The following is a 43,158-nucleotide window of genomic DNA, read 5'->3' as shown; positions in this document are numbered from 1 at the left end:
AACCCGTCCATTTCTTATCCGCCGTATCGCATACTTTCTTGATTCGAACTGTAGCTGCTGCTCGTGTCGCTTGTGCTCTAGCTACCTGTACTTGATAGCGATAAGCCGCACTTTGATAATACAGCGCCTGACTATACGTCTGATAACCAACAGGCTGTCCATTTCTTCCTCGGATATAATTGACACCGACGTAATTGCGTTGTGGGTAATACGTTCTTCCACCGTAATTTCCTGTGTAGCGAATGCCTGATGGCATTCCGCCCCAAGAACTTGAAACCCGAGGTGAGGATGGGACAACGGCATTCCAGACTGCTTTTACACCATTCCAGACAGTGCTAGCTACTTTTTTGACACCGTTCCAAACTTTTTGGGCTACTTTTTTCACTTGTTTCTTCACGTTGTTCCATGCCTTAGACCACCAACCAGCATTTCCGCTGCGGTCACGGTATTTCTGTGGGTTGTTTTCTACATAGATATAGCGGTTCTGGCTTTGTGGTTGTTCCACTTTTCCATACCAGGTATCTTCTTGTAGGAAACGTCCTGTTGTGGTGCTGTATTCTCTAGCACGTAAATGGATCCGATTAGACTGATCATGGTATTCACTGCGGTAGCCGTATTCGTTTTCTAAACGTAAGGCGGCTTCCCCATATTCATTATACAAGGTATTGGTGATTAATTCACCGCTTTGTCGCTCGACTATTGTGCCTATACTGCCGTAACCATCACGATGGTATTCGTCTTCTTGGTCTCCTAAGATATCGGTTTCTTCTCCAAAGGTAAATTCTTGTCTTTGGGTGGTTTTGACTTTTTTATCATAAGTTTCTTGCGTGAGTTTAGCTGGACTAGTGTGTTCTTGATTGTATTCATTCAATGACGTGATGATTTTGATTGAATGGTTTTTATCCAGTTCTTTTTTTAGTTTCTCCGTTTCAACGGTTTTTCTTGGTTTATCATGGTCTTTACGCCATGGTCGATCCTTTGGTAAACAGCGTAAGCGATCGGCCATGGTGGGCTGTTTCGCTACAGCAGTTAATATTTCATGTAAGGTAACATCTTGGTTGTTTAGCGCTAATTGGGCGGTACGATCGGTTTGTTTCATCCAAGCTTTTAGATCGGTTTTGATCCGACGGCCATGTTCGGTTGCTGTACCTTTGATCACACGATTACCTAGTGCATCGTATCCATAAAGGGTATAAACACCGTTACTGCTTGTTTCTTGAATCAAGCGGTCTTCTACATCATAGAGATACGTGGTCACTTCACCGGTCACGGCAATCTTTTTGGAGACATTGCCATTGGCATCATATTCAAATTTAGCGCCTTTTTCACTCGTGATTTCGGTGACTTGATTCATATTATTGACTTTGTATTCATAGAAGGTTTTCTCTTTGTCATTGACCTTTTCTGAATAGGTAATTCGATTACCAGCATCATCGTAATAGTACTCGATTTCAGTCTTTTTCTTGCCTTCGACTTCGATGACTTTCGTCAGTTGATCTTCGGCATCATACTCATACGTTTTTTCAAGTGTTAATTTCGGGTATTGAATCGTTTCTTTTTGAAGATTGTCATTTTCGTCGTACACATAGGTCATTTTGGCTAATGATTTTCCATTTGCTTCTAAGGTTTCAGCTGAGCTGATTTCTCCTGTAGCTAAATAGTCATATTGTGTGATTATGCCATTTGGATAGCTGATTTTTTTGACTTGACCTGCTCCGTCGTGTTCGTATACCGTTTTTTGATCACCATCTGCTACAACGGTTAGTTGATTTTTCTTATCGTATTCATACGTGATTTTTCGTTCGCTTGGGTAGGTCACGCTAGTCTTGCGTCCTAAAGCATCATAGCCGTATGTTAAGTTTTCACCTTTTTCATCCGTTGCCTTCGTCAAATCTCCGTATTGATTGTATTCAAATGTCACCTCGCCTTTGGCTGGCACAGCTTGCTTCAACGCTTCATTGTCGATTGCTACAGTTGGTTCCGTTGTTTCATAAGCCGCACTTTTCATTTTTTCTTCATCCGTAAAGGTATATGTGAAGTTGGCATTTTTAGTGACTTTTTCGACAAGCTGATTCATTTCATCGTACTTGTATTGAATCGTCTCTTCTTTTGGTGTAGTCGTTTGCGCTAGTTGTCCATCTAACGTATACTCGTAACTTTCTTTTTTTCCATTGGCTGAAAGAACACTGTCCAACTCACCTGTTGGCGAATAGTTGAAGGTAGTCTGATTACCAAGCGCATCTTTGACACTGGTCAAATTACTTTGAAGATCGTAGGTATAATTGGTTGTTTTCCCTAATCGATTTTTGACGCTAGCCAGTTGATCGTTTGCGTCATAACCAAAATGTTTTTCTTTGCCTTTTGCATCCGTTTCTTTCACTAAATTCCCGTTACCATCGTAGTCCATGGCTATTTGATGGTTTCTAGGATCTGTGATTTTTGCGACTTGTTGTAATTGATCATAGGCATAGGTTGTTTTATGCCCGAGTTCATCGGTTTCTTCTGCTACTTGATTTAATTTGTTGTACGTATAACTAGAAGTAAACGCCATTGGATCTTGTTCTTTGGTCACATTTCCATTACTGTCATATTCGTAGGTAGAAACTTGTTCACCAGGTGCGATAAAGCGGGTCACTTGACCATTTTCATCGTATTCTGTTTTCGTTTTATTACCACGAATGTCTGTCATTTCAGAAACTCGATCTAGTAAGTCATAACTATAAGCAACACTAGTTTTATTAGGATAAGTCAGTTTTATGAGCTGGCCAAATTTATTGTAGTCGTAAGTTGTCTTTTTGCCTGCTGCATTGGTTTGTGCTATGCGCTGTTGATAGTGATTATAACTATACATTTCAAGTGGTTCTTTTCTGACGTTGTCTTTTACAGCCAGTAAATTGCGGTAAGTGTCATACTCATACAACCGTTTATACCCTTTTGCATTCGTTTCAGAAGCAAGTTGACCATCCAAGGTATAGGTCATTTCTGTCACAGCTTTTTTAGGATCTGTGATTTTTGAAAGATTTCCGTGTGCATCATATTCATAGGTTGTGATGCGTTTGTTCGGTTCTGTTTTTTTCAATAGTTGATCATTGGCATTATACTCATAACTTATTTTGTTGCCATTGAAATCTGTTTCAGCAATTTTCCGTCCAACTGGATCATAGCTAACTGTTTGCTGGAATTTTTTAGCATTGATTGTTTGGATCAGCTGGTTATTGCCATCATAGGCATAGGCTGTTTGATTTCCTTCAGCATCGATTTCTGTTATGACATTGCCATTGGCATCATACTTGATTTTCTGACTATTGCCTAAAGGATCTTTGGTTTCGATCAAGCGATTATTTTTGTCATAGCTATAGGTCGTAATCTCATTTTTAGCGGTTGTTGATTGAACCAGTTGACTGTTTTTGTTATAGGCATAACTTTGCGTTTGGCCTAATGGATTGGTTTCTTTGATCAAATTCCCGCGTTTATCATAGCTATAGGCATATTTTCCACCATTTGGCATCACTTCTTCCAAAACATGTCCTAAACCATCGTAGGTTAATGTTTGACTCGTTTCTTGTGGGTGAGTGATTGTCGTTTGCTGTCCTAGCTTATTGTATGCATAGCTTGTTTTATTGCCTGCCGCATCAGTTTCGGCAATTTTTTCACCAAAAAGATTGTATTCATAGGAAATTTTTCGTTTTTGTTCATCTGTCGCTGTAAGCATCTGACCATTTTTATCATAGGTGTAGCTTTCACTTTTACCGTTGCTGTCGGATTGCTTGATACGCTGACCAAGAACATCATAGCTATAATTGATGGTGACGCTTCCTGGTGTTACTTCTTTTGTTAATTGATTTAATAAATCATAGGAATACGTTGTTTTTCGACCGATTGCATCTTCAAATGAAATTAAATTTCCGCTAGCATCGTAAGAGAGCTGCGTTATTTGGCCTAATGGATCAGTTGATGCTTGTAATTGATTATCTTTCGTATAGCTATAGGTTGTCTTATTGCCTAATGCATCGATTTTTTCAACTAAATTACTGTTGGCATCATAATGATACTGGGTAATATCCCCCGTTGGTTCAACTGTTGTGGCTAGCTGATTCAACGAATTATAAGTGGATAGCTTCTTATTTCCCAATGCATCGGTTTGTGAAAGAACGTTCCCTTCCCCATCATACGTGTAGGTTAACACGTTACCATCTGGATCCGTGATTTTCGTCACATTTCCTTGATTGTCGGTTTCATAGACTGTTTTATTGCCAGCAGCATCGGTTTGCTCTGAAAGATAACCTAAGGGATTAAAATCAAAGGAATGCTGATTATTTTCAGGATCGATTTCTGTTGTTTTGTTGCCTCGTGAATCATAGGTATAATTAGTTTCACGATCTCCTGCTAGTTCCTTCAACAATTGACTTTTCTCGTTATATGAATAACTAGTTTTAAGCCCATTACGATCTGTTTTAGCCGTTACATTGCCCAACTCATCGTATTCATAAAGAATTGTCGTTTGATCAGGGTATATTTCTTTGATCCGTTGATCTTTTTGATCATATTCATAAATTGTTTCTTGTTTTAATGCATCGACCTTTTTAATTAGATTTTGATTTTTATCATAAGCATAGGTCGTTTTTTTCTTATCATCGACTGTCTCAGTTAGAGGATCACCTAGGGCATTTAAGGTATAACGCGTAATTGAACCTGTAGCTGTTTTTTCTTCGATTACTTGGTTTAATTCATTATACGTGAATGCTTTGGCATTCCCCAGATAATCTGTTTCTTTGATTATATTTCCATTCGCATCATACTCAAACGTCTTTTTCCCGCCAGCAGGATTGACTTCAGTAATTTTTCTGCCTAATTTATCATACGTAAAACTTGTCTGATTTCCGTTAAAATCGGTTTCTGAAAGTAAGTATCCTTCTGCACTATAAGAATACGTCTTTTTATTCCCATTAAAATCGGTTTCTTCGATCAGTTCACCACGCTTATTTCGTTTAAATATTTTAGCATTTCCAGCTGCATCAAATTCTTTGGTGATCAAGCCTTTGGCATCATATTCATACCTAGTTTTTGCTCCATGAGCATCACTGATCGACGTTAAATTACCAGCCTGATACGTATAGTTTTCTGTGGCTCCATCCGCATCGGTCTTACTCGTCACTTTCCCTTGTCCATCATAAGAATAGGTGATCGTTTTTCCATCTGGACGTGTGGCTTGTAGTAATTTTCCTTGTTCATTATAGTGATAAGTGGTTTTCTTGCCTAAACGATCCGTTTGCTCTGTCAACTGGTTACTGGCATTGTATAAGCTAACTTCTGTACTTCCATCTGGAAAAATCGTTTTAGTCACATTACCATTTGGATCATTTTCATACGTTGTTTTATTGCCTGCTCGATCAATTTCCTCAATCAGCTGGTAGCGGTCATTATAGCGTTTGGTTTCGCTTTTTCCATCGGCATATTCAATCTTTGTTGGTTGGAAATGATCATTATAGGTAGTGATTTCTTTGTTTCCATTGCCGTCGATGGTCGTCGTTTTATTTTTTTCATATGTGATCGTAACAGTATTGTCTTTGGCATCTGTTTGTTCGATAACACGGCCTTCCTTATCAAATTTATTTTGATAAAGTAGTGTTCCTTCGTCATCAGAATATGAGGTCATAAAGTGATTATCATTGTACGTATAGACTATTTTCTTTCCTAACGCATCGGTCACTTTTGTTAAGTTTCCTTTTGCATCATATTCGTAGGTGTTCGTCGTCTGATCTGGAAAAGTAGCTTTTTTTATGTGCCCATTATCATCCCAGTCAAATAAAACTTTGCCGCCGTTAAATTGTTTGATTGCTTTTAAAAATCCAGTTTCTTCTTCGTAGCTATATTCTTTGGTTTGACCATAGGCATTGGTAATTTTTCTTATTTGCCCTGTTGCATCAAATAGATAGGTCAACTTTTGTTCCGTATTTGTCAATTCAAAACTGCGTTTTTCATCTTTGATTTTTTTCGTCAATGTATAAGGCGAATCGTCTGATACTTGATAACGCCCATCTTTCCCACGGTCAAAAAAGATTTTACCACCATCTTCTTTTGTGAGCATCATTGATTTATCTTCTAACTGGTTTAAAGTCAAGTATTGGTTTAGTGTCCAGTTTCTGCCGACTGGGCTATCCATACCGCCGCCTTTAGAATTATAGGTTCTAGCAAAAAGTTGCTCTTCTTCGAAATCATACCAAACACTATCCGTCATTTCATAAATTAAATTTCCACTACCAATATTGATTGGTTCAAAACCGTATTTACAATGTTTCCCTCGACCAACAGATAATGCATCTAAGCGAATTTTATCGGCCTTAGAAAGTGGTTGTGACTGATAAGCTTTTCCTTGATTTTTCTTTGGATTTCGAATAAATACAATATTTCCTTGGGTCAATAATTCATCTTTCATGTTATTATCCCGCATAAATGTTGCTCGTTGTTTTTCTAAGCCGTAGAATTTTAAGAGACGTGGTAATGTATCTTGACTGGTCACTTTGTATAATTGGAACTGATCATAGGTTTGCTTTGATTCCTCCGTTCCATGCGTGATCGTAGCTTCTACTTTGTAAAGATGATTTTCTTTCAAAGAGCTGGTCAATAATGTATTGGTTTGCCAATTGCTGGAAAGTTCTAAATAACGATTAGCATGTTCAAATAGTTTTGGGTAATTAGGAAAGATATAATCTCGCCCAATCGATGGATCCGTTCCTGAGAAGGTTACTTTATTTTTATCACTTGTATCAAGCACACGATAATTTATCTTGGCATCTGGTCGACCGATACCATCCATACCTAATGCTTGAAACTGAACTAAGCCGTCATTATCAGAACTGACAAAGGGACGTAGTTTCAAGGTCGTATCTTTAAGCGGCATGTTTTTATCGATTGGTGGACGTTCACGATGCTTGATCACTAAATAAGGAGAAGTGGTCGTTACGCCGCCTTTTGGAGCAGCAAAAACTTCAGCGGTAGAATAAGGCAATTCATGAGACGTTACTTTATTCGTTTTAACGATCATCCCGAAATTACTGCCGCCATTGATCCAATCGTTTGCCAAATGAGTGATATCAAAATTAACTCTACGGTTATTTGGATCAATGCCACCAATCATGGTTTCTTTGCCTGCTTCATTGGCAGGTGGTCCATAAGGGAATTTTGCATCACTAAAGCCTTTATACGTAGCTTTAGAAAACGCGCCAATATCTTTCGTCAAGCCATGGACTTCAAAATGGCGATTGACTACTTTGCCACTGCCATCTTTCGCACGATCTCCCCAAAAACCAGGTGCTCCTGTTCTAAATAATGAAAGGTTTGCTGATTCGATTTCTCTACCTTTACCAATTTTTTTCAATTCTGCATCAGGGATCTTGATCAAACCATACGTAACAAAATGAGCAGCACCTAGTGTTCCGTTATACCCATCGTCATAGCCAATATACATATAGTCTTGGAACCAATAATTCATTTTGTCATCGTACTGACGAATACTAGTCGCTTCAATTCCTTGCTCGATTTTTGCTTGGACAAATTGGACATTGACACGTGCCGCTTTTAAGTTTTGACTTTTTTCTTGATCAAGAGCTTTTAGCGTCAAGGTATTCGTTTTACTGTCAAAATCAGCCTCTGCAGTTGAAATAAAATCACCTGTTATTGTTTCAATCGTTGGTGTAGGAACAACACTTACAAGCTTCTCACCGTCATATAGACCAATAATCCCCTGATCCTTTTCCTCTTTCGCTTGAAGAGTATCAGGTAGTTTTAACGCAAATTTGACCGTTGCCAAGTCCGTTTCCTCAGAAATGTATTGACTGACTTTAACTCCTGTCGGCTGATATGAAATTTCTATAGGTTCTAAGTCATTTTCAGCAGCTAATAAGACTTTGTCATCTTTAACCGCTTGTACTTCGTATTTATCGTCAGGTAAACCGATCCCTACTTTTGCATCACCGACCTTGACTGTAGGCAGGTTCTTTTCAGTCACTTCATTAGGCACTTGAACTTCAACCTGCTCATTTGCAATATAAACGCCCTTTTCCTGTTCAAAAGTACCATCAAATTCTTGCCAGTTATCTTTCTCTTTTTTAAAATGAATGGGTTCTGTAAAAACAACGGTTTCCCCCACACCAGTTTCAGGATGAACAAATGTTTTCGTTGTCTCTGAACGATCGGCTACAATTTCTGTTAACCCTTTCTTCTCCATATCGTCTTTGACTGATGCCAGCATGTTTTTTTCATCTGCTTCAAACGCTGATTTTAATTGCGGTGCAACGTCTAAAGTTGTTTCTGTTTTATCGTCTATTTTTTCAGTTACTTCGTTTTCTTTCTTACTACTCTCGTCAGCTTCTTTGAGTTTTTGTTGTGTCTGTTGATCAAGATCTTCTTTTTTCACTTTTTCTGGTGTAGTGATGACTTCACTTGAACCAACAGTTTCTGTTTTTTCATTTTCTTGTGCAAAACTTTGGATTGCTCCCCAAGGAAACAAGCCTAAAACTTGTAATCCAGCAACAAACAGAGTAATTCCTTTTCTTTTCCATCCCTTTTTCATCATCTCCCTACTCCTTTACCCCTTCTTCTTTTTCTAGAATCAGTTCATATTGTGTTTTTGCTTGTTCAAAACTCGACTTTTCAATTGTTCTTGCGAGTTCCTTGATTTCTGGTGATAATTGTCGATACGTCTCATAAATCATTTTGTCTTCTTCACTAAGAAGTTTTTGATAGCTACTTAATTTTGCTTTATCCCCAATTATTTTAAAATCAGTCGCTACTTTTCTTAGATCTTTGGGATACTCTTTATTCTTGATTTCTCCCATATTTTTCATATCTACCCACAATTGATACGTTTCTTTGAAACTTGTTTCCAGATTATAGATTTTTTTATCCAGATCTCCTTCATTTGCTTTACTGCTACATCCTGCAAAGAATAAAATTAAAACAAAAAAAACACATAATGTTAACTTAGTAACTCTTTTCAATTTAAAACCCCCTTTTTGTATTTTAAACTTAACAAAAAGGAGGTTGGATTTCAATAGAATAACAAAATAAAAAAATTTACATGCTGGATAATTACAAAAACACCACGTTTAATGTAATTATTTTTTGAACAACAAAATTATAAATAACAACTAAGATATGTATATACTTTCTTTCATAAATATCACTATTTAATAACTAGTTAATTTTTTTAGAATTATAGATAAAACTGCTATCTTAAAATCTGAAAAAGCATTATAGTTATCTTATAATATAATAAGTAACGTATTAAAGGAGCGAAGCCTGTGTCCATGTATGAAAAGTTTATCCAAAATGAACGGTTACGGCGTTTTTTTGTTTTGGCGGTTGTTATTTTTGTTCTATTTTTAGCTAGAAGTATGATCACAATGATTTTATTGACGTTTATTTTTACGTTTTTAGCACTTCATTTCGTGAAATTTGTGCAACATTATTTAAGGGTTCCGTCCCTCATACTCGTTTTAGCCACGTATTCTTTGATCGTTTTTTTAATCTATCTGGCTATTACAAAATATGTCCCAGTTTTAATTCATCAATCCGTGCAGATGTATAATTCCGTCATCCATTTCTACCAAACTCCGACAGATGATCATAATCAGCTTTTGATGATCATTGATAATTATCTAGAAAAATCGAACCTCATGTCTCAAATTCAAAATGGCGCAAGTATTCTTTTACGCTATGTTCAAGATGTAGGATCGATTGGTCTTTCCTTTGTTCTTTCTTTTATCCTAAGTTTCTTTTTTATGATCGAGAAAAAGCAAATGACAGAATTTTCTAAGTTATTTCTAAAAAGCGACTTTGACTGGTTTTTTCAAGATATTTACTTTTTCGCCGATAAGTTTGTCAATACGTTTGGTGTTGTAATGGAAGCTCAATTTTTTATTGCCGTTGTTAATACAGGGATCACAACCATTTGTTTAGCCTTGATCGGCTTTCATCAATTACCAAGTTTAGCGATCATGATTTTTATTTTAAGTTTGATACCGGTTGCTGGGGTGATTATTTCCTGTATTCCGTTAAGCTTTATCGCCTATTCAGAAGGCGGTATCAATGATGTGATTTATATTTTAGTCGTGATCATCGTCGTGCATTTGTTTGAGTCTTATGTATTGAATCCTAAATTTATGTCCAGTAAAACAGATTTGCCGATTTTTTATACGTTTGTTATTTTATTGATCAGTGAACGGCTTTTTGGTGTTTGGGGATTGATCGTTGGTATCCCTATCTTTACATTTTTCCTAGATATTTTAAAAGTTAAACCAATCCACTCGGTTACTGAAAAAAACACTGATCTGCCAAATAATCTAGACTAAAAAAAGAGAACGTTTGGAATAAATCCAGACGTTCTCTTTTTGTGGTTTTGGCTGTTTTCGTATTTGGAAAATCAGTCAGGCAGCAAAGACTAATTGATTTCGGACCAAATAACTACATCTTAACAGCTACCTGTTCCAATACACCTAATACACGGCCATATATAAGGAATACACTCAATTCCTTTGCTCCCTTTGAAGCTAAAAACTAGTCAATTTCTACTTAAAGAAATGCTAGCTGAACCACCTTTTTCACCCTTTTTTACCTTCTTCAAATTACTGTAGAACAAATTCCTTTGTTAATTTTACTTTATCACTAAATAATTTAGTTGCCTCAACGGATATTGGTGCTGTCATATCTGCTAATTTATAAGGAACTTTTAAATTCAATGTCACTCCTGGTTGGATTTCTGTCATTGAATCCACATACCCTGACTCCATCATAATTGCTGATTCCAAGGCAATGCCGTTTTGAAAAGCCTTCGTTGAGATTGATGTTAAAAACATCGCATTTTTATCGCTGTTATTTGTAAATTCATAATCGATCACGCCTACATCGGCCCCATTGTAATCTTTTGCAAATGTTAGTTCTTTGATCACAACATGATATTCACCTAAGTCACCATTATCTGTTTCAACAGGCGTATCTACTTCTTGTTTTGTTACTACTTTACTGGTCGTTGTTTCCTTTTTAGGCTTGGCTACTTTACTGGTTGATATTTCGTTTTTAGACTTTGCCTCTTCTTTAGAATCAGAGCCCATATTTGCTAGAACACCGCCCACTACTAAAATGCCGACCCCGATCAAAACAATTTTCTTCATGCTCATTTTTTTGTCCCCTTTGTTATTTAGTCCGTTGGTACATGCTTATCGTACTAAAACACTGCAGGATAATCTTATGCAACTTGCATAATTTTAACGAATCGGCTATTCGATTACCTTTTTGCACCGCCATTGGTGACAAATAAAAATAAACCATAGTAGCCTAACCAGCTCAGAACCAACAACATATAGCCGATTCCTCGTATTGTATTTTTTTTAGAATTAAGCAATGGAATTTTCTTATGAAAGTTCATAAAATTCGTAAATAATAGCACCGGTAAAATAAAAAGAATACTTCCTTCCAATGTTAACAGCAGCTTTTGAATAACCGTTCGTCCCTCATAGATATTTCCTGGTAAACCAATTCCTACAAACACATAGTAAATGACCGCCACGGTTATCTTCCATGGCTGACCTGTGCGAAATCCTGGCACATATTTTCTTAAAAAGGATCGGATCGGAGTATTTGCATCTTGCTGTCCACTGGCTATAATGGCCTCCTCATCTATTTTCGGAGGCTTTAACTCAATCTTGACGTTATTATTTTTAATTGTCTTTTTAATAAACTTTCCAGATTCAACAAATTCTATTGTTCCTGCATGCAAGAGATTCCATTTTTCTTTAACATCAGCTTGCATTTCTATTGCTGACTGATAGCGATTTTTCGGATCTAATCTTGTTGCTTTCACAATAATATCATGTAAAAATGGATCGGTGCTTAGCTGATTTTTAGGATAGTCTTTGATTGAGCAAATATTGATCACCACCCCTACTGCATACAGGTCACTTCTTGCATCTGTTTGCGCAAAACCAAACTGTTCTGGTGAGGCAAAGCCTACTGTTCCTAACTGAACGGTGTCAGTTTCTTTGGTTCCAGCAAATACCCGCACAGCATCAAAATCAATCAACTTCAACATTCCATCATTGGTCAACATGATATTCCCAGGCTTAACATCACGATGGACCAAGTCTTCACTATGAAGTGCAATCAACGCATCCAATAAAGCCAATATTAGGTTTAAAATCGTTTTAGTCTCCATTATTTCTGAGGAGTTAATAATTTCTGTCAACGTTTTTCCATGAATAAATTCTTCATATAAATAAAGTTGACCTTCTTCGAGCACGACTTCTTGAATCTTTGGTAAATTGATCTGTTTGATTTTTTGCAGCGTAATTAAATTGTCCGCTAAATAAAGTGGATAGCATTTCTTCACAAAAAACTCTTTTGTGTCCTTTTTTCTTACAAGAATCGGTCCATTGATTTTATCTGTTAATGGTTCAATTTCTTTATAGGAAAATGGAACTGAATTATTTACGTTTTCCATTTTTTACACTCCATTTTTTTGTTTACTTTTTTAATTATAGCAAAAAAAGTAATAAAATACCCCGCTCTTTGTGAAAATCAATGTATAATAGCAGTATGATATTTTAGATATGGGAGATCTTGATATGCAGGAAAAAGATACAGACAAATTACTTCATTCATTAAAAAAAGCTGAAAATTTCCAAACAGCTCTTTCTGAAACGCGAGATTATACACTTGATAACGTCTTAAAAGATTATTTGAATCGTTGGCTGATCGAAAAAAATATAACAAAAAGCGCTGTATTGAAAAAAGCAGGCATCGCAGAAGCAACAGGCTATCAATATTTTGATGGCAAACGAAACCCTTCAAGAGAAAAAATTATAGCACTAACTATTGGTCTTGAGCTGACCCTTGAAGAAACAAATGAACTGATGAAAAAGACTGGGTACGCTCAGCTTTACCCAAAACTCCCCTGGGATGCTGTCGTCATTTTTGGTATCTCACATAGACTGTCAATTACAGAAATCGATGATTATTTGTATCATGAGGGACTTAAGACATTTGGTGAATAATTCAAGTTGATTCTAAAAAAAAATACAACCTATTCATCTAAGAATAGCGTTGTATTTTTTTATTTATTTTTTAGCTTTCTTTTTACTAATCATCGTGACTACAAATGACACTACTGGTAAGATGTAGCAAAATACTGCATATGGTAAATAGTTTATTGTTGCAATCCCTAAAGTGCCTGAGATAAAGACGCCGCTCACCCCCCAAGGAATCAGAGGATTTACAACAGAACCAGCATCGTTTAAGCCTCTAGACAACAACGTTAAAGGGACTTTTTTTTCTTTAAATTTATTGAGAAATGATTTCCCAGGTAAAATGATCGACAAGTACTGTTCGCCAATCAGAACATTGATTCCAATTGAACTCATCATCGTGACAAAAATCAGCTTCTTACGAGAAGCGATCGCTGTTTCAAACCGCTGTAATAAACAATCAATGATCTCCATTTTTACCAGTAGACCGCCTAAGGCCAACGCTAAGATGATTAACGATACTGACCACATCATACTTTGAATTCCACCTCTAGAAAGCAACTCATCGACTTGAGCATTTTCTGTCTGAGAAATAAAACCATTTTGGATCATGTCAGCTGTCTCTACAAACGAAAAATGTCCATTCATAAAAAACATCAAAATCAAGGATGTGCAAATGCTCAGTAACAATGTCGGAATTGCTGGGATTTTCTTCCATGCGCAAACGAACAAGAGTGCTAAAGGAATCACCGCAATAAACGAAATCGTAAAATTATCATTTAGCGTATCAACTATTTCCTGGATTTCCGTACTGTTCAAAGCACCATCATAATGTAGTCCCATAACTAAAAAGTAGCCGAACGAAAGAATAGCAGCTGGAATCGCTGTTTTATATGTATTTTTCAAATGATCAAATAAATCGACTTCTGAAATCGCCGCAGCCAGATTAACTGTATCTGAAAGTGGCGAAATTGAATTGCCCAAAAAAGCGCCAGAAACAATTGCACCAGTTGTTAATGCCGGATCGACTCCAATCAAGCTACCCATTCCCAAAAAAGCGATCCCGATCGTTGAAATCGTCGTAAAGGAGCTGCCAACAGCGCCTCCTACGATGCCACACACTATAAAAACGGTTGGAATAAAATATTTCACTGACAAGAAAGAAAAGCCTAAAACCATAATTGTTGGAATAGTTCCAGCAGCGATCCAAACACTGATTAATGCTCCAATCAAAATAAAAATCACTATTGGAATAATACCAGAAGAAATCCCTTCAACCAAAGCATCATGAATGAAATCCCAAGAAAATTTTTTATAAACAGCGAATAATAGCAAGTAACCAATAGCAATCAATAAAGCAACATGGGCAGGAATACCAAAACCAATAATACTGGAGCCGATCATCAACAATAATGTTATTAATAAGAAAACTGCTTCGTTAAAATTAACTTGATATTTTTTCATACATTGTTCCTCACATTTTTATAGAAATCGATGAAAGATGCCTTCCATCTTCTCCTATTTATTTGTATTTATAGAAAATCTGCAGCTGCGGCAAAGCTTGAATAAACGCTTTACCGCACCCACAGTGGTCAAATTACAGTCGTATAAAAAGTTACTTTATCAGGAATTTTTATGTTCTTAATATCTTGCGCAGCTTTTAGATACTTCTGCCTCTACCAACATTTTCTTTTATTCAGCGTAGATTGCTTCTAATTTTTCTTGGATCGCTGTTTTGATTTTTTCTGCATATTCATCAAAGATTTCTTTATCATTCATATATGGTGACATACCAGCAGCACGTAAAATTGTTACTTTATCCGCACGTTCCCATTCAGCGCGAGAGAAGCCTAAGCTGTTTACAAATTCAAATGGGCTGTGTCCATATTCTTCAATGGCAAAATCAGTATGTGATGTGATGAATTCGTTGGTATATAATCCACCTTTTGCATAAGAAGCATAGTCATAGAAGTCATGGTTTAATTTGTTCATTTTCACAAGGTCAGTATTGCCTTTTTCGTTAAATACATAATCAACCATGTTAAAGTCTGGTTTTGTTAAAGCATGCATTTCGATTGTTTTGTCGCCAACTTGGAATTCTAACCCATCGATGAAGTGATAGAAGTGATAAGCTCCTTCAATACTTGCACCCATCAATTTACCATAACCAGTTACGTTTAATGGCAATACTTTATGAGCAGTCCAAACAGCGGCAGCCGTTGCACCAGCTTTTGACCCTTCAAGAATATAAGCACCTAATAAGGCTGGAATATCAGCACCTTTTTCAAATACATACGTTGCGAAGTAAGAGATTACGTCACGCATACGGATATCTTTGATTACGACACCACCAGCAGAATAGGGGATATACCCCATTTTATGAGGGTCAATGGTTACTGATTCAGCTTGTTCAATTGCTTTGAATGATTCGTAAACTTCTCTTGTTAACCAATCATTTTTTTCCATGAAGATCCCATTTTTAGCGTAAACTTCTTCGATTTTGTCCCATTCGATGAATTTGTCGTTTTCATCTAAGAAGATTGAACGTCCATAACCACCGTAAGCCGCATCCACGTGTACATAGAAGTAGATACCTTCTTTAGCTAATTTATCACGTAAAGCAATAATTTGGTCGATACGGTCAACTTGTCCTTCTTCAGTTGAACCAACCACGCCTACAACACCAAGCGTTGGAATACCTTGAGCTGCTAAATCACGAATTTGGGCTTCTAGTTTATCAATATCCATGCGGTATTCACTATTTACTTCACCAGCAATGACTTGATCTAAACCAATACCGATAATGTCAGCGGCTTTTAACCATGAATAGTGTTTTGTTTGTGGTACGATCCATTTACCTAATTTATCTAAGTTTTTACCACTACGAGCTGATTGTGCTTTGATTTCGTCAAAGTTATCTTGTACTTGATCTAAAATATCTAAGACTTCTGTTGTAGACATATTTAGTAATTCCCATTCTGATTTACCTGCAACCATTTCTGGCACGACTGCTTTAATGGCAAATGGTAATGATTTCATATTACGGGCATACCATAAACCTTCTAAGTTTGCGATTGAACCATCTGCTGCAATATGACCCCAACCATCTTCATAGCCCATCAATGTCGCAAATTCCATTCCAACTTCTTCTTCCATTTGTGAAGTTGCAGGTGATGACTCATAAGCCACGTTATTGCCGTTCCACAGCATTGCAGTTGTATAGGCAATAATTGACGGCATTAATGTTTCGGCGTTCATATGGCCCCAGAAACGGCCTGCTGAGTGCCATGGAAGTGACTCTGTACGTAATCGTGAAGATAATACATTGAAGACACTTCTCATGTTGTCTGCTGTTTCTTGGAAACTTTTAGAGCTTCTATCTTGTGGTGTAATAACTGGTAAATCTTGCGGCATATAGTTTTGTCTCCAGCCAACATGCTCGTCGATCATTTTGTTTAATAGTTCTTTGAACAAATCAACGTTTTCACCTTTGTCACCTATAAATAATGCTTTTAAATTCGTATCGTCTGTGTTGAAATTTTTCATGATATTTTCCTCCAATAGTTTCATAATTGATCATGTTGAAAATGTTGTTTCTTATTTATCAGTTTTCTTCCATTCTGGTTTCTTTCTCTTATAAATGATCAAGGCAATACCGATCATGATGACCGTTGCTGCAACTTGATAAATAACATACGCTACGTGACCACTTTGTGGCACAGAGGTTGGCGGAATCAAGCTGACTAGAATCGTCACAACCACACTCACGATGGCTAAAATGGAGACAAACCACATCAAGCTATTGCCTTTACTTCCCAATCTAAACGGACGTTTTACATCCGGCATACTGTAACGTAACTTAATCGCTGAAAGTGAAATCAATAGATAGACTACGCAATAAAGGATTGTTGTTGTGATCGTGATGATCAAGAATGCCGCACTAATATCTGGCACTACAACATATAAGAATGACACAAGTGAAATAACAATCGCTTGAATCATGACAAAAACAATTGGAATGCCTTTTGCATTACGTTTTTGGAAGAATGGCGGTAAGTTCCCTTCTTCGGCAACTTTGATCATTGATTTACTTGGACCTAAAACCCAAGCGCTCAATTGAACTAAAACACCGATTAAAATCATCAATGAAATAATGTTATTAAAAATCGCGGGAATCCCAAGATCTTGTGTCATGATCACAAATGGTTGTGTGATGTTAGCAAGTTCCATTTTTCCAGCTGGCACACTATCTGCCACACTTAAACCAGCAGCTAAGTTAAACACAACTAATAGTAAAACAGATGCAATAACTGCAATTGGATAATTACGTTTTGGATTATCAATGTTATTTGCATGAACAGATGAAATTTCTACCCCAGCAAAAATGAAGATAATTCCTGTTAACGTTGGTAAGCTACCTAAGTCGCTAAAATCAGGTAATAACTTGCTCGCTTCAAAATGACCTAAGTAGCTATCTTGGTTGATTCCATGTTTTGCCATATACATCATCCCTAGAACAACTAAAGCAACAAAAGGAATATAGACACCGATCACAGCACCCCAGTCACCAGCAATTTTTACCATGTCAAATTTCAAATTAAGTAACGTAATGCCCCAATAAGAAATCAGTATCATAATAAAAATAAATAAATTATTGTGCCCTAAATCCGGACGGTCGATTACGTAACCAAGTAATACACCTACAGTTGAAGCAACCATAACCATTCCGAAAAACATTTGCACCCATAATAACCATGACGTAACAAAACCCCATTTTTCTCCAAAAGCATTACGTACCCAAACTTGTGGGCCGCCTTCTTCCGGCCAACCTGTTGATAACTCGGCTGAAATCAAAGCAATTGGTAAAGCAAAGCAGCATGCTGCAATCAGCATATAAAAAATTTGTGCCCATCCGGTAGATGCTAATGTTGGAACACTACGAACCGTTCCAAAAAAGGCCATGGTAATTCCAATTAGTCCAAATAATGATAATTTTTTATTCATGTTTAAATTTGACCTCCTGATTTAAATTATTTTTTTGTTTCCCACATGTGAAATCACTCCCAAAGTATAGGTACGTTTTACGCTCAAGTCAAAAAGAGTGGAATTAAAAAAAAAGCCCGCTATTTAAGATTTTTCTATTCTATCTAGCGCGTCGATACTTTACTGCGCTAAAGCATTTGTGTGAAAAAAATAACATAAAACCGCTAATTGTAAAAAAGTCGTTCATAATTGTTAGAAATCATAATAGGCTCTTTTACCTTTCAAAAAACCTAGATTAAATCGAAAGTAACTTAAATGAGAAATACCTCATTTAAAAATAATAAAAGAAAAAAAGAAAAAAAGAAGTATTTGACAAGTCGGCTTATTTGTCGTAGAATTGCTACAAAATAACATATCAAACTTTAATAAAGCGAAGTAGCAAGAATGTCCCTATTTCAGAGAGTCAACATTTAGTGAGAGTTGACATATACATTTTTTGTGAATTACACTTTTAGTTTCCTACCGTAAGTAGGCGTCTATCTACGATACAGATTTGAGAGGTATATGATATTTCATATACAATTTGGGTGGTAACACGGCGGAGTTCGTCCCATAGGCTAATAGCCTATGGGGCGTTTTTTATTTTATTTAGGAAAGGAAGAAGAAACATGACAAACATTATTGATGAATTAGAATGGCGTGGCGCCATCAACCAACAAACAGATAGCGAAGGTCTACGTGAATACGTTGAAACCGAGAGCATTTCACTATATTGCGGTGTGGATCCTACAGGAGATAGCATGCATATCGGGCATTTGATTCCTTTTATGATGCTAAAAAGATTCCAAGCATTTGGACACCATCCATTTATTTTGATCGGTGGCGCAACGGGCACGATCGGAGATCCAAGTGGACGTACGACAGAACGTCAATTACAAACAATGGAAACTGTTCAACACAATGTTGATTCTTTAACAAGACAAATGGAAAAATTATTTGCAGTAGATACAGATAACACATTAACCTTAGTAAACAACTACGATTGGACACATGACCTGACTCTTTTAGATTTCTTAAGAGATTACGGTAAATTCTTCAATATCAACACAATGTTGGCGAAAGATATCGTAGCAAGCCGTTTAGAAACAGGAATTTCGTTTACAGAATTTACTTACCAAATCCTACAATCAATGGACTTTTTACACTTATTCCAACATAATAACGTTCGCATGCAAATCGGTGGTGCCGATCAATGGGGCAATATCACAGCTGGTCTAGACTTGATTCGTAAAAAAGAAGGCGCTGATGCCAAAGCCTTTGGTTTAACGATTCCATTGATGCTAAAAGCAGACGGAACAAAATTTGGTAAAACTGCTGGTGGTGCTGTTTGGTTAGATCCAGAAAAAACAACACCTTACGAGTTCTACCAATTCTGGGTAAATCAAGATGACCGTGACGTAATCAAATACTTGAAATTCTTTACCTTCTTAACAAAAGAGGAAATCGATGCGCTAGAAGTCAAAGTAGAAACTGAACCACATTTACGTGAAGCGCAACGTGTATTAGCCGCAGAAATGACAAAATTTGTGCATAGCGAAGAAGATTTAAACGATGCCCTAGCGATCTCAGAAGCATTATTCTCAGGTAATGTAAAAAATCTAACTTCGAAACAAATTGAAGAAGGCTTCAAAAATATGCCTACTATTGAAACAAACACACTTGATCAAAATCTTGTTGATTGGTTGATTGAGCTTGGAATCGAACCTTCTAAACGCCAAGCAAGAGAAGATATCACAAATGGCGCAATTTCAATCAATGGCGATCGTATTAAAGAGTTGGATTTTGTCATTACAGCAGCGCACAGCTTTGACGGAAAATTCATTATTGTTCGTAAAGGTAAAAAACAATACACATTAGTGAAATTAACGTCTAAATAAAAATAATCGGCCTATTCTTAAAGGGTGAAGCAAAACTGAAAATCAGCTTTGCTTTACCCTTTTTTTAAACTTTTGTATTGATCTATTCAATTTACTGGACAAAATTCAAAAAAGTTTTATAATAAAAAATGCTTGCTAGAACGGATACAGTACAGCATTGTGAACTATTATTATCTATATATTGTCTAGCTTCGGAAAAAAATAAACATTGAATGAGACAAAAAGCATCTCAATCAATTTTTCCTATTTTTCTGTCAGAGCTGAACGACCTATCACACTTTATATTATCTAGCTGCACAAATCAATCCTTAGGAAAATAGATAAATTGTTAGTGAAACAAAGAACGTTTCAATAACAATTTCCTAATTTTCTACAGGATTAAACGATTTGTTCCGCTTTTAAATTTAGGAGGAACTTATGAAAATCGACAAGATACAAGACGGCCACGGCGATGAGTTTTTCCGTTCTCTATTAGCTTTAGAGACACTAGAAGATTGCTACAATTACTTTGACGACTTAATGACCCTAAAGGAGCTGGATTCTATGATTCAGCGATTTGAAGTTGCAAAGTTGCTACTATTAAATAAAACCTATAGTGATATTGCAGAAGCCACTGGAAGCAGTACTACAACGATTTCTAGAGTTAAAAGAATCATTGACGAAGGAAATGGTGGATTGCTTGAAATGGTTCATAGAATTGATGAGCAAGACGACAGAGAACTTCATCGCTAGATTAAAAAAATTTACTAGAAAGTTAGCGTCCTAAAAGTTAAAGAAACACTTTTAACTTTTAGAATGCTTTTTTTATAGCTGGTATTTCTTAATTCTTATTATTGTTCTATAATGAATACTGGCATAATGAAAATAATTCGATTTACTAGGAGATTCTGCATGAAAAAAACAATCTTTTCAATTTTAAACGGTCTATTTCTTTTATCAATACTTTATACGTTCTACGGAACACTCAGGAGCAGTTTATTAGATATCTCAAATATCAACGACAAAGTTTGGGCATTCCTGCTTATTCTGTTTTCTATTATTTGTATCCTATTTATTCCCACCAACACCCGCTCATTTATACAGAAAAAACTAAAACAATTTTTTGCTTTCTTCAAAAAAAATATAGCGATTATTACTAAGTTACTATTCGCAGTAGGTATTATCTTACAAGTGATTATTCTATACTATATTCATGTGCCGATTGGTTGGGATGTAGATGGTATTCACGCTAGTGTAACTGAATTAGTTAAAAATTCTCCAGACTCTATCGCTAGCATTTATTTATCAAAAAATCCGAATAATAATTTATTTTTCTTCTTAATGTATTTTATAAGTCAAATAGGGAATTTTTTCCATCAGTCGCTAGGAAATTCTTGGATGTTTTGGCAACTAACCAATACATTCTTTATGGATATTGGCTTTATTTTTATTTTTTTGGCAGCAAAAAATCTTTTTAATAAAAAAATTGCTTATCTCTCCTTTTATTTGGCATTTATCCCATTAGCTTTATCACCATGGATGCTGGTGGTTTATACAGATACTATTATGTTGCCAGTAATCAGTATTACTTTGTGGATTTATTCGCTCACCAAGAAGAAACACAATAACTATTTAGTGATTGTGTTAGGGGGGTTAATCGCGATTTCTTACCTATTAAAACCCTCTTCTATTGTTTTTCTAATTGCCTATAGTATGATTAAGCTATTTAATTTGCTAACTGACCCTAAAAAAATCAACTTAAAAAAAGTACTCTTAATAACGCTACTCTTTTGTCTTCCTTTTGCTGGAACAATGAAACTCTTTCATCTATTCGAAGACCATCAAAAGCTTATTGTTCTCGACAGAAATCAAGCGAAGCCTTGGCAGCATTTTGTCATGATGGGCTTGACGGGTAGTGGCGGCTTCAGCGAAGAAGACACCAGAGCAACAATATCGATTCCTACAAAAGAAGGCAAAGTCAATTATGCTAGCGAAAAAATAGCAGAGCGAATAAAAAATTACGGTTTTACAGGCTATACAAAATTTTTAATGAAAAAGCATTTCAATAATACTGATAGAGGAGACTTTGGTTGGGGACAAGATGGCAGCGCGCAAATCTATGTACAATCAAACGATCCTATACAGATTTTTCTAAGAGATACTTATTATCAACAAGGTGAGAAAGTCAAAACAGTCCGTCTTTTTATGCATCTCATGTGGATGATTACATTAGTTGGTCTATTGTTTGTGACAAGAAAAAAATTTAAAAATGATCAGGACGATACTTTATTAGCAATTCTTAAATTAACGATTTTAGGTGCGTTTTTATACCTGCTTTTATTTGAAGGAGGTCGTTCCAGATATCTGATACAATATCTACCCTTTATTTATATGTTATCAGCGAATGGTTTCTACCTGCAGTTTGCTACTATTAAAAAGAACAAAAAAGCCCTTAATTAACCCCACCCTTATCAAGTTATTATTCATTACTTGATAAGGGCTATTTATTTAGCCAAAGCAAAACAAAAGACCGAGCTTGGCTAGCTCGGTCTTTCTTTGTGTGACAAATATGCTATTTAAATATGAATTGGCAAACCTAAAGCCAACTCAGAAGCATCCATAGTAATTTCCCCTAAAGATGGGTGTGGATGGATCGTTAATGCAATATCTTCAGCATTCATGCCAGATTCAACCGCTAATGATAATTCAGAAATCATATCACTTGCGCCAACTCCGCCGATTTGTGCTCCGATAATTACATTGTCTTCGTTTGTTGTTACCAAGCGTACGAATCCTTCAGTTTTACCTAAAGAAATAGCACGGCCGTTACCAGCAAATGGGAATTTGTAAGCAGTTGCTTCTAATCCCGCTTCTTTAGCTTCAGCAATTGTCATACCAACACTTGCTAATTCTGGATCAGTGAAGGCTACAGCAGGCATTGCTTTGTAGTCTACTTCTACTTTTTTACCAGAGATTGCTTCTGCAGCAATTTTCGCTTCATAGCTTGCTTTATGCGCAAGAGCCGCGCCTGGTACGATATCTCCGATAGCAAAAATATTTGAAACGTTTGTTCTGCCTTGTTTGTCCACTTGAACTAAACCACGTTCGCCAACTTCAATACCAGCAAGTTCCAAACCAAGATCATCCGTGTTTGGACGACGTCCAACTGTTACCATTACATAGTCAGCAGTGACTGATTCTTCTTTGCCGTCTACTTCATATTTTACAGTTACGCTGTCGCCATTGTCGATTGCTTCTTTAGCCATTGCTTTGGTTACAACTGTTACATTTTTCTTCTTGAAGTCATCTGTAACTAGTTTAACCATGTCTTTTTCATAGGTTGGTAAGATTGAAGGGCTACCTTCTAAAATCGTTACTTCAGAACCAAGGTTCGCATATGCTCCGCCTAATTCTGCACCGATAACTCCGCCACCGATGATAACAAATTTCTTAGGCACTTCTTTCAAGTTCAAACCACCAGTAGAATCTAAGACACGTCCGCCAAATTTAAATCCTGGGATTTCGATTGGGCGAGAACCTGTTGCTACGATCGCATTATTGAATGAGTAAGTTTGAGCTGAATCCGGATGAATGACACGTAAGGTGTTTTCATCAACGAAGAAAGCTTCTCCTTCAATAATTTCGATTTTATGTTTTTTAAGAAGGAAACCAACACCGCTTGTCAATGTATTAACTACTTTATTGTCTTTCCATTCTTGCGTTTTCGTAAAGTCTAGCTCTACACCTTTAGCTGTTACACCAAACATTGTTGAGTCTAATGATTCTTGATAGTGATGTCCTGCTGCGATCAATGCTTTAGAAGGAATACATCCAACATTTAAACATACACCGCCGATAAACTCACGTTCAATGATCGCAACTTTTTGACCCATTTCAGCAGCACGAATCGCTGCAACGTATCCTCCAGGGCCTGAACCAATTACGACTGTATCTAATTCAATGGCGAAATCTCCTACTACCATGTGATAATCATCCTTCCATTAATAATAATTCTGGATCAGCTAATAAACGCTTGATGTTGTTCATTGCTTTTTGAGCAGTTGCGCCATCAACAATACGGTGGTCAAAACTCATTGAAAGTTTCATGACACGTCCAACAACGATTTCACCATCTGCATTTACAACTGGTTGTGTAGCGATCGTACCAACACCTAAAATTGCAACTTCAGGGTAGTTGATAACTGGTGTGAACCAGCCACCGCCAACTGAACCAATATTACTGATTGTGATAGAGCCATCACGCATATCCGCACCAGTTAATTTGCCTTCGATTGCAAGAGCTGCTTTTTCGTTGATTTCATCAGCGATAGCAAACATGCTCTTAGTGTTAGCATTTTTAACGTTTGGTACATATAAACCATGATCAGTATCTGTTGCAATACCAATGTTATAGTAGTTTTTATAAACGATTTCTTGTGCTGCATCGTCAATTGATGCATTCAAGATTGGGAATTTTTGAACTGTTGCTGTCAATGCTTTTACCACGTATGGTAAGAATGTTAATTTCGTACCGTTAGCTGCTGCAACATCTTTAAATTTCTTACGGTGATCCCATAATTTAGATACTTCAACTTCGTCATGCAATGTAACGTGTGGTGCAGTATGTTTACTGTTAACCATCGCTTTGGCAATTGCTTTACGAGTTGGTGTCATTTTTTCGCGTGTTTCAGCTTCGCCTAAATCAGAAACAAATGGTTTAGCTGGAGCTTTTGGTGCAGCTGCTGTTTCAGTTGCTACTGGTGTTGCCGCAGTTTGTTCAGCTTGTGCTGGCGCTGCTGCTTGTCCGCCACCTGAGATAAAGCTTTCAATATCCGCTTTAGTAACACGTCCGCCTTTGCCAGTCGGTGCAACTTGTGTGATGTCTACATCTTTTTCACGAGCAAATTGACGTACTGATGGCATAGCCAACACACGTTTATTTGGATCAGCCGCTGCTACGACACCTGTTGAAGCTGCTGGAGCTGGTGCTGCTTGTTCTGTTTGAGCAGGCGCACTTGCTGCTGGCGCTGAACTTGGTGCAGCGTTATGTCCTGGTGCATCGATTTCGATCAATACATCCCCAACGTTTGCTACTGTACCTTCTGGAACAACGATGTTTTTAACTGTCCCTGTAACTGGTGAAGGGATTTCTTCAACAGATTTGTCATTTTGAACTTCCAATAAAGTATCATCTTCATTGATCGTATCGCCTGATTTAACGAACCATTTTACGATTTCGCCTTCTGCAATACCCTCACCGATATCTGGTAATTTAAATTGGAAAACGCCACTGCTGCTGTCAGCTGCTGGTGCTTCTGGAACAGCTGCTGGTTGTGCAGGCGTTTGTTCTTGAGCTGGAGCCGCAGCTGGGGCTGCATCATTTTCAGGATGTCCTGGTGCATCGATTTCGATCAATACATCTCCAACATTTGCTACTGTGCCTTCTGGTACTACGATAGATTTAACTGTTCCTGTAACTGGAGATGGGATCTCTTCTACAGATTTATCGTTTTGAACTTCTAATAATGTATCATCTTCATTGATGGTATCTCCTGCTTTAACGAACCATTTTACGATTTCGCCTTCTGCAATACCTTCACCAATATCTGGTAATTTAAATTGATAAGCCATTTTTTTAAGCCTTCCCTTCCTTTATCGTATCTGTCTAACTAGTCATTTACTGAAAATAACAGCGCTAAATTTCCACGTGATAAGATATCACGTGAAAATCAAGGCATATTATTAAAGTAACGTTTATTAGTTTCTAATTAAAATTCTGCGATTTCTCTAGCTTTCGCTTCGATATCTTTAGCATTTGGCAACCAAATGTTTTCTGCTTGTCCAAATGGGAAGATTGTATCTGGAGCAGATACGCGGCCAATTGGCGCTTCTAATGATAATACTGCACGTTCAGAAATTTCAGAAACAACCATAGCACCAACGCCAGCTTGTTTTTGCGCTTCTTGAACTACGACTACGCGACCAGTTTTTTCAACTGATTTGATGATTGTTTCGACATCTAAAGGAGCGACAGTACGTAAGTCAATGATTTCAACAGAAATATTGTCTTTCGCTAAGTTGTCAGCGGCTTTGATTGCTTCACGAACCATTGCACCGTAAGTGATGATAGAAACATCAGTACCCTCACGAGTCACAGCTGCTTTATCTAAAGGTACTTCGTATGCTTCATCCGGCACTTCCTCACGGAATGAACGGTATAGTTTCATGTGCTCTAGGTAAACAACTGGGTCATTGCTTCTGATTGCAGAAATCAATAGTCCTTTTGCATCATATGGGTTTGATGGGATAACGACACGGATACCTGGAGATTGAGCAATCAATCCTTCTAAGTTATCTGAGTGAAGTTCTGGTGTATGCACACCACCACCAAAAGGCGCACGAACAGTAATAGGCATGTTACGTGTTCCACCCATACGGTAACGAGTACGAGCCATTTGACCTACGATTTCGTCAAAGACTTCAAATACGAATCCAAAGAATTGGATTTCAGGAACTGGACGGTAACCTTCTAAAGCTAAACCAAAAGCTAAACCACCGATTCCAGATTCTGCTAAAGGAGTATCGAAGACACGGTCTTCGCCAAATTTTTCTTGTAAACCTTCAGTCGCACGGAAAACTCCGCCGTTTTTACCAACGTCTTCACCGAAGACCAAGACGTTTTCGTCTTTCTCTATTTCAAGAGCTAAGGCATCTGTAATTGCTTGGATCATTGTTTTTTGTGCCATGATTATTTCGACTCCTTCGCTTCGTAGAATGCAATTTGTTCTTTAATATTTTGAGGTTGAACTTCAAACATATTTTTCAAGAAATCAGAAACTTTTTGTTTTGGAACTTTATCAGCTTCTGCAATTGCTACTTTGATTTCTTCTTTAGTTTTTTCGATTACTTCGTTTTCTTTTTCTTCAGACCATAAACCTTTGTCTTCTAGATATTTACGGAAACGAACTAATGGATCTTTTTGTACCCATTCGTCATCCATATCTTTTGAACGGTAACGAGTTGGATCATCACCTGATAATGTATGTGGACCATAACGGTAAGTTAATGTTTCAATTAAAACAGGACCATTGCCATTTGCAGACCATTCACGAGCTTCTTTAGCGATTGCATAAACTGCTAGTGGATCCATTCCGTCAACGACGATCCCTGGAATTCCAGCTGCTACAGCTTTTTGTGCTAATGTTTTAGCTGCTGTTTGTTTTTCACGAGGTGTTGAAATCGCAAAACCATTGTTTTGGATGATGAACACGCCGTTTGCATGATATGCTCCTGCAAAGTTGATTGCTTCATAGAAATCACCTTGTGAAGAACCGCCATCACCTGTATAAGTGAAGACAACGTTTTTCTTGCCGCGTTTTTTCATTCCTAAAGCAACACCAGCTGCTTGGATGTATTGTGCACCAATGATGATTTGTGGTGGTAGAGCATTTAATTCTGGTGCGTAGTGGTTACCCGCTACGTGGCCACGAGACCATAAAAATGCTTCTGTTAATGGTAAGCCGTGTTGAACTAATTGAGGTACATCACGGTAACCAGGTAATAGGTAATCTTCTTTTTCCATCGCAAATTGACTTGCTAGCTGACTTGCTTCTTGTCCAGCAGTTGGTGCGAAGAAGCCTAGACGACCTTGACGGTTCAATGCAGTTGAACGTTGGTCTAATACACGTGACCAAACCATACGAGTCATTAATTCTACTAATTCGTCATCTGATAAATCCGGTACAGCATCTTCGTTTACGATTTTCCCATCTTTATCTAAAATTTGAAATGTTGGGAAATCAGCGTCGACTTTTTCCATAAGTGCTTTAAAGTCAATAGGTTTTTGTTTCTTTGCCTTTGCCATTTTGTCACACAATCCTCTCTGTTACGTTTCTTTTTTTCGTAAAAAGTAAAACAGTGTGAAAAACTGTATTACTTTTTATCGACTACACTTACAAATTATCACTAAACAGGTAAAAGAGCAAGTAAAAAGTGAGCATTTCTTTAAATTTGATTAAAATACTTAAATCCTTTCGTACCAAAGGTTAGTGATTAAAATCACAAACAAGAAACCGTTTTACAAATAGCCTTCCTAATCATATCTTTTGACAATCTACTGTTATAGTTATCACGATCATTGTTATGCTACAGACGATTCACAAGTTAGAAATTATTTGCTAAAAAATGAACAGACTTTTTCAAAATATGAAAAATGGAACAAAGACAAAATGATTGAATTTTGTCTTTGTTCCATAAAAAGCGAATATTAATAATTTAAAAATAGTTTTTCTTCATTCTTTACGAATAACGCATCCAATCATAGAGAAATTTTTCGTGATTTACTCATCAATAATTTATTAAAAAAAGTGAATCAAAATCTTTCGTTTGCTAAAATAATTATTCTCTAAAAATGAAATCAGCTTTTTTCTAAATTAAATCCACTCTTTGGTGATATGAATATATAACCGTTTGGCTACTTCTACTGTGATCAAATATAGTACAATGATCAAAATGAACCAGCCCCAATAATTAGCTGGAAGTTTCACAAAGTCGAAAACCTCCCGAATTGGTGTCAAGACAATCAATAGTCCCAAGCCGACCGCTCCTAAGCTGGCAAGAATCACAGCGGGCGATGCAATACTTTGAATAAACGGCAATTTTCTAGTTCGAACCATTTGAACAACTAAGGTTTGACTAACTAATCCAACCACAAACCAACCTGTTTGGAATAAATGTTGACTACCGATCGTATTGGCACTAAAGACGAACCACATCACAAGATAAGTCATAATATCAAAAATACTACTTACAGGACCAATACACAAAGTAAATTTCATTAAGCCATTTGTTTCCCAACGGACAGGTTTCAATAAATCTTCTTCATCCACATTATCCCAAGGGATGGCTAACTGTGCGATGTCATAAATCAAATTTTGAATCAACAATTGAATCGAAAGCATTGGTAGAAATGGCAAGAAGGCACTTGCAATCAATATTGAAAAAACATTCCCAAAGTTTGAGCTAATGGTAATTTTAATATATTTCATCATATTACTAAAAACTTTTCGACCTTCGATCACACCATCTTCTAGAACATTCAAGCTTTTTTCTAATAAAATGATCGAACTTGCATCTTTTGTAATATCAGCCGCTGTATCTACAGAAATACCTACATCTGCTTTACGAAGGGCTGGTGCATCATTGATCCCATCTCCCATAAAACCAACTGTATGGCCATTTCCTTGGAGTGTTTCAATGATTCGAGACTTTTGCATAGGATTTAATTTTGCAAATAAATTGGTTTTTTCGACTTCTTCTTTCATTTGTTCATCCGACATATTATCGATATCAGAACCAAGTACCACATGTGATACTTCTATGCCTACATCGCTACAAACTTTTTTCGCAACAATGTCATTATCACCAGTTAGAACTTTTACATTAACACCATGTTGATGTAAAGACTTGATTGCAGTGATCGCTGATTTCTTAGCAGGATCCAAGAATCCCATAAAACCGATCAACGTCATTCCTTGCTCATCTTCCACGCTATAAATCGCTTCACTATGAACATCTTTTTTTACAGCTACGGCTAATGCCCGCATGCCTTGTTCATTCATACGAATATTAACTTCACGCATTCTTTTTTGTAATTCAGGTGTTAACGGTACGATTTCGCCATTGATTTCTGCATGTGTACACACAGCTTCCATCTCTTCAACCGCACCTTTAGTAATCATAAATTGATGACCATCTGCATTGACGACTACTGTTAAGCGGCGACGTGAAAAATCAAAAGGAATTTCATCTAATTTTGTCACTGAATGATAAGGGCTTTGATTCTTATTTTCCTCATAAAAATTAATTACAGCGATATCCATTAAGTTTTTCCAGCCTGTTTGATAATGAGAATTTAAAAAGGCCATATCTAACACTTGATTGTTGACTTCACCTAACGGATCTAAATGTTGAACCAAAACAACTTTGTCTTCTGTGATTGTTCCTGTTTTGTCGGTGCAAAGAATATCCATACTACCTAGATTTTGAATAGAAGGTAGTTCTTTTACAATCACTTTATGCTTGGATAAACTTAACGCACCTTTTGCTAAGTTGCTGGTTACGATCATCGGAAGCATTTCAGGTGTCAAACCAACTGCTACAGCAATTGCGAAGAAAAATGCTTCGCCCCATTCTCCCTTCGTGATACCATTAATCAAAAATACGATTGGAAACAGGATCATAACCATTCTTAGTAGAAATTTACTGACTTTCGTCAAGCCAATATCAAAAGAAGTTTTCCCACGTTGTGTTGTCGCATTTTTGGCAATGTCACCGAAGAACGTATTTTGTCCAGTCTTCAGAATAATCGCTTTTCCTTGCCCACTCAACACATCAGTTCCCATAAAAATCAAGTCTTGCATATCTAAAGCGGAAACAGATTTTGAATTTTTATCGATTCCTGCATCCACAAATTTTTCCACCGGCATTGATTCACCTGTCAAAGAAGACTGATTAATAAATAAATCTTTTGTCCAAATCAATACAGCATCCGCTGGGATCATATCACCTGTAGCTAGCGTTACAATGTCCCCAGGGACAACTTCGTCCATAGGAATTTCTTTCGTTTGACCGGCACGCGTTACAGCTGTTGTATTTTCGATGAGCTCTTTTAAATTCAAACTTGCTTTTTGGGAACGATACTCCTGAATAAAGGCAATAATAACACTGGCTAAAATCATAATTCCCATGACAAGTGCTGCTTCAAAATCTTTTGTTACAGCTGAAACTACCATTAATAAAGCTAATACATAAACAAATGGATCTTTAAATGCTTCTAAAAACATCATAATTGCTGGCGTCGGTTTTTGTGCGGATACTTCATTCGGGCCATATTCTTCTAAACGATTTTTAGCATCTTCTTCTGATAAGCCTTTTTCTGAGGTACGTAGCTCCATCATCAATTCACGTTCAGAAAGCATTGCTAATTTTCTTAATTCTTGGTCTTTTGTTGTTTTCTTTATATCTGCTATTTTTTTGTTCATCATTTTCTTTTCCTCCTTATGCTTCATCTTATTTAGAAGGAGAAAAGAAGTATTATTTCAATTCCATCGTTTCTAAGATGAAGGGGACATTTAGTTTGTTTATCGACTGACTGGGGTCTTCCATGTGACTCTTCCTCTCTTTGTTTTATTTTGGAACGATGGATTTTTTTGTTAGGTGGTGATTTTATTATCTTGAAAACTGCTCCTTGCTGTCGCTAAGTACTTTTTCTCATCTGCTCTGGCGGAGCCAGTCCACTCTTTAACTCTTAGTTTTTTTGCTAGCTGGCTTTTGTTTTTCTTCTGGCTGTTTGTTTCTTTTTGCGGAACTTCGCTCCCTATGGTCGCCAAGTACTGTTTAACATCAGATTGCTAAGCAATCTGTGTTAAACAGCAAAACGCACACTCAACAATAGAGTGTGCGTGAAATAGCAACTTAAATAAAAGTTTCTCTATCGTTGAGCTTTAGCACTATAGGGCGTAGATAATTTCTTATCAGCTACGTTATGAATGACCTTCACGATCATTCCTGTTCAACCAACTAAGAGTCTCTCGATTCTTTCGCGGCAGCAGCATGTGTCCAAATAGGAGCCTCACCTAACAATTATTCAGTTTTGAATCCTTACTCATCATAGTTCATATAGTTACAATTGTCAAAAGAAAAAGCAATACATAAAATAAATCACTTTTCTTTTTACTGGTTAGCCAGTTCTGCTCTACCTTGAGCAATTTCAGCTCTTGAGAAATTTGCTGTTTCTAATTCTTCATCAGATAAATTCTCTACAAGGTCATAAAACCAGTTTCCTAACTCAAAAAATTGCGCATCCGTCATCTGTTTAGACTCTGAAAATAATCTGTTTTCAGCTTGGTTCACTTGTAATGTCAAAATCAGCTCAGAAAGATAGCTTTGAATCGGTACCGAATAGTTTTCTCCAGTTCCTTCATCGGTCACTAGAATCATTGGCATGACCTGAACTTCTGACACTTTTTTAAATGGATTAAACACTGCAGCTTTTACTTGTCTCATAAACCAATCTTCTTCGTATTCCATCGTTTCAACCCACCCCTTTTCCAACCATTTCTCTCATTTTATTCTAATCTACTCTTTCATTCTATCATTAAATACGCGTCATGTCAGAAAAAGTTAAGTAACATGCTTTAACCAGAGAATCCGACAGCATTCTTTTCATTATTAACAATTTCTTCGATTGCTTTTAGATCAAGAATCATTCCCTTCACTCCCACTGACGGTATAAAAATAGATCTAAGCCAAAACTTATCAAGCTTTGACTTAGATCTTGGTCAGTAAAAACATCCTGATCTTTTGAATATACAGGTTTAAATTATTTCACTTCTTCAACTTCTGCCATATCTTCAATATATTTATAGACTTGTTGTCCGGCAATGCCACCTTCACCAACGGCTGTTGTGATTTGACGTAATGTTTTCTCACGAACATCTCCAATTGCAAAAACCCCTGGCATGCTTGTTTTCATGTCTTGGTCTGTTTCGATCCAGCCCTCAGCATTCGTCAAGCCAGCTTTTTTAAATGGTTCAGTTAGTGGATCAAGTCCAACATAGATAAAGACACCATCCGCTGGGATTTCTTTGACTTCATCGGTCACGGTATTTCTTAATTGCCCACCGGTCACAACCATGTCATTTCCTGTGATTTCCTCAAGAACAGTGTTCCATTCAAACGAGATTTTTTCATTAGCAAATGCACGATCTTGAATGATTTTTTGCGCACGTAATGCATCACGACGATGCACGATCACAACTTCTGAAGCGAATTGTGTTAGATAAATTGCTTCTTCAACAGCTGAATCACCGCCACCAATCACTAAAAGTTTTCTATTACGGAAAAATGCGCCGTCACATACAGCACAATAAGAAACACCGCGGCCAGCAAATTCTTCTTCTCCCTTAACACCTAATTTACGATGTTCACAGCCTGTAGCAATGATCACAGTTTTAGCTTGATATGTTTTATCATCACAGATCACTTCTTTGTAAGAACCTTGATCTTTAATGTCCATCACAATACCATATGCATTTTCAGTACCGAATTTCTCAACATTTTCATACATTTTATAAGCCAACTCAGGTCCCATGATCGAATCAAATCCTGGATAATTTTCAACCTCAGCCGTATTATTCATTTGGCCTCCTGGGGCACCGCGTTCGATCATCAATACTGAAAGATTAGAACGTGACGCATATAAAGCGGCAGTCATACCAGCAGGTCCTGCTCCAATTATAATTACATCATACATCATTTTTTCAACCTCCGAATTTTTCAAGTACATTTACTTTACAACTTAACTAGTGGATTGTCTATCTTTCTGCCCAGTGATAGTAACTGTAAAAAATAGCTTCAATAACTTATTTTCGTTCTCCATTATAGCATGCTTTGTTCTAGTTAACAGCATTTTTGCGCTTACTTTTAATAAGCAAATAAAAAGGTTTAAAACTAACTCCTAAAGTCAGTCCTAAACCTTTTTTTATTCTACCCTTCACTATTTTGTAGCTTATACATATCTGCATACAAACCATGTTGGACTAATAAATTATCATGATTGCCACGTTCTACGATTCGTCCTTTGTCCAAGACTAAAATCAGATCGGCATCACGAATGGTAGACAAACGATGCGCAATCGCAATGGTTGTTCGACCTTGACGCATGTTGGCCAAACCTTCTTGGATCAATCCTTCCGTTTCAGTATCAATATTAGCCGTCGCCTCATCTAATACAAGAATCTTAGGATCTGTTACAATCGTTCTGGCAAATGAAATCAATTGGCGCTGCCCACTTGAATAACTGGCTCCACGTTCAATTACTTTTGCATGATATTTTTTTGGTAAGGTTTCAATAAATTTATCAGCCTGCACAAATTTTGCAGCTTCTTTGATTTGTTCATCTGTGATTTCCGGATTCAACATCCGAATATTTCCTGCGATATCCCCATAAAACATAAAAGCATCTTGTAAAACCAAGCCCATTTTCTTCCTTAATTCAGGCAACGAATAATCACGAATATCACGATCGTCGATCAAAATTTCACCTTCATAAAATTCATAAAAGCGCATCAATACATTGATGATCGAGCTTTTACCGCTCCCTGTATGGCCGATCAATGCGACCGTTTCACCTGGATTGGCAATAAAGCTGATATTCTTCAAGACCTTATTCTGACCATCATAAGAAAAACTAACATTACGAAATTCAATTTTCCCGCGAATAATTTCTGAATTTGCCCCAATATTTTGCTGTGGCGTTAACTCGTCGTTATCAAAAATTTTCAAAATCCGACTGCCAGCAACCATCCCATCCGTAAAAACACTGAGGAAATCCATCATTTGTGTCATTGGATTGAAGAATGCTTGTACATACGTCACAAACGCATAAATCATCCCTACTTCTACAGGAGAATGTAACGCATCATAGCCAAATAATGTCAGCGTTAACGCAATTGCCAACGTATAAAGGAAATTAATGATTGGACCTAACAGCAATGAATTCGTTTTGATCATTGAAAAGCGTGTTCGTAAATAATCATTGTTCGTTTCTTCAAACTCTTTTTCTAAGCGATGTTCTTGTCTAAACTGTTGAATGATTTGCATACCAGAAATGTATTCATTCAATTTTGTATTCAGTTGGCTTAATTTTTCCCGCATACTTCTGTAAATTCTTGAACTAAATTTTTGATAGTACCAAATTACAATCAATAAAATCGGCAAGAAAATCAAGTTATATAATGCAATTTTCCCACTGATTTGAAACATAGCAATAAAGGAGGAAACTACAGCAAAAATCCCCGTCAATACCATCAAAAAGACATACCAAAATTCAAATAGTGTTTCCGTATCATTCGTTACACGAGACACGATCGAACCTGCTGGTGTTTGATCAAAATAACGCATTCCTAATGTTTGCAGTTTTTCAAACAATTTCACGCGAATATACTGATAGGTTTTTAGTGAAGCAGTTGAATATAAAAACCACTGGAAAAACCAGACAATACTTTTAATAATCACACCGAAAAGATACAACCCAGCAAATAAGAGAATCACTTGGTTTGTTGCAGTCTTCGGTGTTAAATAGTCATCCATAAATATTTGAATGATCCTCGGTAACATTATATTGATCACCGAAAGAAACAATGCAAACAAAATCGCAGTTAAAAATGTCCGACGAAATGGTTTAGCAAATTTAAGCAACTGTTTAACAATCGAAACTTGCTCTTTTAAAGGGACTGATTTTGTCCATTCTGATTCATATTTTTCTTCCATTACGCTTCACTCCCTTCAATTTTCGCTTCTAATTGTTGTTTATCCCACATACGTTTGTACCAACCAGCCAAGCGTAACAGCTCTTGATGGGTACCACGCTCAACAATTTTGCCTTCATCTAAAACAATGATTTCTTTTGCATGCATCACACTACTTAATCTGTGAGCTGCAATGATCGTTGTTTTTTCTTTTCTCGCTTCTTTTAAATTCGAAAGAATGGCTTCTTCTGTTTTAGCATCGACTGCCGATAAAGCATCGTCTAAAATCAACAATTCTGGATCTAGAATCAAGGCTCTAGCTATCGAAATCCGTTGCTTTTGACCACCAGATAGCGAAACACCGCGTTCTCCAACCAAGGTATCATAGCCTTTAGGAAAAGCTTTGATTTCATTATTAATGAAAGCCATTTCTGCTGCTTGTTCAACTTTTTCTTCCGTAAAATCAGGGTTAGCAAAACGAATATTATCTCGTACCGTCATTGAAAACAGAAAATGGTCTTGAGGAACATACCCTATCGAATGCATCAACGCATCCAATGAATAATCTTTGATATCGTGACCACCAAACGTCACACGACCTTGATAATGATCATATTCACGCATCAATAATTTTAGAATCGTTGTTTTTCCGGCACCCGTTTTACCGACAATTCCTAACGTCTCACCAACACCCACAGCAAATTTGATTTGTTCTAACGTTACATGATCATCTTTAGGATACGTAAACTGAGCGACTTCCATTGATAATTGACCTTTTGCTGGTGTTTGGATCGCATCTTTTTTTTCAATGATATGTGTTCTTTCATGCAATAATTCATTGACACGATCATAACTGGCATTCCCACGCTCCAACACATTAAATAAACGGCCAATCGCAAACATCGGCCAAACGAGCATTCCAATATAACTTATAAATGAAATCAATTGTCCGATCGTAATTGTCCCTTCCATGATAAAGCGTCCGCCCATGATGATTGTTAACACATAAGAGATCCCAATGATCAACGTAATGAATGGATCAAATAATGCATCTAGAAAATTTACTCGTTTATTTTTAACGATTGCATCATCGATTTTATCGGTAAAATCTTGGATATCTTCCTTTTCTTGCCCAAAGGTTTTAATCACTTTCATTCCGGTAATACTCTCTTGCGTTTTATCATTGATCGTTGAAAAGGCCGCTTGCGAATCTCTGAAGGCATCATGTAATTTTGAGCCTAGAACTCTTGATGTCACAGCCAATAATGGCAGAGGGATCAACGCAATCAAAGTTAAACGCCAATCAACAAATAAAACCATGGCAATAATCGTTGCCCCACCTGTGATCAATGAATCCGCAAATGTTAAAATTCCTGCTCCAGCAACATTTTGAATCGCATTCAAATCATTCGTTGCATGTGCCATCAAATCACCAGTTCGATATTTCTGATAAAAAACACTGTCCATTTTTGTAAAGTGATGGAATAATTGCCGTCTCAAATCCTTTTCTAGCCTTGCAGCGCTCCCCCAAATATAAATTCGCCAAATATAACGAAAAACGTATTGCGCTACGGCTGCCGCTAATAAAATCCCAATCCAAAATAAAATTGGCTTGATCGTCAAATCTTTATCTGCAATTTTATCAACAACAATGCCGATCACTTTAGGTGGAACTAACTGAACAAGTGCTACCATTACTAATGAAAAAACCCCAATAACATAACTTTTTTTCTCTTGTTTGAAAAACCACCCTAATTTCTTAAATATAGACATGTACCATTCTCCTTTTCTAAATTAACTACTGTGCGCTCACATCTTTCATTTGTTGTTTGCCCATTTTAATACAACTCCTTTCATTTATTAAAAATAAGTGCAAAAAAAACGGACCAAAAAATCGGCCCGTTGTGCTCTTGAATTATGAATAGCCTCTAAAAAACCTATTTGTCTCCTTGGTTCTTCATTTGCTGCATCATTTGACGTATCTTCTTCTCAGAAGGTTTTTGTCCCATAGACATCATCATCATTCGTAACATTTCCTCATTAACGGGAGGATTCTTTTTAAAATAATCTTGCATATATTTGCGCGCAAGGAAAAATCCACCTGCTGCACCTGCTAATAAAGCGATAATCGCGATCAATACTACTAAACCTGTTGACATATAAATCTCTCCTTTCTATTAGAAAAGCTGAATAAGAACTTCTGCTGATTATAAGTTGCAGTCACTATTCTTATTAAACCTATATTTCCAATTTTTATTAGGACTCTTTGTCCCTATATTTATTAAATTACTCTCAAGAAACCATTTTACTAGAAACAGACCAAAAAGAAAAGGTCTTTTGTCATATTCCTCACAAGAAATTTACATAAAACCCTTTCCCTTTAAAATTAAATCAATTAAACGGTCTGGCCTTTAACTTTGAGCTTCAATCTTTTCCAATAAATCTGGATCAAATGTTTGTGATTTTAACATAGCTATCTCATAACCGTATGGCGCTTTGCTTGTCTTTTTGTCAGCACCCACATATGGTGTTTCTAAAATTTTAGGCAGATCTTTCAATTTTTCATGATGAACCACTTTATTTAATGCATCAAACCCGATCGTCCCAAAACCGATATTCGCATGGCGGTCTTTATGAGAGCCCATCGGATTTTTAGAATCATTGACATGGACAACTTTTAAACGATCTAAGCCGATGATTTTATCAAACTCTTCCAAAACACCATCAAAATCATCTTTTACATTATAACCAGCATCATTAATATGACAAGTATCCATTGTGACAGATAATTTTTCATTCAACTTAACACCTTCGATGATCGTTGCCAGCTCTTCAAACGTACGACCTAGCTCAGTCCCTTTACCTGCCATAGTTTCTAATGCAATTTGCGGTACTTGTTCTTTCCACAGCACTTCATCAAGCCCTTTGATGATCTGTTTCAAGCCGGCATCCACACCAGCGCCAACATGAGCTCCTGGGTGTAGTGTGATTTGAGTTGCCCCTAAAGCATGAGCACGTTCAATTTCCTGACGCAAAAATGAAGTGGCAAAACCAAAATTTTCTAATTTGATCGTATTGCCTAAATTAATGATATAAGGTGCATGAACCACAATATTACTTAAATCATGCTCAGCCATAAATTTTTGACCTGCTTCAATATTCATCTCTTCGACAGGTTTACGGCGTGTATTTTGCGGCGCACCTGTATAGATCATAAAAGTCGTTGATCCATAACTCGCAGCCTCTTCCGCTGAACCTAATAACATTTTTTTACCACTCATACTAACATGTGAACCTAATAACATAATGATCCTCCTAATTTTAAAAGCTCAGCGGGCTCGTTCAGCCCTGACAGAAAAATAGGAAAATATGTTTGTGACGCTTTTAGCCACAGGTATATTTTATCTTTTTTCCAAAGGGCTAGCCTGCGTAGCTAGATATGATTAAAAGCTGAACAGGTTCATTCAGCCTCAACTGAAAAACTAGTACACTTTTCAACTAACTATCTTTACATATACTCATAAAAATTCTGTGTCCTTTAAAAGAGTACGTGAAACCCTCAGAAAAAACAATCTTTTTGCTTCTTTAATAAAGCGGTGTCTACTTCTTACTTTTTTCTGCAAAACGGGTATAACTAGCGACCCATTCTTCCATGGAAATTTTACCAACTAATTCTCCGACTAATTCATAAGGAATATTTTTCGGATTACTGAACCGAATGCAACTTTTCCCCATATTCAATTTCGTCGGAACCACCTTTTGATATTCTGTTTGAAACCAAGCTAACAAGTCTTTATTCCCCATGATGCCCATATGATACAGAGATAAGTGCTTTTTCTGAGCAGCTACACTGATAAATGACAGTGGTTCATCTTTTCTCCCCAGATAACCCTCTGGAAAAACACTTAAAGGAACAACATACGTTGGCATCCCGTATTGCATCTGTAACACAAAGCCTTCCGGTATGTTTTCAGCAATAACTTTAGCAAGATCTTGATAAGCCTCTTGCCATTTACTATCGATTTTTTCTATATACTCTTGTACTTCATCCATGATAGTCGCCTCCTTTACTTTGTTAAGAACTGACGATATAGCTCTTTAGACTTAAACCCTTTTTCTAAAATATCAATCATTTCATTTTTTCTTTTTTCTTGCGTTGCGGCTTGTTTAGCACTAAATATATACCTAGTCCAATCTTTTTTATACCCTGGAGTTAATTGATCAAACGCCTCTTTGGCTTCCTTAGAACTTTCTAGTATTGCTTCTACTGCTGGTATAAACTGAACATAATCTTCTACGCGAGCACTGCTTGTAGATGCTGATTTAGTTGTTTTTTTAACATTTTTCATCCCCGTTACTGTAAACGTCTCGTCCAAACTAACCATACGATTAAATTTTAACGTACTATTTTTTATGTAGCCATCACTATCATCAACTTGAAGCGCTGGAAAGATTTCATCCCGATGAACAAAGGTTTGGTAGCTTTTATTGCCTTTTTTGGGGTATGCTACAAAAAGGACGCCGTCTTCATTAAGCAGTTGTTTTAAAATGACCTCTGCCACGATCTGTTCAAATTCTGCCATTGTTGTTACAAAAACAAAAATCAAGTCCACTGGTGCTGCTGGAAGCTGTTTTGAAAATACTTTTAATTCTGATAGATACGTTTGATTTGGACGATTCACTACTACTTTACTTAAATAACGCATTAAATTCAATTTTTCAACAATCGATTTCCCCATTAATTCCAGTCTCTCTTTCTGTTCTATAATCCACTGATAGTGTACCATAAAACGATTACTTCCTTCACTTCCTCTAGACTTTAATCAAAAGAAATCCATCCTGCAGCCTAACATGGTATACTCAAATCAAGACTACTAAGAAAGCAGGTCAATACTATGACTATTATTGAAAAGTATATCTCAAACACGCCGAAAGATCGTCAAGAAAAACTGCAACAGCTTTATACTGTGATCAAACAACTTGCCCCGGAAGCTACAGAGAAAATAGCATATGGCATGCCAACTTTCTATTTAAATGGTAATTTAGTCCATTTTGCTAATATGAAAAATCATATTGGTTTTTATCCTGCTCCTGCAGCTATTGAGGCGTTTAAACCTGAGTTGACTGGCTTCAAAACAAGTAAAGGTGCGATTCAATTCCCTATTGACAAAGAACTACCTGTAGAATTGATCCAAAAAATCGTTTTATTTCGGTTAGAGGAACAAATAAGAAAATAACAAACAATAGACTTAAGCGCAACAACAAGGATGACTCCAAACTTTTCACAAGTTTATATTAAGTTTTTTTGATTAAATCCCTATAAATACCTGAACAACTGTTCATAATAGATTTTTTTTGCTATAATATCACGGAATGTATCATTTTATTGAGGTGAAGCTTTTGGACAATCAGGATAATTCCCACAGAACGGAACAACATTCTAATAAAGTACCAGAAAAGAAAAAGATTTTTTTGATTATAAATGTAGTGATTCGGGTACTGCAATCATTATTTGTCTTTGCAGTCGTTGTCCTACTTTTAGGTGGTGCTTTAGGCATGGGGATCGGTATGGGCTATTTTGCATTTCTAGTTGAAGATACTCAACCACCGACAAAAGAAGAACTCCAGACTGAGATCAGTGATATCACAGAAGTCTCACGAATGACTTATGCTGACGGAACCAATATTGCTATGATCAAATCTGACCTTGTCAGAACAAGAGTTGATGGAGAACATATCTCTCCATTGCTGAAAAAAGCCATCATTTCTACTGAGGATGAATATTTTGAAGAACATAAAGGTGTCGTTCCAAAGGCTGTTATACGTGCTTTGGTTTCAGATGCAACAGGTATGGGCGGCTCATCTGGAGGATCAACACTGACACAACAGTTAGTTAAACAACAAATCTTGACAGATGAAACAACGTTCAAACGAAAAGCCAATGAAATTTTGCTAGCTTATCGTATTGAGAAGTATTTTTCAAAAGATGAGATCGTGACTACTTATCTAAATGTTTCCCCTTTTGGCCGTAATAACAAAGGTGAAAATATTGCTGGTGTTGAAGAAGCAGCCAAAGGACTATTTGGCAAAAGTGCCAATGACTTAACGCTTCCGCAAGCAGCCTTTATCGCTGGACTTCCGCAAAGCCCAATCATTTATACCCCTTATAGCAATACTGGGGCGTTGAAAGCTGATGAAAATTTGGCCTATGGAATGAAACGTAAAGACTTTGTTTTATTCAGTATGTATCGTGAAAAAGCTATTACAAAAGAAGAATATGAAGCAGCGAAAAGTTATGATTTAAAACAAGACTTTCAACCACAGCAAGAATCAAATCAAAACACTGAAGGCTATTTGTACTATGCTGTATTGGAACAAGCAGTCAGCGAAATAATGGATATCAATATAGAAAAAGCCGGCGTGAAAAAAGAAACACTAGACACATTAGGCCTTTCTCAATATGAAGACCAAGCGCGAAAAGAAATCCAAAATCGTGGCTACACGATTCAATCAACAATCGATCAGGGTGTTTATGATACCATGCAAAACGCTGTGGCAAATTATGGATACATGCTTGATGATGGATACGGCGCCGGACTCGTCGAAACAGGGAATGTTTTGATGGATAATAAAACTGGGAGAATCATTGGTTTTGTGGCAGGTCGAGATTATAATATCAGTCAAAGTAATCATGCCTTAGACACCTTACGCCAAGTTGGTTCTACCATTAAACCTATTTCAGTTTACGGCCCTGCAATTGACCAAGGAATGATCGGATCAGAAAGTCGTTTGGCGAATTACCCTACTTCTTATAAAGGTGGCGGAGAGTTAACCAATGCGACAAATTCTGGAACCAATACCTTTGATACCGTGCGTCATTCGTTAGAATGGTCCTATAATATTCCTGTCTACCATTTAAATGAAGCGATGAAAACACAAATGGGTGACGACAATTTCTCTTATAATAACTATCTTAGTAAAATGAACTACCCCGCAAGTGATGCTTGGTCTTATCAATCAGCTCCATTAGGTGCGGTTGAAGCAACCGTCCTTACCCAAACGAACGGTTTTCAAACCTTAGCAAACAAAGGGAAATATCAAAAAGGCTATATGATTGAAAAAATTACTGACAATAGCGGCAAAGTGATTTATGAACATAAAGAAGCACCTGTTCAAGTATACTCTGAAGCAACTGCTTCAATCATGAATGACATGATGCGTTCTGTCTTAGATTCAAAAATAACTACTCCGTTTAAAAATATGATCAATGGTCTTAATCCTGCTTTTGGAAGCGTTGACTGGATCGGTAAAACAGGAACAACAGATTTATACAAAGATGCTTGGTTAGTTGTTTCTACACCAACGATCACATTAGGTTCATGGACAGGTTATGATATACCCACGGCTATGAGTCCAAACAGCGGCGATCAAAACAGTACGTATCTTGCCAACTTAGCAAATGCAATCTATTCTGTCAGACCTGATCTATTCGGTGTTGGTGAAAAATTCACCCTTTCAAATGACGTAATCAAATCCAACGTGTCAAGCTTCACAGGAGAAAAGCCTGGAACATTTACGTATAATGGCGGAACTTACACTGCTCCTGGACCAAACGTCGAATCTTTCTATGCAAAAGATGGCGCTCCAAAAAGCCAATACAAATTTGGCTATGGCGGATCAGATGCAAATTATAGTGCCTATTGGGGGCGTTACGCAACATCTCCCCCGTCATCTTCAAACTCTGGTTCAACAACCACTCCTTCTTCTTCTGAGAAAAAAGAAGAGAAGAAAAAAGAAGACGATAAAAAAGAAAATAATAATTAATAAAAAGAAGACAGTTGGTGAATCGACCTCCAAAAGTTAGACCAAAAATCTAACTTTTGGAGGTCGGTATTTTTATGGCTCTATACTTTCTGATGTTGGTGAGAA

The 43,158-nt window shown here is 36.9% G+C and carries 28 protein-coding genes, 1 riboswitch and 1 other annotated feature; of the genes, 7 read left to right on the top strand and 21 right to left on the bottom strand.

Features of this window, described 5'->3' with window-relative positions; genetic code table 11:
* Both RV15_RS16790 and RV15_RS16785 read right to left on the bottom strand, forming a co-directional pair.
* Positions 1-8,572 (bottom strand): RHS repeat-associated core domain-containing protein (locus RV15_RS16790; RefSeq protein ID WP_245791420.1); only part of this gene is annotated, 8,572 nt, incomplete at its 3' end.
* A gap of 7 nt (positions 8,573-8,579) precedes the next feature.
* The gene (locus tag RV15_RS16785; protein WP_071879153.1) at positions 8,580-8,999 is read right to left on the bottom strand and encodes a hypothetical protein; all 420 of its coding nucleotides are present in this window, start codon (positions 8,997-8,999) and stop codon (positions 8,580-8,582) included.
* 303 nt (positions 9,000-9,302) lie between these two features.
* On the opposite strand from RV15_RS16785, the gene RV15_RS16780 reads away from it, so the two are divergent.
* Entirely contained in the window at positions 9,303-10,352 is a 1,050-nt protein-coding gene (locus RV15_RS16780; protein WP_071879152.1) for an AI-2E family transporter, read from the top strand.
* Positions 10,353-10,625: 273 nt separating this feature from the next.
* Here RV15_RS16780 and RV15_RS16775 read toward each other — a convergent pair whose 3' ends face one another.
* Entirely contained in the window at positions 10,626-11,177 is a 552-nt protein-coding gene (locus RV15_RS16775) for a DUF5067 domain-containing protein (RefSeq protein WP_071879151.1), read from the bottom strand.
* Positions 11,178-11,284: 107 nt separating this feature from the next.
* The gene (locus RV15_RS16770; protein WP_071879150.1) at positions 11,285-12,496 is read right to left on the bottom strand and encodes a protein kinase domain-containing protein; all 1,212 of its coding nucleotides are present in this window, start codon (positions 12,494-12,496) and stop codon (positions 11,285-11,287) included.
* A gap of 124 nt (positions 12,497-12,620) precedes the next feature.
* On the opposite strand from RV15_RS16770, the gene RV15_RS16765 reads away from it, so the two are divergent.
* Positions 12,621-13,049, top strand: a complete 429-nt coding sequence (locus RV15_RS16765; RefSeq protein WP_071879149.1) for a helix-turn-helix domain-containing protein — start codon at positions 12,621-12,623, stop codon at positions 13,047-13,049.
* A 63-nt stretch (positions 13,050-13,112) separates the two neighbouring features.
* Here the strand turns inward: RV15_RS16765 and nhaC are convergent, their stop codons facing one another.
* From nhaC to tyrP, 3 genes are all read right to left on the bottom strand, one after another.
* A complete protein-coding gene (gene nhaC, locus RV15_RS16760) occupies positions 13,113-14,483 on the bottom strand; it encodes a Na+/H+ antiporter NhaC (protein ID WP_071879148.1) in 1,371 nt (456 codons plus the stop codon).
* A 228-nt stretch (positions 14,484-14,711) separates the two neighbouring features.
* Positions 14,712-16,565, bottom strand: a complete 1,854-nt coding sequence (tdc, locus tag RV15_RS16755; RefSeq protein WP_071879147.1) for a tyrosine decarboxylase — start codon at positions 16,563-16,565, stop codon at positions 14,712-14,714.
* Between the two features lie 51 nt (positions 16,566-16,616).
* Complete coding sequence (gene tyrP, locus RV15_RS16750; RefSeq protein WP_071879146.1) at positions 16,617-18,023, bottom strand: tyrosine-tyramine antiporter; 1,407 nt, start codon at positions 18,021-18,023, stop codon at positions 16,617-16,619.
* 392 nt (positions 18,024-18,415) lie between these two features.
* Positions 18,416-18,618 (top strand) — a binding site (T-box leader).
* Between the two features lie 52 nt (positions 18,619-18,670).
* Between tyrP and tyrS the strand changes: the two genes are divergently transcribed.
* The 3 genes from tyrS (at position 18,671) to RV15_RS16735 (ending at position 22,378) form a co-directional block, all read left to right on the top strand.
* Positions 18,671-19,939 (top strand): tyrosine--tRNA ligase, encoded by a 1,269-nt coding sequence (gene tyrS / locus RV15_RS16745; RefSeq protein ID WP_071879145.1) that lies wholly within the window; start codon positions 18,671-18,673, stop codon positions 19,937-19,939.
* Positions 19,940-20,356: 417 nt separating this feature from the next.
* Positions 20,357-20,671 carry a YerC/YecD family TrpR-related protein gene (locus RV15_RS16740; RefSeq protein ID WP_069638713.1) on the top strand — a complete coding sequence of 105 codons (315 nt, stop codon included), beginning with the start codon at positions 20,357-20,359 and terminating at the stop codon, positions 20,669-20,671.
* 159 nt (positions 20,672-20,830) lie between these two features.
* On the top strand, positions 20,831-22,378 hold the full coding sequence (locus RV15_RS16735) for a glycosyltransferase family 39 protein (protein WP_071879144.1): 1,548 nt from the start codon (positions 20,831-20,833) through the stop codon (positions 22,376-22,378).
* A 116-nt stretch (positions 22,379-22,494) separates the two neighbouring features.
* Here the strand turns inward: RV15_RS16735 and lpdA are convergent, their stop codons facing one another.
* The 14 genes from lpdA to RV15_RS16670 all read right to left on the bottom strand — a co-directional run bounded on the left by lpdA (position 22,495) and on the right by RV15_RS16670 (position 39,968).
* Positions 22,495-23,901 (bottom strand): dihydrolipoyl dehydrogenase, encoded by a 1,407-nt coding sequence (gene lpdA / locus RV15_RS16730; RefSeq protein ID WP_071879143.1) that lies wholly within the window; start codon positions 23,899-23,901, stop codon positions 22,495-22,497.
* 7 nt (positions 23,902-23,908) lie between these two features.
* Positions 23,909-25,549, bottom strand: coding sequence for a dihydrolipoyllysine-residue acetyltransferase (locus RV15_RS16725; RefSeq protein WP_071879142.1), 1,641 nt, complete (start codon positions 25,547-25,549; stop codon positions 23,909-23,911).
* 137 nt (positions 25,550-25,686) lie between these two features.
* Complete coding sequence (locus RV15_RS16720; protein ID WP_025869282.1) at positions 25,687-26,664, bottom strand: alpha-ketoacid dehydrogenase subunit beta; 978 nt, start codon at positions 26,662-26,664, stop codon at positions 25,687-25,689.
* Between the two features lie 2 nt (positions 26,665-26,666).
* The gene (gene pdhA, locus RV15_RS16715) at positions 26,667-27,782 is read right to left on the bottom strand and encodes a pyruvate dehydrogenase (acetyl-transferring) E1 component subunit alpha (protein WP_025869280.1); all 1,116 of its coding nucleotides are present in this window, start codon (positions 27,780-27,782) and stop codon (positions 26,667-26,669) included.
* 568 nt (positions 27,783-28,350) lie between these two features.
* Positions 28,351-30,987, bottom strand: a complete 2,637-nt coding sequence (mgtA, locus tag RV15_RS16710) for a magnesium-translocating P-type ATPase (RefSeq protein WP_083429227.1) — start codon at positions 30,985-30,987, stop codon at positions 28,351-28,353.
* A gap of 144 nt (positions 30,988-31,131) precedes the next feature.
* Positions 31,132-31,308: a hypothetical protein gene (locus RV15_RS18900; RefSeq protein WP_217265837.1), complete on the bottom strand. Its 177-nt coding sequence runs from the start codon at positions 31,306-31,308 to the stop codon at positions 31,132-31,134.
* A gap of 92 nt (positions 31,309-31,400) precedes the next feature.
* A riboswitch (M-box (ykoK) riboswitch) is annotated at positions 31,401-31,569 on the bottom strand.
* An 82-nt stretch (positions 31,570-31,651) separates the two neighbouring features.
* A complete protein-coding gene (locus RV15_RS16705) occupies positions 31,652-32,008 on the bottom strand; it encodes a DUF6483 family protein (protein ID WP_071879157.1) in 357 nt (118 codons plus the stop codon).
* A 292-nt stretch (positions 32,009-32,300) separates the two neighbouring features.
* Positions 32,301-33,233, bottom strand: a complete 933-nt coding sequence (gene trxB, locus RV15_RS16700; RefSeq protein ID WP_071879156.1) for a thioredoxin-disulfide reductase — start codon at positions 33,231-33,233, stop codon at positions 32,301-32,303.
* A 233-nt stretch (positions 33,234-33,466) separates the two neighbouring features.
* Positions 33,467-35,251 carry an ABC transporter ATP-binding protein gene (locus tag RV15_RS16695; protein WP_071879140.1) on the bottom strand — a complete coding sequence of 595 codons (1,785 nt, stop codon included), beginning with the start codon at positions 35,249-35,251 and terminating at the stop codon, positions 33,467-33,469.
* Complete coding sequence (locus RV15_RS16690) at positions 35,251-37,002, bottom strand: ABC transporter ATP-binding protein (protein WP_071879139.1); 1,752 nt, start codon at positions 37,000-37,002, stop codon at positions 35,251-35,253. The genes RV15_RS16695 and RV15_RS16690 overlap by 1 nt, the downstream gene beginning before the upstream one ends.
* A 164-nt stretch (positions 37,003-37,166) precedes the next feature.
* A complete protein-coding gene (locus RV15_RS16685) occupies positions 37,167-37,388 on the bottom strand; it encodes a YneF family protein (protein WP_010760812.1) in 222 nt (73 codons plus the stop codon).
* A gap of 252 nt (positions 37,389-37,640) precedes the next feature.
* Positions 37,641-38,534, bottom strand: coding sequence for a deoxyribonuclease IV (locus tag RV15_RS16680; protein ID WP_071879138.1), 894 nt, complete (start codon positions 38,532-38,534; stop codon positions 37,641-37,643).
* A gap of 295 nt (positions 38,535-38,829) precedes the next feature.
* Entirely contained in the window at positions 38,830-39,282 is a 453-nt protein-coding gene (locus RV15_RS16675) for a DUF1801 domain-containing protein (RefSeq protein WP_071879137.1), read from the bottom strand.
* Between the two features lie 14 nt (positions 39,283-39,296).
* Positions 39,297-39,968: a YdeI/OmpD-associated family protein gene (locus tag RV15_RS16670; RefSeq protein WP_071879155.1), complete on the bottom strand. Its 672-nt coding sequence runs from the start codon at positions 39,966-39,968 to the stop codon at positions 39,297-39,299.
* A 156-nt stretch (positions 39,969-40,124) separates the two neighbouring features.
* Here RV15_RS16670 and RV15_RS16665 point away from each other — a divergent pair, with 156 nt between their 5' ends.
* Both RV15_RS16665 and RV15_RS16660 read left to right on the top strand, forming a co-directional pair.
* A complete protein-coding gene (locus RV15_RS16665; protein ID WP_071879136.1) occupies positions 40,125-40,466 on the top strand; it encodes an iron chaperone in 342 nt (113 codons plus the stop codon).
* 136 nt (positions 40,467-40,602) lie between these two features.
* Positions 40,603-43,053, top strand: coding sequence for a transglycosylase domain-containing protein (locus tag RV15_RS16660; protein WP_071879135.1), 2,451 nt, complete (start codon positions 40,603-40,605; stop codon positions 43,051-43,053).
* The last annotated feature ends 105 nt before the right edge of the window (positions 43,054-43,158 follow it).

It is taken from the genome of Enterococcus silesiacus (assembly GCF_001886225.1).
Taxonomy (GTDB): Bacteria; Bacillota; Bacilli; order Lactobacillales; family Enterococcaceae; genus Enterococcus_L; species Enterococcus_L silesiacus.
Note: the sequence above shows the minus strand (reverse complement) of the source record. Positions and strands in the feature narration are given on the sequence as shown.

Bases quoted from the DNA above. Each gene is read 5' to 3' on its own strand.
- RV15_RS16775 (WP_071879151.1), bottom strand. From the start codon at position 11,177: ATGAGCATGAAGAAAATTGTTTTGATCGGGGTCGGCATTTTAGTAGTG.
- RV15_RS16770 (WP_071879150.1), bottom strand. From the start codon at position 12,496: ATGGAAAACGTAAATAATTCAGTTCCATTTTCCTATAAAGAAATTGAA.
- RV15_RS16765 (WP_071879149.1), top strand. From the start codon at position 12,621: ATGCAGGAAAAAGATACAGACAAATTACTTCATTCATTAAAAAAAGCT.
- nhaC (WP_071879148.1), bottom strand. From the start codon at position 14,483: ATGAAAAAATATCAAGTTAATTTTAACGAAGCAGTTTTCTTATTAATA.
- tdc (WP_071879147.1), bottom strand. From the start codon at position 16,565: ATGAAAAATTTCAACACAGACGATACGAATTTAAAAGCATTATTTATA.
- tyrP (WP_071879146.1), bottom strand. From the start codon at position 18,023: ATGAATAAAAAATTATCATTATTTGGACTAATTGGAATTACCATGGCC.
- tyrS (WP_071879145.1), top strand. From the start codon at position 18,671: ATGACAAACATTATTGATGAATTAGAATGGCGTGGCGCCATCAACCAA.
- RV15_RS16740 (WP_069638713.1), top strand. From the start codon at position 20,357: ATGAAAATCGACAAGATACAAGACGGCCACGGCGATGAGTTTTTCCGT.
- RV15_RS16735 (WP_071879144.1), top strand. From the start codon at position 20,831: ATGAAAAAAACAATCTTTTCAATTTTAAACGGTCTATTTCTTTTATCA.
- lpdA (WP_071879143.1), bottom strand. From the start codon at position 23,901: ATGGTAGTAGGAGATTTCGCCATTGAATTAGATACAGTCGTAATTGGT.
- RV15_RS16725 (WP_071879142.1), bottom strand. From the start codon at position 25,549: ATGGCTTATCAATTTAAATTACCAGATATTGGTGAAGGTATTGCAGAA.
- RV15_RS16720 (WP_025869282.1), bottom strand. From the start codon at position 26,664: ATGGCACAAAAAACAATGATCCAAGCAATTACAGATGCCTTAGCTCTT.
- pdhA (WP_025869280.1), bottom strand. From the start codon at position 27,782: ATGGCAAAGGCAAAGAAACAAAAACCTATTGACTTTAAAGCACTTATG.
- mgtA (WP_083429227.1), bottom strand. From the start codon at position 30,987: ATGAAGCATAAGGAGGAAAAGAAAATGATGAACAAAAAAATAGCAGAT.
- RV15_RS16705 (WP_071879157.1), bottom strand. From the start codon at position 32,008: ATGGAATACGAAGAAGATTGGTTTATGAGACAAGTAAAAGCTGCAGTG.
- trxB (WP_071879156.1), bottom strand. From the start codon at position 33,233: ATGTATGATGTAATTATAATTGGAGCAGGACCTGCTGGTATGACTGCC.
- RV15_RS16695 (WP_071879140.1), bottom strand. From the start codon at position 35,251: ATGGAAGAAAAATATGAATCAGAATGGACAAAATCAGTCCCTTTAAAA.
- RV15_RS16690 (WP_071879139.1), bottom strand. From the start codon at position 37,002: ATGTCTATATTTAAGAAATTAGGGTGGTTTTTCAAACAAGAGAAAAAA.
- RV15_RS16685 (WP_010760812.1), bottom strand. From the start codon at position 37,388: ATGTCAACAGGTTTAGTAGTATTGATCGCGATTATCGCTTTATTAGCA.
- RV15_RS16680 (WP_071879138.1), bottom strand. From the start codon at position 38,534: ATGTTATTAGGTTCACATGTTAGTATGAGTGGTAAAAAAATGTTATTA.
- RV15_RS16675 (WP_071879137.1), bottom strand. From the start codon at position 39,282: ATGGATGAAGTACAAGAGTATATAGAAAAAATCGATAGTAAATGGCAA.
- RV15_RS16670 (WP_071879155.1), bottom strand. From the start codon at position 39,968: ATGGGGAAATCGATTGTTGAAAAATTGAATTTAATGCGTTATTTAAGT.
- RV15_RS16665 (WP_071879136.1), top strand. From the start codon at position 40,125: ATGACTATTATTGAAAAGTATATCTCAAACACGCCGAAAGATCGTCAA.
- RV15_RS16660 (WP_071879135.1), top strand. From the start codon at position 40,603: ATGTATCATTTTATTGAGGTGAAGCTTTTGGACAATCAGGATAATTCC.